This window comes from Promicromonospora sp. MEB111 (assembly GCF_030209445.1).
Classification (GTDB): Bacteria; Actinomycetota; Actinomycetes; order Actinomycetales; family Cellulomonadaceae; genus Promicromonospora.
On the sequence record NZ_JARVSD010000021.1, the window covers coordinates 1 to 57,671 of the forward strand.

General features: G+C 72.5%; 45 protein-coding genes (1 of these 45 running past the window's edge). 35 read left to right on the plus strand and 10 right to left on the minus strand.

Annotation, left to right across the window (positions count from 1 at the left end; genetic code table 11):
- Positions 1–269 precede the first annotated feature (269 nt).
- Positions 270–1,040 carry an IclR family transcriptional regulator gene (locus QRN56_RS23595; protein ID WP_285107411.1) on the minus strand — a complete coding sequence of 257 codons (771 nt, stop codon included), beginning with the start codon at positions 1,038–1,040 and terminating at the stop codon, positions 270–272.
- 69 nt (positions 1,041–1,109) lie between these two features.
- Between QRN56_RS23595 and eda the strand changes: the two genes are divergently transcribed.
- The 3 genes from eda to QRN56_RS23610 all read left to right on the plus strand — a co-directional run bounded on the left by eda (position 1,110) and on the right by QRN56_RS23610 (position 3,970).
- Positions 1,110–1,772, plus strand: coding sequence for a bifunctional 4-hydroxy-2-oxoglutarate aldolase/2-dehydro-3-deoxy-phosphogluconate aldolase (gene eda, locus QRN56_RS23600; protein ID WP_285107413.1), 663 nt, complete (start codon positions 1,110–1,112; stop codon positions 1,770–1,772).
- Positions 1,769–2,869: a sugar kinase gene (locus tag QRN56_RS23605; protein WP_285107414.1), complete on the plus strand. Its 1,101-nt coding sequence runs from the start codon at positions 1,769–1,771 to the stop codon at positions 2,867–2,869. The genes eda and QRN56_RS23605 overlap by 4 nt, the downstream gene beginning before the upstream one ends.
- Positions 2,870–2,977: 108 nt before the next feature.
- A complete protein-coding gene (locus QRN56_RS23610; protein ID WP_285107415.1) occupies positions 2,978–3,970 on the plus strand; it encodes an NAD-dependent epimerase/dehydratase family protein in 993 nt (330 codons plus the stop codon).
- Positions 3,971–4,042: 72 nt separating this feature from the next.
- On the opposite strand, the gene QRN56_RS23615 is transcribed toward QRN56_RS23610, so the two are convergent.
- Positions 4,043–5,107 (minus strand): NAD(P)/FAD-dependent oxidoreductase, encoded by a 1,065-nt coding sequence (locus tag QRN56_RS23615; protein ID WP_285107416.1) that lies wholly within the window; start codon positions 5,105–5,107, stop codon positions 4,043–4,045.
- A gap of 13 nt (positions 5,108–5,120) precedes the next feature.
- Positions 5,121–6,137, minus strand: a complete 1,017-nt coding sequence (locus QRN56_RS23620) for a LacI family DNA-binding transcriptional regulator (protein ID WP_285107418.1) — start codon at positions 6,135–6,137, stop codon at positions 5,121–5,123.
- A 225-nt stretch (positions 6,138–6,362) separates the two neighbouring features.
- Here QRN56_RS23620 and QRN56_RS23625 point away from each other — a divergent pair, with 225 nt between their 5' ends.
- From QRN56_RS23625 to QRN56_RS23670, 10 genes are all read left to right on the plus strand, one after another.
- Positions 6,363–7,286: an ABC transporter permease gene (locus QRN56_RS23625; protein WP_285107419.1), complete on the plus strand. Its 924-nt coding sequence runs from the start codon at positions 6,363–6,365 to the stop codon at positions 7,284–7,286.
- On the plus strand, positions 7,280–8,230 hold the full coding sequence (locus QRN56_RS23630) for a carbohydrate ABC transporter permease (RefSeq protein WP_285107420.1): 951 nt from the start codon (positions 7,280–7,282) through the stop codon (positions 8,228–8,230). The genes QRN56_RS23625 and QRN56_RS23630 overlap by 7 nt, the downstream gene beginning before the upstream one ends.
- Positions 8,231–8,296: 66 nt before the next feature.
- Positions 8,297–9,937 carry an ABC transporter substrate-binding protein gene (locus QRN56_RS23635; protein ID WP_350224602.1) on the plus strand — a complete coding sequence of 547 codons (1,641 nt, stop codon included), beginning with the start codon at positions 8,297–8,299 and terminating at the stop codon, positions 9,935–9,937.
- A 120-nt stretch (positions 9,938–10,057) separates the two neighbouring features.
- The gene (locus QRN56_RS23640) at positions 10,058–11,629 is read left to right on the plus strand and encodes a GH39 family glycosyl hydrolase (protein ID WP_285107423.1); all 1,572 of its coding nucleotides are present in this window, start codon (positions 10,058–10,060) and stop codon (positions 11,627–11,629) included.
- A complete protein-coding gene (locus QRN56_RS23645; RefSeq protein WP_285107425.1) occupies positions 11,626–13,680 on the plus strand; it encodes a beta-galactosidase in 2,055 nt (684 codons plus the stop codon). Before QRN56_RS23640 ends, QRN56_RS23645 begins: the two co-directional genes overlap by 4 nt.
- Positions 13,677–14,402: a DUF624 domain-containing protein gene (locus tag QRN56_RS23650; protein ID WP_285107427.1), complete on the plus strand. Its 726-nt coding sequence runs from the start codon at positions 13,677–13,679 to the stop codon at positions 14,400–14,402. The genes QRN56_RS23645 and QRN56_RS23650 overlap by 4 nt, the downstream gene beginning before the upstream one ends.
- Before the next feature lie 54 nt (positions 14,403–14,456).
- Positions 14,457–15,380 (plus strand): hypothetical protein, encoded by a 924-nt coding sequence (locus tag QRN56_RS23655; RefSeq protein WP_285107429.1) that lies wholly within the window; start codon positions 14,457–14,459, stop codon positions 15,378–15,380.
- 10 nt (positions 15,381–15,390) lie between these two features.
- Positions 15,391–15,732 (plus strand): YnfA family protein, encoded by a 342-nt coding sequence (locus tag QRN56_RS23660; RefSeq protein ID WP_285107430.1) that lies wholly within the window; start codon positions 15,391–15,393, stop codon positions 15,730–15,732.
- A 130-nt stretch (positions 15,733–15,862) separates the two neighbouring features.
- Positions 15,863–17,008 (plus strand): serine hydrolase domain-containing protein, encoded by a 1,146-nt coding sequence (locus tag QRN56_RS23665; protein WP_285107432.1) that lies wholly within the window; start codon positions 15,863–15,865, stop codon positions 17,006–17,008.
- On the plus strand, positions 16,993–17,499 hold the full coding sequence (locus tag QRN56_RS23670) for a pyridoxamine 5'-phosphate oxidase family protein (protein ID WP_285107434.1): 507 nt from the start codon (positions 16,993–16,995) through the stop codon (positions 17,497–17,499). Before QRN56_RS23665 ends, QRN56_RS23670 begins: the two co-directional genes overlap by 16 nt.
- Before the next feature lie 37 nt (positions 17,500–17,536).
- Here QRN56_RS23670 and QRN56_RS23675 read toward each other — a convergent pair whose 3' ends face one another.
- The 3 genes from QRN56_RS23675 to uxaC form a co-directional block, all read right to left on the minus strand.
- Positions 17,537–19,645, minus strand: coding sequence for an acyltransferase family protein (locus QRN56_RS23675; RefSeq protein ID WP_285107435.1), 2,109 nt, complete (start codon positions 19,643–19,645; stop codon positions 17,537–17,539).
- Between the two features lie 103 nt (positions 19,646–19,748).
- The gene (locus QRN56_RS23680; protein ID WP_285107437.1) at positions 19,749–21,860 is read right to left on the minus strand and encodes an alpha-glucuronidase; all 2,112 of its coding nucleotides are present in this window, start codon (positions 21,858–21,860) and stop codon (positions 19,749–19,751) included.
- A gap of 223 nt (positions 21,861–22,083) precedes the next feature.
- The gene (uxaC, locus tag QRN56_RS23685; RefSeq protein WP_285107439.1) at positions 22,084–23,520 is read right to left on the minus strand and encodes a glucuronate isomerase; all 1,437 of its coding nucleotides are present in this window, start codon (positions 23,518–23,520) and stop codon (positions 22,084–22,086) included.
- Positions 23,521–23,705: 185 nt separating this feature from the next.
- On the opposite strand from uxaC, the gene QRN56_RS23690 reads away from it, so the two are divergent.
- The 13 genes from QRN56_RS23690 (at position 23,706) to QRN56_RS23750 (ending at position 40,107) form a co-directional block, all read left to right on the plus strand.
- Positions 23,706–24,761: a LacI family DNA-binding transcriptional regulator gene (locus QRN56_RS23690; RefSeq protein WP_285107440.1), complete on the plus strand. Its 1,056-nt coding sequence runs from the start codon at positions 23,706–23,708 to the stop codon at positions 24,759–24,761.
- Positions 24,762–24,812: 51 nt separating this feature from the next.
- Positions 24,813–26,045: an extracellular solute-binding protein gene (locus QRN56_RS23695; RefSeq protein ID WP_285107441.1), complete on the plus strand. Its 1,233-nt coding sequence runs from the start codon at positions 24,813–24,815 to the stop codon at positions 26,043–26,045.
- The gene (locus QRN56_RS23700) at positions 26,042–27,184 is read left to right on the plus strand and encodes an ABC transporter ATP-binding protein (protein WP_285107442.1); all 1,143 of its coding nucleotides are present in this window, start codon (positions 26,042–26,044) and stop codon (positions 27,182–27,184) included. The genes QRN56_RS23695 and QRN56_RS23700 overlap by 4 nt, the downstream gene beginning before the upstream one ends.
- Positions 27,181–28,104: an ABC transporter permease gene (locus QRN56_RS23705; RefSeq protein ID WP_285107443.1), complete on the plus strand. Its 924-nt coding sequence runs from the start codon at positions 27,181–27,183 to the stop codon at positions 28,102–28,104. Before QRN56_RS23700 ends, QRN56_RS23705 begins: the two co-directional genes overlap by 4 nt.
- The gene (locus QRN56_RS23710; protein WP_285107445.1) at positions 28,104–28,958 is read left to right on the plus strand and encodes an ABC transporter permease; all 855 of its coding nucleotides are present in this window, start codon (positions 28,104–28,106) and stop codon (positions 28,956–28,958) included. Before QRN56_RS23705 ends, QRN56_RS23710 begins: the two co-directional genes overlap by 1 nt.
- The gene (locus tag QRN56_RS23715; protein ID WP_285107447.1) at positions 28,951–30,453 is read left to right on the plus strand and encodes a mannitol dehydrogenase family protein; all 1,503 of its coding nucleotides are present in this window, start codon (positions 28,951–28,953) and stop codon (positions 30,451–30,453) included. The genes QRN56_RS23710 and QRN56_RS23715 overlap by 8 nt, the downstream gene beginning before the upstream one ends.
- Positions 30,454–30,747: 294 nt before the next feature.
- Entirely contained in the window at positions 30,748–31,860 is a 1,113-nt protein-coding gene (locus QRN56_RS23720) for a Gfo/Idh/MocA family protein (RefSeq protein WP_285107449.1), read from the plus strand.
- Positions 31,861–32,256: 396 nt separating this feature from the next.
- Entirely contained in the window at positions 32,257–33,585 is a 1,329-nt protein-coding gene (locus QRN56_RS23725; RefSeq protein WP_285107450.1) for an ABC transporter substrate-binding protein, read from the plus strand.
- Between the two features lie 2 nt (positions 33,586–33,587).
- Positions 33,588–34,574 (plus strand): carbohydrate ABC transporter permease, encoded by a 987-nt coding sequence (locus tag QRN56_RS23730; RefSeq protein WP_285107451.1) that lies wholly within the window; start codon positions 33,588–33,590, stop codon positions 34,572–34,574.
- A complete protein-coding gene (locus tag QRN56_RS23735; RefSeq protein ID WP_285107453.1) occupies positions 34,571–35,473 on the plus strand; it encodes a carbohydrate ABC transporter permease in 903 nt (300 codons plus the stop codon). Before QRN56_RS23730 ends, QRN56_RS23735 begins: the two co-directional genes overlap by 4 nt.
- Positions 35,474–35,478: 5 nt before the next feature.
- The gene (locus QRN56_RS23740) at positions 35,479–36,132 is read left to right on the plus strand and encodes a Poxvirus protein I5 (RefSeq protein ID WP_285107455.1); all 654 of its coding nucleotides are present in this window, start codon (positions 35,479–35,481) and stop codon (positions 36,130–36,132) included.
- 111 nt (positions 36,133–36,243) lie between these two features.
- Positions 36,244–38,631, plus strand: a complete 2,388-nt coding sequence (locus QRN56_RS23745) for a rhamnogalacturonan lyase (protein WP_285107456.1) — start codon at positions 36,244–36,246, stop codon at positions 38,629–38,631.
- Positions 38,632–38,787: 156 nt separating this feature from the next.
- Positions 38,788–40,107, plus strand: a complete 1,320-nt coding sequence (locus QRN56_RS23750) for a serine hydrolase domain-containing protein (protein ID WP_285107458.1) — start codon at positions 38,788–38,790, stop codon at positions 40,105–40,107.
- Positions 40,108–40,173: 66 nt separating this feature from the next.
- On the opposite strand, the gene QRN56_RS23755 is transcribed toward QRN56_RS23750, so the two are convergent.
- Positions 40,174–41,196 (minus strand): LacI family DNA-binding transcriptional regulator, encoded by a 1,023-nt coding sequence (locus tag QRN56_RS23755; protein ID WP_285107460.1) that lies wholly within the window; start codon positions 41,194–41,196, stop codon positions 40,174–40,176.
- A gap of 68 nt (positions 41,197–41,264) precedes the next feature.
- On the opposite strand from QRN56_RS23755, the gene QRN56_RS23760 reads away from it, so the two are divergent.
- Positions 41,265–41,627, plus strand: a complete 363-nt coding sequence (locus tag QRN56_RS23760; protein WP_285107462.1) for an L-rhamnose mutarotase — start codon at positions 41,265–41,267, stop codon at positions 41,625–41,627.
- Positions 41,628–41,686: 59 nt separating this feature from the next.
- Here QRN56_RS23760 and QRN56_RS23765 read toward each other — a convergent pair whose 3' ends face one another.
- Entirely contained in the window at positions 41,687–43,132 is a 1,446-nt protein-coding gene (locus QRN56_RS23765; RefSeq protein WP_285107464.1) for an APC family permease, read from the minus strand.
- A 229-nt stretch (positions 43,133–43,361) separates the two neighbouring features.
- Between QRN56_RS23765 and QRN56_RS23770 the strand changes: the two genes are divergently transcribed.
- The 8 genes from QRN56_RS23770 to QRN56_RS23805 all read left to right on the plus strand — a co-directional run bounded on the left by QRN56_RS23770 (position 43,362) and on the right by QRN56_RS23805 (position 55,317).
- Complete coding sequence (locus QRN56_RS23770) at positions 43,362–44,882, plus strand: sugar ABC transporter ATP-binding protein (RefSeq protein WP_285107466.1); 1,521 nt, start codon at positions 43,362–43,364, stop codon at positions 44,880–44,882.
- Positions 44,879–45,913 carry an ABC transporter permease gene (locus tag QRN56_RS23775; protein ID WP_285107468.1) on the plus strand — a complete coding sequence of 345 codons (1,035 nt, stop codon included), beginning with the start codon at positions 44,879–44,881 and terminating at the stop codon, positions 45,911–45,913. The genes QRN56_RS23770 and QRN56_RS23775 overlap by 4 nt, the downstream gene beginning before the upstream one ends.
- Complete coding sequence (locus QRN56_RS23780; RefSeq protein ID WP_285107470.1) at positions 45,910–46,905, plus strand: ABC transporter permease; 996 nt, start codon at positions 45,910–45,912, stop codon at positions 46,903–46,905. The genes QRN56_RS23775 and QRN56_RS23780 overlap by 4 nt, the downstream gene beginning before the upstream one ends.
- Positions 46,906–46,916: 11 nt before the next feature.
- Positions 46,917–47,942, plus strand: coding sequence for a rhamnose ABC transporter substrate-binding protein (gene rhaS / locus QRN56_RS23785; protein WP_285107472.1), 1,026 nt, complete (start codon positions 46,917–46,919; stop codon positions 47,940–47,942).
- Between the two features lie 338 nt (positions 47,943–48,280).
- Positions 48,281–50,302 carry an N-acetylmuramoyl-L-alanine amidase gene (locus tag QRN56_RS23790; protein WP_285107473.1) on the plus strand — a complete coding sequence of 674 codons (2,022 nt, stop codon included), beginning with the start codon at positions 48,281–48,283 and terminating at the stop codon, positions 50,300–50,302.
- A 199-nt stretch (positions 50,303–50,501) separates the two neighbouring features.
- Positions 50,502–51,677: an L-rhamnose isomerase gene (gene rhaI / locus QRN56_RS23795; protein ID WP_285107475.1), complete on the plus strand. Its 1,176-nt coding sequence runs from the start codon at positions 50,502–50,504 to the stop codon at positions 51,675–51,677.
- A complete protein-coding gene (locus QRN56_RS23800) occupies positions 51,674–53,749 on the plus strand; it encodes a bifunctional aldolase/short-chain dehydrogenase (RefSeq protein ID WP_285107476.1) in 2,076 nt (691 codons plus the stop codon). Before rhaI ends, QRN56_RS23800 begins: the two co-directional genes overlap by 4 nt.
- Complete coding sequence (locus QRN56_RS23805) at positions 53,746–55,317, plus strand: rhamnulokinase (protein WP_350224603.1); 1,572 nt, start codon at positions 53,746–53,748, stop codon at positions 55,315–55,317. Before QRN56_RS23800 ends, QRN56_RS23805 begins: the two co-directional genes overlap by 4 nt.
- Here QRN56_RS23805 and QRN56_RS23810 read toward each other — a convergent pair.
- Positions 55,306–56,400, minus strand: coding sequence for a substrate-binding domain-containing protein (locus tag QRN56_RS23810; protein WP_285107478.1), 1,095 nt, complete (start codon positions 56,398–56,400; stop codon positions 55,306–55,308). The two genes, QRN56_RS23805 and QRN56_RS23810, sit on opposite strands and share 12 nt — an antisense overlap.
- A protein-coding gene (locus QRN56_RS23815) for a heparinase II/III family protein (protein WP_285107480.1) crosses the window boundary here: on the minus strand, positions 56,397–57,671 show its 3' portion. It continues 663 nt past the right edge of the window; 1,275 of the gene's 1,938 nt are visible here — the last part of the coding sequence; its start codon lies beyond the right edge, outside the window — the gene reads right to left on this strand; it ends in the stop codon at positions 56,397–56,399. Before QRN56_RS23815 ends, QRN56_RS23810 begins: the two co-directional genes overlap by 4 nt.

A 57,671-nucleotide genomic window follows, 5' to 3' on the forward strand; every position in this document is an offset into this window, starting at 1 on the left:
ACTCACCAACCGACCGACTCACCAACCGACCGACTCACCAACCACCTGACTCGGCGGATCAGGCGGGTCGAGTCAGCGGGTTGGTCCGACCAACCACCTGACTCGGCGGATCGGGTGGGTCGAGTCAGTGGGTTGGTCGGACCAACCACCTGACTCGGCAGATCGGGCAACCACCTGACTCGGCAGATGGGTGGGTCGAGTCAGTGGGTTGGTCGGACCAACCACCTGACTCGGCGGAGTCGGGATGGCGAGTCAGGCGGGTGGTCGCCTCACTGTCCGCCCGCCGCCGGCACCGCAAGGCCCGCCGGCACCGCAAGGCCCGCCGGGAGCAGGCCGGGCAGCACGTCGCGCAGCGCGCCGACCCGCTCGGCCCGCGCCGTGCCCCGCAGCCGCTCCACGGGAGCCGTGATGCTGACGGCCGCGACGGCCCGCCCCGCGCGCAGCAGCGGCACGGCGACGCAGGCGATGCCGCGCTCGTTCTCCTCGGTCTCCCCGGCGACCCCGCTCCGCCGCGCCTCGGCCAGCACGTCGCGCAGGTGCCCCGTCCCGGTGTCCGTGCCGGCGAACCGGTCGAGCGCGGCGTCGTCGAGGTCCTGCACCGACAGCAGGGCACGGCCCAGCGCGGTGGTGGCGGCGGCGCGCCGCCGTCCGACGGCCGACCAGACGCGGACCGCGCGCTGCGGCTCGACCTTGTCGAGGTAGACCACCTCGCGCCCGGCGAGCACGCCCAGGTGCACCAGCTCGTCGACCTCCGCGCTGAGCGCGGTCAGGGCCGGGTGCAGCAGCGCGGGCAGGTTCTCCTCGGCCAGGTAGGAGCTGCCCAGCGCCAGCGCGGAGGGGCCGAGGCGGTAGGCGCCGTCCGCGGTCTGTTCGGCGTAGCCGCGGTGCCGCAGCGCGGCGAGCGTGCGGTGCAGGGTCGGCTTGCTGACCCCGACGGCCTGGGCCAGCGTGGCCAGGGGCGCGCCCGCGGCGCCGAAGCCCGCGAGGGTGTCGAGGGCCAGCAGCGCCTTGTCCACGCCGCCGAGCGGGCTGGCTTCCATGGGACTCCCTCACGTAGCATGCGTTTCGCAGTGAACAACAAGCGTTCACCATAGCGAAACGGAGCACGCATGTCATCCCCCGACAACCCGGTCCTCGAGGCGCTCGCCGCGCACCGGCTCGTGCCGGTCGTCGTGGTCGACGGCGCCGACGAGGGCGCCCGGCTCGCGGACGCGCTCGTCGCCGGCGGGCTGCCCGTCGCCGAGATCACGCTGCGGCTCGCGGGCGGCCTCGACGCCATCCGCGCGGTCGCGAAGAACCAGCCCGACGTCGTGGTCGGAGCGGGCACCGTGACCACGGTGGCCCAGGTCGACGACGTCGTCGACGCCGGCGCCCGCTACATCGTCTCCCCGGGGCTGTCGGCCGCCGTCGTGCGCCGCGCGCAGGAGCACGGCATCCCCGTGCTGCCTGGCGTCGCCACGCCGTCGGAGATCATGGCGGCGCTCGACCTCGGCGTCGACGTGGTCAAGCTGTTCCCCGCGTCCGTGGTGGGCGGGCCGGCCGCCATCAAGGCGTTCTCCGCGCCGTTCCCCGGCCTGCGGTTCGTGCCGACCGGCGGCGTCAGCGCCGCCAACCTCGGCGACTACCTCGGTCTGAAGCCGGTCCTGGCCGTCGGCGGCTCCTGGATGGTCGACCGCGCGCTCGTCACCGCGGGGGACTGGGCCGAGATCACTCGCCGCACCCGTGACGCCGTGGACCTCGCGGCCAAGATTGACCAGGAGAAGAACCGATGACCTCGCTCAACGTCCGCCCCGCCGCCGAGAGCGCCTACGACGTCGTCGCCCTCGGCGAGGTCATGCTCCGTCTCGACCCGGGCGACCGCCGGGTGCGCACCGCCCGCAGCTTCGACGTGTGGGAGGGCGGCGGCGAGTACAACGTGGCGCGCGGCCTGCGGCGCTGCTTCGGCCTGCGTGGCGCGATCGTCACGGCGCTGGCCGACAACGAGATCGGCCGGCTCGTCGAGGACTTCATGCTCACGGGCGGCCTCGACACGCAGTACGTGCAGTGGGTGCCCTACGACGGTATCGGCCGCACGGTGCGCAACGGCCTCAACTTCACCGAGCGCGGCTTCGGCGCGCGCGGCGCGGTGGGCGTCAGCGACCGCGGTCACACCGCCATCGCGCAGATGCAGCCCGACGACGTGGACTGGGACGCGCTGTTCTCCCGCGGCGTGCGCTGGCTGCACACCGGCGGCATCTTCGCGGCCCTCTCGGAGTCGTCGGCCGACGTCGCCGAGGCCGCCATGTCCGCGGCCCGCCGGCACGGCACGATCGTCTCGTACGACCTGAACTACCGGCCCTCGCTGTGGAAGGGCATCGGCGGGGAGGAGCGGGCACGCGAGGTCAACCGGCGCCTGGCCGAGCACGTGGACGTGATGATCGGCAACGAGGAGGACTTCACGGCCTCGCTCGGCTTCGAGGTCGAGGGCGTCGACGAGAACCTGACCGACCTGCACACGGGCGCGTTCCGGGCCATGATCGAGACGGCGTCGGAGGCGTACCCCAACTTCCAGGTGATCGCCACGACGCTGCGCGGGGTGCGGTCGGCGTCGCGCAACGACTGGGGCGCGATCGCCTGGTCCCGCAAGGAGGGCTTCGCCGAGGCGACGCACCGGGCGGACCTGGAGATCTTCGACCGCGTGGGCGGCGGCGACTCGTTCGCCTCCGGCCTGGCCTACGGGCTGATGGAGCTCGGCTCGCTCCAGGAGGCCGTCGAGTACGGCGCGGCGCACGGTGCGCTGGCCATGACCACCCCCGGCGACACCACCATGGCGACGCTCGCCGAGGTGGCCAAGCTGGCGGGCGGGGGCAGCGCGCGCGTGCAGCGCTGACGAGGGTCGCGGGGCGAGGTCGGGGGTCCGGTCGGCGGGTGTCCGCAGACCGGACCGATCTCGCCCCCGACCAGCGCAGACAGGGTGCACGGTGCAAGGATTGGTGCCATGTCCAAGAGCATCCTGTTCATCGGTGGAAGCGGAATCATCAGTCATGCCTCGGTGGCCAGAGCCGCACGGCTCGGGCACCGGGTGACGGTGCTCAACCGGGGCAGATCCTCGATCCGGACGGTGCCGTCCGAGGTGGAGACGCTGGTCGCGGACGCGAACGACGCCGAGGCCGTGGCGGCCGCCCTGCGCGGCCGTGAGTTCGACGTCGTCGCCCAGTTCCGGGCGTTCGGGCCGGAGCACGTGGCGCGCGACGTCGCGCAGTTCGCGGGCCGCACCGGGCAGTACGTGTTCATCTCGTCGGCGTCGGCGTACCAGACGCCGCCGTCGCGGCTGCCCGTGCGGGAGTCGACGCCGCTGCGCAACCCGTTCTGGCAGTACTCCCGCGACAAGATCGCGTGCGAGGACCTGCTGGTGCGGGAGTACCGGGAGAACGGGTTCCCCGTCACGATCGTGCGGCCGTCGCACACCTACGACCGCACGGTGCTGCCGACGTCGGGCGGTTGGACGGACGTCGCCCGCATGCGCGCGGGCAAGCCCGTCGTCGTGCACGGGGACGGCACCTCGCTGTGGACCATCACGCACACCGAGGACTTCGCGGTCGGGTTCGTGGGCCTGCTCGGCCACCCGCTCGCGGTGGGGGACACCTTCCACATCACCGGCACGCACGCGCCCACCTGGGACCAGATCTACACGTGGCTGGCCGAGGCCGCGGGCGTGCGCAGCCCCGACCTGGTGCACGTCGCGTCCGAGACGATCGCGCGGGTGCTGCCCGACCTGGGCCCCGGTCTGGTGGGCGACAAGGCGCACTCGATGGTCTTCGACATCTCGAAGGTGCGCACGCTCGTCCCCGAGTTCGGCACCACCATCACCTACGACATCGGCGCCGAGGAGCAGGTGTCCTGGTTCGACAACCACCCCGAGGCGCAGGTGGTCGACGCCGAGCTGGACGCGGCCTTCGACCGGCTCGCGGCGCACGCCCGCTCGGTCTGAGGGCGCGCGCCCTGGTCCCCGGCCCGACCGGACCGGCGACCAGGGCGCGCGGACGCCCCTGGTGCCGGCGTCTCAGACGAACCGGTCAGGCCGGCAGCCCGCGAGCTCGGGCGCCGCGACCCCCGTCGTGATCTCCTCGGCGGCGAGGCGGCCGGCCGCGGCGGCCAGCGTGACGCCCGCGTGCATCACGGCGAGGTACAGCCCGGACGTGCCCGGTTCGGCTCCGACGATCGGTTCGCCGTCCGCCGGCATCGGCCGCCAGCCGATCTCCGCGGAGACGATCTCGACGTCCGACGCCCCGGGAAAGAACCGGAGCAGGGACCGCCGGGCGGCCTCGGCGGTGTCCTGGAGGGCAGCTCGGTTCGTCTGTCCCTCGTAGGCCAGCGGAAGCAGCAGGGTCCCGTCCGGACGCTGCCGCACCTCCAGCTCGGGGCCGGCGACGATCGTCCGTACCAGCCCCGGCGTGGCGCGGAGACGCACCAGGACGGCCGGTGACGACTCGACCGGCACCTCGACACCGATGCCGGCGCACAGGGTGGCGGTCCCGGCCCCTGCGGCCACGACGACGGTCGTGGCCGGGAGCACCCCGGCACCGGTCCGGACGCCCGTCACGGCCGAGCCGTCGCGCACGAGCCCGATCGCCGGGGTACCGACGCGGAGCTCGGCGCCACGCTCGACGGCCGCCGCGACGAGCAGCTCCGTGACCTCGACGGGGTCGAGGGCGCCGTCGTCCGGGGCGTGGTGCGGGGTGCCGGGACCCGGCACGAGGCCGGGTTCGATCGCACGGACGTCGGCGGCCGCGCCGCCGGGCCGGCCCGCCTCGCCGGAGCCTTCGCCGGACCCGTCGCCGGAATCGTCCCCAGTGCCGTCCCAGGTGAGGGACCCGGACCACGAGATACGGAGGCCGGGCAGCTCACGCTGAAGCCGCCGGTACTCGTCCAGGGCGAGAAACCGCAGCGGCGCCGAGGGAAGGTCGGAGGTCTCCGGCCGCCCGATCCACGCGAACGACGATCCGGTGGCGCCGGAGGCGGGCAGGCCCGCGTCCAGCAGGGTCACCGCCTGCCCGCGCGCGGCGAGGTGGTACGCGAGCGACGCACCGACGATGCCGGCGCCCACCACGATCACTCGGTTCGACATGAACCCCACCCTCTCAGGTCAGGGGTGCCGTCGACTCCCGGACCACCAGCTCCGTGGAGAGGTTGAGCCGGCGGACCTTGGGCGACCTGCCCCGGGCGATGTCGAGCAGGATCTGGGTGGCGGCCGCGCCCATCTCGCGGAGCGGCTGTCGCACCGTCGTGAGCGGCGGGCCCACCCAGGAGGCCAGCGGCAGGTCGTCGTAGCCCACCACGGAGAGGTCCTCCGGCACCCGCAGGCCGAGCTGGTGCGCGGCCCGGAGCACGCCGAGGGCCTGCATGTCGGACCCCGCGAACACCGCCGTGGGGCGGTCCGGCCGGGACAGCAGATCCAGCCCCATCTCGAAGCCCGCCTCGACGTAGAAGTTCCCCTCGCGCACGAGCGCGGGGTCCACGGCGGCGCCCGCCTCCTCGTGCGCCGACCGGAACCCGTCGACGCGGGCGCGGCTGCACAGCATGTTCCACGGCCCGGTGATCATGCCGATCCGGCGGTGGCCCAGCGCGAGCAGGTGCCGCGTGGCCTGCAGCCCGCCGTTCCAGTTGTCGGAGCCCACGGAGGCGACGTCGGCCGGCGGCTCGCCGTCGGTGTCGATCACCACGTACGGGATGCCGCGCCGGTCGAGCTGCTGGTGCTGCGCCTCCGAGAGGTTCGCGGCGACGAGCAGCACGCCCAGCGGCGGCCGCGCGATGGTGGTGTCGAGCCACCGGGCCGGCGGCCGGTGCTCGCCGCCCAGCTCGGACAGGATCACGCTGGTCCGCAGCTCGGCGGCGGCGTCCTCCACGCCCCGGATGATCTCCATGGACCAGGCCGAGCCCAGGCGGTGGAAGACCAGGTCGATCAGCCCGCTGCCCGCGGGCGCCGTCGCGGGACGGCGCCGCCGGTACTGGTGCTTCTCCAGCGCGGCCTCGACGCGGTCGCGCGTCGCGGGGGCGACGTCGGCCCGGCCGTTGAGCACCTTGGACACGGTGGGCACCGAGAGACCGAGCTCGCGCGCGATCGACGCGATGGTCGGCCCGGGGCTCACGCCGGTCATCGCACCCACCTTTCGGTCATGTCTGCGGAACTTTCGACCCGAAGGTACACCGTCTCGCGCCAGTATCAGGTCTCGTTCACGGCATGGAATGCCGTGTCTGGATCGTAATCGCCACGTTCTGGGCATGTCTTGACGTGTCGCCGGATCTCACCCTACTGTCCCTCACGACAAGCACTATCGGCATCGATGTCGATAGTTTCGAAAACGTTCCACAACGAGGTGGGGATGGCAACAGAGCTACGCGGCAAGGAAACGTGGGGCCTCGCCCTGCGCAAGCACTGGCGCCTCTACACGCTCGCGCTCCTGCCGATCATCTGGTTCCTGGTGTTCCGTTACCTGCCCATGGCCGGCAACGTCATCGCCTTCCGCCGGTTCCGGCCGGGCGGGTCGATCTTCGGCGAGGAATGGGTCGGCTTCTACTACATCGAGCGGTTCATCCAGGACCAGGCGTTCTGGCAGGCGTTCCAGAACACGGTGATCATCGGCGCGCTGACGCTCGTGATCGTGTTCCCGCTGCCGATCATCCTGGCGCTCCTGCTCAACGAGCTCCGCTCGCGGGTGTTCAAGCGGTTCGTGCAGACGGTCAGCTACCTGCCGCACTTCATGTCCGTCGTGATCGTGGCGGGCTTCGTGTTCGAGCTGACGTCGCTGGACGGCACGGTCAACCGGCTGGTCAAGCTGTTCGGCGGGGACCCGATCTCGTTCATGCAGCAGGCCGACTGGTTCCGCACCATCTACGTGTCGTCCGAGGTCTGGCAGACGGTGGGCTGGGGCACGATCCTCTACCTGGCCTCGCTGACCACCATCGACGCGCAGCTCTACGAGGCGGCCCGCATCGACGGCGCCAACCGCTGGCAGCAGACGTGGCACGTCACGCTGCCCGGCATCCGGCCCACGATGATGGTCCTGCTCATCCTGAACATCGGCCAGTTCATGCAGGTGGGCTTCGAGAAGATCTTCCTGCTCTACAACACGCTGACCCAGCCGACGGCGGACGTGATCTCCACGTACATCTACCGCGTCGGCCTCACCTCCGGGCAGCTGAGCTACGCCACGGCGATCGGCCTGTTCGAGGCCGTGATCGGCCTGGTCCTCGTCTTCTCCGCCAACGCCATCTCGCGCCGAGTCACCGGGAGCTCCCTGTGGTGAACACCGCCCCCGCCCCGACCACCGACCCGGTGGGCTCCGACGTGCCCGACCTGACCCGGCCCCGCCCGGAGACCACCACCGTCAAGGACACGCCCGGCTACACGGTGTTCCGCTGGGTCAACACGACGATCCTCGTGCTCGTCGCCGCCGTCACGCTCTACCCGTTCCTCAACCTGGCGGCGCGGGCGTTCAGCTCCGAGGCGGCGATCCGCAGCGGCGACGTCACGGTCTGGCCCATCGGCTTCAACACGACCACCCTCATGTCCGTGCTGGAGCAGGACCTGTTCTGGCGCAACTACCTCAACACCGTGGTCTACACGGTGGTGGGCACCGCGATCGCCATGGCGCTGACCACGACGTTCGCCTACGTACTGTCGAAAAAGTACCTCAAGGGCCGCATGATCCTGATCGGGTTCGCGGTCTTCACGATGTTCTTCACCGGCGGCCTCATCCCGAACTACATCCTGGTCAGCGAGCTCGGCTTCAAGAACACCATCTGGGCCGTCGTGGTGCCGCAGGCGATCAACGTCTTCAACCTGCTCGTCATGAAGTCGTTCTTCGAGAACTTCCCGGAGGAGCTCGAGGAGGCCGCGGCGATCGACGGCCTGACCACCTACGGGATCTTCTTCCGCGTGGTGCTGCCGCTCAGCAAGGCGGTGCTCGCGACGATGGTCCTCTTCTACGCGGTCTGGTTCTGGAACTCCTGGTTCCCCGCGTTCCTCTACATGGACGACCCGCAGATGTACCCGGTCACGGTGTTCCTGCGGAACATCATCGCCGGCGCCACCGGCACCGGCGAGGGGCTGAGCGACGTCGCCGTCCAGATCGGGGCCAACGTCAAGGCAGTGACGATGCTGCTCACGGCCCTGCCCATCGTCTGCCTCTACCCGTTCGTCCAGAAGTACTTCGTGTCCGGCGTGATGCTCGGCTCCGTCAAGGGCTGAGCACACCCGACCACCGCACCGATCCGCCGTCGGACGACGACGTTCACACCCCGGAGGAAGTCAATGATGATCACCCCTAGAAAGGCTGCCGCGGCGACCGCCGCGGTCGCCCTCGGACTCACGCTCACGGCGTGCTCGTCCGGCGACGACGACGGCGCCGCCGTCGACATGGCCGACAAGATGGTCGGCGCCATGGAGGACTACGGCGTCGGCACCACCTTCAAGGCGACCGAGCCGCTGGAGTTCGGGCTCATGTACCGCGACCACCCGAACTACCCGCTCCAGGAGGACTGGTCGATCCTCAAGGCGTTCGAGGAGGAGCACAACGTCACCTTCGACATCCAGTCGGTGCCCCTGGCCGACTGGCAGCAGAAGCGGGCGCTCCTGATCAGCTCCGGCGACGCCGCCGACCTGATCCCGTCCACCTACGCGGCCGACGTCGAGACGCTCACCTCGGGCGGCGCCGTCCTGCCGATCTCGGACTACCTCGACTACCTGCCGAACTTCCAGGACAAGGTCGAGAAGTGGGGCCTGCAGGAGGACCTGGACCGGCTGCGGCAGGCCGACGGCAAGTTCTACGTGCTGCCCGGCCTGCACGAGAACCCGAAGCCCTCGTACTCCATCGCCATCCGCGAGGACTGGTGGGAGGACGCCGGCCTGGAGGACCCGAAGACCTGGGACGAGTTCGCGGACCAGCTCGAGGTGATCAAGGAGGAGCACCCCGAGCTCGACTACCCGTACACCGAGCGCTGGTCCATCAACGGCCCCATGGAGGCCACCCTCCAGGCCGCGGCCGGCAACTTCGGCACCGAGGCGGGCTGGGGCTACGGCGACGGCGTGACCTGGAACGGCTCCGAGTACGAGTACACGGGCGCGTCCGAGGGCTACAAGGAGCTCGTCTCCTACTTCGCCGACCTGGTGGACCGCGGCCTCCTGGACCCCGAGGGGCTCACGCAGGAGGACGACCCGGCCATCGCCAAGCTGACCACCGGCAAGGTCGCCGCCCTCGGCGTCAACGACCAGGAGATGACGCGGTACCGGACCGGCTTCGAGGAGGCCGGGGACAAGGACGCGAAGCTCAAGGAGATCGTGGTCCCGGCCGGTCCCGCCGGCAACATCATGGACGCCACCACCGGCGGCCAGTTCGAGTCCGGCATCGCGCTCTCGTCCAGCGCCGCCGAGCGCGACGACTTCGTGGCGATGCTGCAGTTCGTCGACTGGCTCTACTACTCCGACGAGGGCCTCGAGTTCGCCAAGTGGGGCATCGAGGGCGAGACCTACACCAAGGACGCCGACGGCACCCGCACCCTGGCCGACGACGTCGACTGGGGCGGGCTCAACGCGGGTGCCCCGAAGCTGCTGAACACCGACTTCGGCTACTACAACGGCGTCTGGTCGCTGGCCCACGGGTCCACCTCGGACCTGGTCAAGTCGACGCTCACGCCCGAGGTGCAGGACTTCCTCGACCAGATGAACCAGAAGGACGTCGCGGAGAAGGGTCCGGGCATCGCCATGGACGAGATGCAGCGCGAGGAGTCCTCGCTGCTGCAGACCAACCTGCAGGACCTGGTCATGACGGCGACGGCCCAGTTCATCCTGGGTGACCGGCCGCTCGACGAGTGGGACGCGTACGTCGGCGAGCTGGAGAGCGCCGGCATGCAGACCTACGTCGACACGGTCAACCAGGCCGCGGGCGTCACCGAGTAACAACTCGTTGAGTGCGGGATTTTCGCCCTCCGAACGCCGTTCGGAGGGCGAAAATCCCGCACTCAACACCGGAGGGGGAGTGTTGTGGAGCGGGTTCTCGTACCGGGTTCAGGGGCCGGCGTGCTCGGGGACGCCTGGCGTACCTGCGTGGGCACCGGGCGGTTCAACCTGGCGCTGCGCCAGGACTACCAGGAGTCGCTGACGCTGGTGCAGCGGGAGATCGGCTTCCGGTACATCCGTGGCCACGGCATCCTGCACGACGACGTCGCCGTGCACCGCACGTACGACGCCGCCGGCCACCGGGGCACGGCCTACGTGTTCACCTACGTGGACCAGGTGGTCGACGCCTACCTGAAGCTCGGGATCAAGCCGTTCCTGGAGCTCGGGTTCATGCCGAAGGCCCTCGCCTCCGGCGACCAGACCGTGTTCTGGTGGCTGGGCAACGTGACCCCGCCCCGCGACCCCGCCGAGTGGGCGAGCCTGGTGCGCGCCCTGCTGCGGCACCTCGTGGACCGGTACGGCCTCGACGAGGTGCGGACCTGGCCCGTCGAGGTCTGGAACGAGCCCAACCTCACGCACTTCTGGCAGGACGCGGACCAGGAGGCGTACTTCCGCCTCTACGAGACCTCCGTGCACGCGGTGAAGGACGTCGACGCGTCGCTCCAGGTGGGCGGCCCCGCCATCTCCCCGGGGGCGGACGACTGGTGGGAGCCCTTCGCGGAGTTCGTCACGCGGCGGGACCTGCCCGCCGACTTCCTCTCCGTGCACGCGTACAGCTCCGGCCCGGCACAGCACGTGCCGTTCGGCGTCTACCAGACCTTCCGGCGGCCCGAGCACCTGCTCGACCAGTTCGCCCGGCCCGGCAAGATCCTCGCCGGGACGGCGCTCGCTGGCCGGCCCCTGCACGTCACGGAGTTCAACACCAGCTACCGGCCCGACAACCCGGTGCACGACACGGCCTGGAACGCCGCCTACCTCGCGCCCGTGCTCGCGGGCGGCGGCGAGCACGCCGACTCCTTCTCCTACTGGACGTTCTGCGACGTCTTCGAGGAGGAGGGAGTGCCGGCGTCGTTCTTCCACGGCGGGTTCGGCATGCTGGGCCACCGTCAGGTGCGCAAGCCGACCTATCACCTGTACGCGTTCATGGCGCGGATGGGTCAGGAGGTGCTGGCGCGCGGCGTCGACCACCTGGTCACGCGCCACGCCGCCACGGGACGGGTGACGGTACTCGCCTGGCAGCCCGTGGGTGGCACCGACGACCCGGCCGAGCCGGACCGCCACGAGATCCGGCTGAGCCTCCCGGTCGGGTCGGTCGCACAGGTCACCGGAGGGACCCACGGGTCTGACCCGTCGCGGGTGTTCGCGATGCGGTACGACGTGGACGAGACCGCCGGCAACGCGTGGGCGGCGTGGCGCGAGATGGGCCGGCCCGCGTCGCCGTCGGGCAGACAGCTGGACGCGCTGCACGAGGCGAGCGAACCCGCCCGGCGCGCCTTCAGCCTTCCCGTCGTCCCGGCGGCGGACGGCGGCCGGGTCGAGCTCGACCTGACGCTCGGCCGGCACGGCATCACCCTGGTGACCCTGGACCCGGTCCGCGACGAGACCCCGCCCTGGCTGGACGACGCGCGGATCCTGGGCCGGACACCGAACCCGAACGACAGCCGGACCTCGAACGACAAGGACGACGCGTGACCGACTCGAAGATCCTGTACGGCGGCGACTACAACCCGGAGCAGTGGCCACGCGCCGTCTGGGAGGACGACTACGCGGCCTTCGACAAGGCGTCGATCGACACGGTCACGCTCAACGTCTTCTCCTGGGCCACGCTCCAGCCGGACGAGGACACCTACGACTTCGCACGGCTCGACGAGATCGTGGCCCGCGCGGTCGAGGGCGGGCGCGGCATCGTGCTGGCGACGTCCACCGGCGCGCTGCCGCCGTGGCTGGCGCACCGGCACCCCGAGGTCGAGCGCACCGACTTCCAGGGCCGGCGCCACGTGTTCGGGCAGCGGCACAACGCGTGCCCCAGCTCGCCGGTCTACCGGCGGCTGTCGGCGGAGCTGGCCGGCCGGATCGCCGGGCGGTACGCCGGCACGCCCGGCCTGGTCGCGTGGCACGTCGGCAACGAGTACGGCGGGTTCGACGGCGGCTGCTGGTGCGACCTGTGCGCCGCCGGCTTCCGCGACTGGCTGTGCGCGCGGTACGGCACGCTGGAGCGGCTGAACGAGGCGTGGAACGCGACGTTCTGGTCGCACACGTTCTCCGACTGGGCGCAGATCGTGCCGCCGAACATGCTCAGCGAGCACTGGCGCGGACCGGACCACACGGCGTTCCAGGGCATCACGCTCGACTACCGCCGGTTCATGTCGGACGCGATGCTGGCCAACTACCGCGACGAGAAGGCGCGCATCCGCGAGCACGACGCGACCACGCCGGTGACGACCAACTTCATGGGCATGTTCCGGCCGATCGACTACCACCGGTGGGCCGACGACCTCGACTTCGCCTCCTGGGACAACTACCCGCCGGGGCCGCGCGAGCAGGCGCGCATGGCGCTCGCGCACGACGTCATGCGCGGGCTCAAGGACGGCGCGCCCTTCTGGGTCATGGAGCAGACGCCGACCATCACCGCCTCGCGCGACGTGAACCCGGTGAAGCGGCCGGGCGTGCTGCGGCTGTGGTCGTGGCAGGCCGTGGCGCACGGCGCCGACGCCGTCCTCTACTTCCAGATGCGGCAGGCGAAGGGCGCGAGCGAGAAGTACCACGGCGCCGTCCTGGACCACGCCGGGCGCACGGACACGCGGTCGTTCCGCGAGGTCGCGGCCCTGGGCGGCGAGCTGGCCGGGCTGGGGGACGCCGTGGTCGGCGCCCGGACGCCCGCCCGCGTCGCGCTGCTCTTCGACTGGGACTCCTGGTGGGTCGCCGAGATGACGGACGGCTTCAACCGGCACGCGCGCTACGTCGACACGGTGCTGGCCTACTACCGCGCGCTGTGGCAGGCGGGCGCCCAGGTCGACGTGGTGCCCACGACGGCCGACCTGGCGCGGTACGACGTGGTGCTCGCCCCCATGCTGCACGTGCTGAAGGGCGACGTCGCCACGCGGCTCGCGGCCGTGACGGAGCGTGGGGGCTCGGTGCTCGCGTCGTTCTGGTCGGGGCGCGCGGACGAGGACGCCAACGCCTACCTCATGGACGCGCCCGGCCCGCTGGCCCCGTTGTTCGGTGTCCGGGTCGAGGAGACCGACTCGGCCGAGCCGGGCGTCACCAATCCCGTGGCCCTGACCGACGGGTCCGGCGAGGCGGTCTCCGCTGCGCAGCTCGTGTTCGAGGTGCTCGTGCCGGAGGGCGCCGAGGTGGTCGGCACCTACGGCGCCGAGTTCTACGCGGGCACGCCCGCGGTGACGCGGCACCGGCCCGGCGGGGCCGACGGCGGCGAGGCCTGGTACGTCGCGACCGGCCTGGACGACGCCGGGGTCGGGTGGGTGGTGCGCCGGGTGCTGGACCGGCACGGGCTCGTGGGCCCGTACGCCGACGTGCCCGACGTCGAGCTCGCCGTGCGGTCCAAGGACGGCGTGCGGTTCGCCTTCGTGCTGTCGCACGCGACCGGGCCCGTCGAGGTCGCGGCGCACGCGTCCGGCGTCGACCTGCTGACCGGCCGGACCGTGCGGCAGGGGGAGACGCTCCGGCTCGACCCGACCGACGTCGTGCTGCTGCGCGAGGACCTGCCCGGGGAGCCGGCGTGAGCTCCGGCGGGGCGGGCGGCCCGGGCTCCGGGCGTCGGGGGGACGGCGAGCGGCGCGAGTTCGGCGAGGGTGTGCTCGGCCGCGCCACCGCGCTCGTGTACTGGCACCTGATCGTCGAGCTGCTGCTCGTCGTCGCCGTGCTGCCGGGCGCGCTGGCGTCGCTCCTGCTGGAGCGGGCGCCGGGCAACGCGCTGCTCTTCGCGCTGTGCCTGCTTCCGGTGGGGCCGGCCGTGGCGGCGGGGCTGTTCGCCCTCCGGGACCGCACGCGGGCCGAGGGGCTCACCCCGGCGGCGTCGTTCTGGCGTGGGTACCGGCTGAACTGGGCGGACGCCCTGCGGGTGTGGGTGCCCGCGCTCGTCGTGGGCGTGGTGGTCGTGCTGGGACTGGCGAACGTGGGTGCGGGCGGCGTGCCCGGCTGGTACGCGGGAGTGCTGGTCGTGGTGGGCGCGGGCCTGGCCCTGTGGGCCGTGAACGCGCTGGTGATCGTGTCGTTCTTCGGGTTCCGCACCCGGGACTCGGTGCGGCTCGCGGCGCACTACCTGGGCGCCCGGCCGCTCGTGACGCTGGGCACGCTCTCGCTGCTCGTGCTGGCCGCCGGGATCGTGGTGCTGACCACTGAGGCGGTGTTCGGCCTGCTCGCGGTGGTCTGGCTCGCCCTCGTGCTGCGCAACGCGGCGCCCGTCCTGGCCGACGTCGAGCAGCGGTTCACGCCCGCGAGCTGAGGCACGATCAGGACAGCATTGTCCGATCTGCGGCTCGTGCGCCAAGGTGTGCGCATGGCTATCAAGCAGGGGGACCCGGGACGGCTGACCTACCGCTATCTACGCGTGGCGATCGTGGCCGTGGTGCTGGTGCTGTTCGTGTCGCTGACCATGCAGATCGTCGCCGACCACGGGCGGCTGGACTCCGGCGAGGAGTGGTGGCACGCGTCCATCAGCGCCTACTTCTACTCGCCGGTGCAGAGCATCTTCGTGGGCACGCTGGTGGCCATCGGCACGTGCCTCATCGCGATCAAGGGCCGGCACGGCGCCGAGGAGGTGCTGCTCAACTTCGCGGGCATGTTCGCCGTGGTCGTCGCCCTGGTGCCCACGCCGCTCGACGTCGCGATGTGCACCGGCGAGCCGTACTGCGTGGACGTGCCCGAGCGGGTCGGCAACAACATCGGCACGCTGCTGCTGGTCGGCGGCCTGGTGCTGGTGCTCGCCACCTGGCCGCGGCGCCGCGACCTGGGCGGCCACCACGGCTGGGACCTGTGGCTCACGTGGCTGACGTGGGCAGCGACCGGTGTCTGGCTGCTGGTGTGGCCCGGCAGCTTTCTCACGACGGCGCACTACGCCGCGGCCGTGCTGCTGTTCGGCTGCCTGATCGCCGTCGCGTGGATCAACGGCTCCGACCAGGCCGTGACCGCCCAGGCGCTCGAACGGCTGCGCGGCCTGTCGCCCGCGGCCTACCGGGTCTGGTACCGGTGGATCGCCGGGGTGATGGCCGTGGTGCTCGTGGTGGGCCTGGCGACCATGGTGGTGCTCGACCGCTTCGTCCCGGACCTGTTCCCGCAGACGCTGTTCGTGGTCGAGACCGTGCTGATGCTGGTCTTCGCGCTGTTCTGGACGCTGCAGACCATCCAGTTCTGGGACATCGGCCTGCCGGCGCGGGCGCGGGTGGAGACCAGCAAGGCCCCGGGCGACACCCCTGGCGCGTAACGTCACCCCGGTGACCGTGATCCGTTCGATCGTCCTGTTCGTGGCCGCGGCCGTCCTCGAGATCGGCGGTGCCTGGCTCGTCTGGCAGGGCGTGCGCGAGCACAAGGGCTGGCTGTGGATCGGCGCGGGGGTCATCGCGCTGGGCCTGTACGGGTTCTTCGCCACCCTGCAGCCGGACGCCGGCTTCGGCCGCATCCTCGCCGCCTACGGCGGCGTCTTCGTCGCGGGCTCCCTGGTCTGGGCCATGGCCGTCGACGGCTTCCGGCCCGACCGCTGGGACGTGATCGGCGCGCTCATCTGTCTGGTGGGCGTCGCCGTCATCATGTACGCCCCGCGGCCGGACGCGGGCTAGGCGCCTGCCCGCGAGGCGCCCAGCCCGCGAAGTGCCACAGGGTGCGGCTGATGGGGCCGGGCAGGCCGGATCGTCAGCACAGTGGCACCCGCGCCGATGACTTTTCCTGGTCCGCCCCGTCGGACCTGGCATGGGCGACGACGCTGCGGCTGACGTACGGGCACGTGTCCAGCACGCGGTCGACCGGCTCGTGGCCGACGGCGGCGAGGTCGGCCTCCAGGTGGCGGTCGTCCACCGGGGCGACCTCGTGGTCGACGCCGTGGGCGGGCTGGCCGACGCCCGGCGAGGAGCGGCCGTCGCCCCCGACACCCTGTTCTTCGCCGCGTCGACGGCCAAGGGGATCGCCTCCGCCGTCGCGCACGTGCTGGTGGAGCGCGGCGAGCTGGACTACGACCTGCGGATCGCCGACGTCTGGCCCGGGTTCGCCACGCACGGCAAGGGCGGCGCGACGCTGCGGCACGTGCTGATGCACTCGGTCGGCGTGCCCGCCCCGCCGTACACGACGACCGTCGGGGACCTGTGCGACTGGGACCGGATGTGCCGGCTGCTCGCCGACGAGGAGCCCTGGTGGGAGCCGGGCACCGGGTTCGGGTACCACGCCCAGACCTTCGGCTTCCTGCTCGGCGAGACGGTGCGCCGGGCCACCGGGCGCACGCTGTCGTGGTGGCTCCGCGAGGCCGTCACGCGGCCGCTCGGCGTCGAGGACGACGTGCACTTCGGCGTGCCCCCGGCACTGCTGGGGCGGGTGGCGCGGCAGGAGCCGGCCCCCGGGCCGCCCTCGTGGCCCGAACCGGGCTCGCCCGCCGACCGTGCGCTCCCGCCCGGGATGCGACCCGACGCCGCTTTCGCCAACCGGCGTGACGTGCTCACGAGCGACATCCCCTCCGGGGGCACGATGTCGGCACGCGGCGCGGCCCGCGTGTTCGCGGGCCTGCTCGGGTACGGCGACGCCGCCCTGGTGTCGCCGGCCCGGCTGGCCGAGATGGCGCGGCCCGCGTTCGAGGGGCGCGACGCCGTGCTGGACGTGCCCTCGACGTGGGCGTTCGGGTTCGCCCCGTCGCGCCCGGGCGTCCTCCCCTCCCGCCCGGGGTCGGCCTTCGGTATGTTCGGCGCGAACGGCTCCGGGGTCTGGGCCGACATCGACACCGGTGTCGCGGTCGCCGTGATGCGCAACCGGTTCAGCCCGGGCTGGAGCACCGCCGGCGAGATCGACCGGCTCGTCGCAGAGCACTTTCCGACGTCGTCAGAAGGAGAAGCCTCGTGGACAACCCAGTGACCGAGCTCGACGCACGGTTCAGCGACCCCGGCGTGCAGCCGACCGCGTGGGAGGAGACGCAGGGGGTGCTGGAGAACGCCCAGCTCACCTGGCTGACCACCGTGCGCGCCGACGGGCGCCCGCACGTCACGCCGCTCGTCGCCGTCTGGCTGGAGGGGGCTCTGCACTTCTGCACCGGCCCCGAGGAGCAGAAGGCCGTCAACCTGGAGGGCAACCCGAACGTGGTGCTGACCACCGGCGACAGCACCTGGAACAAGGGGCTGGACGTCATGGTCGAGGGCCCGGCCCGGCGCGTGACCGACCAGCGGACGCTGGAGAAGCTCGCCGAGGCGTGGCGCACCAAGTGGACCGGGCAGTGGCAGTACGAGGTGGGCGAGGAGGCCTTCACCAACGACATCGGCGGGACCGCGCTCGTGTTCGCGGTCCAGCCGACCAAGGTGCTGGCCTTCGGCAAGGGCACGTACAGCCACACCCGCTACACGCCGCGCTAGCCCGCGGCGCGCCCGGCCTCCGCCGGGCCGCACCGGCTCAGTACAACCACGGCGCCTCCCGCCGCACCGCGTCGCCGAGCGCCGACGTGAGCGTGCCCACGTACGTGGCCGACAGGTGCGAGCCGTCCCGGTAGACCAGCACGTTCCCGATCACGGGCGGGCACGACTCGGGCTCGCAGATCAGGTCCGACAGGTCGACGTGCGCGGCGCTCGCGGGCATGCCGGGGTACGTCGGCACCGGGTTGCGCTCCGCGAACACCTCGGACCGGTCCAGCACGCACCGCGCGGCGTCGCGGCCGTGCGACGACACGCAGTTCGGCGGGCTCCACTCGAACCGCGGGTTGTCGCGGATCGTGACCACGGGGATGCCCGCGGCGTCGAGCTGCTGCCAGGCCGCCACCTCGGCGGGGAGCACCACCTCGGGCGCGTCCTCGTACGTGTGCGTACCGGTCACGAACACCGCGTCCGGGTCCAGCTCGACGGCCTCGGCCAGCAGGTTGGCGCTCCAGCGTGCGCAGTCGTCGGTGGGCACCGCCTCCAGCCGCACGCGGCACTGCCCCTTGCCCGCCAGCAGCACGCGCCACCCGTTCTGCTCGCCGACCTCGGTGAGGGCCGGTGCCCACTGGTACGTGTGCGAGCCGCCCGCCACGAGCACCGTCCGGACGGGGTGGTCCGGGTCGTGGAGGGTGCACACCCGCACCTCGTCGAACCCCGGCCCGTTCCCGTGCTCCTGGATGCAGCGCGGGTCGTGGTCGGTCGGGGGCAGGTCGTGCTTCGCCACCTCGGGGTCGGGCTGCACCGGCGCCGGGTCGGGCGCCTCCGTGGTCGTGGTGTTCGGCGCCGCCGTGGCGCCCGCGGGTGCGGCGAGCCCGTCCGACGTCGCCTGCGGGCGCAGCGCCCCGGCCCCCGCGTACTCGGTGCCGAGGTGCTCCAGCTGCTCCAGCTTGGCCGCCTCGCGCGTCTCGACGCCGATGCTCGCGGCGGCCGTCGGCACGATGACGAGCGCCGTGGCGGCGCCGGCGGCCACCAGGGCGGCGACCGACCGGCGCAGCGTCAGCGCGCGCGGCACCGCGAGGCCCACGGGGCGCGCGACCACCTGCCGCGTGGCCCAGGCCAGCACCACGGACACCGCCAGCACCAGCGTCGCCCCGCGCCAGCCGACGGCCGGGAAGCCCCGGACGGCCAGGTAGAAGATGAGCACCGGCCAGTGCCACAGGTACAGCTCGTACGAGATGCCGGCCAGGAACCGGAGCGGCGCCAGGTCGAGCACGCGCCGGGGGCCCCACGACGCCGGTGTGCCCGCGCCCGCGAGCACCAGCAGCGCCCCCGTCACCGGCCAGAGCGTCCAGACGCCGGGAAAGAGCGTGCCGCCGTCGAGCAGGAAGCCGGACGAGAGGACGAGGCCGAGGCCGACCCACGCGCCCGCGGTGCGCAGACGCTCGGCGCCGTGCAGCGGGACGAGCGCGAGCAGCGCGCCCAGGCCGAGCTCCCAGAACCGGGTGGCGGTGTGGAAGTAGGCCACCGGCTGCAGCACCCCGGTGAGGTACAGGGCGCCCGCGAACGAGGCGGCGGACCCGACGGCGACGACCAGCGCGAGCCGCCGTCGGACCAGGACGCCCGCCCGCCGGCAGAGCCAGGCCATCGCGAGCACGACCAGCGGCCAGGCCAGCAGGAACTGTCCCTGCACGGAGAGCGACCAGAAGTGCTGGAGCGGGCTGGCCCCGGGGCCCGCGGCCCCGTAGGCCAGCTCGTTCGAGATCAGGTCCCAGTTCTCCACGTACAGGGCCGACGCGACGACCTGCCGCCACACGTCGAGCCAGCGCGCGGCCGGCAGCAGCACCCACGCGGCGAGCGCGACGGCCCCCAGCACCACGAGGGCCGACGGCGCCAGGCGGGCCGCGTTCCGCGCGTACACCGCCCCGAGCCGGAGGGTGCGCGACTCGGCGCGCCGCACGAGCGACCCGGTCACCAGGAACCCGGAGATCACCAGGAAGACGTCCACGCCCCCGGACACCCGGCCGGCGCCGAAGAGGTGGAACAGCACCACGAGCAGGAGCGCGAGCCCGCGCAGGCCGTGCACCTCGGTGAGGTGCTGTCGGGTCGTCGTCGTGGAGGCGTGCGGGGCCGGCGGGGCGGCGTCGGGCATGGGGGACCACCAGGTGCGAAGGGATTCGATCTACACACCTGGGGACGAAGTCCTCGGTCCTACCGTTGTGGTCGTTACCGAAGCGGGACCGGAGATCACCCGCTCAGTAGATGGTGCGTCCTCTTTCGTCCGGAATGCCAGACTTCCTGAGGAAGTAGGTGTTCACCTGGTCCCGCCACTCGGTGGCGCTGCGGAGCTGCTCGGCGAGCCGTTCGGAGACCCGCTCCGCGACGCGCCCCTCGACGTGCCCCGACACCTCCGACCACGCGCCGATCATCGCCTCCACCCGGGCCACGCCCTCGAAGTGGGTGTCGTAGATGTGCTGCACCACGGTCTTGCCGCTGTGCAGCACGTGCGTGTACGGCACGTGGTGGAAGAACAGCAGCAGCTCGTCGGGGCAGGTCGACGGCGACTCGAAGGCCGCCGACCACGGCGCCGGGTACTGCCCCGCGTAGCCGGTGCCGGTCCGGACCGTGCGGTCCACGCCGATGCCGTCGCGGTCCGCGAAGTGGTACGTGCCCCACGGGGTGTACTCGTAGCCGTCGACGTCGGGTCCGTAGTGGTGGCCCGGGCGCACCATGAAGCCCACCCCGAGCGGCGCGGTGTACTGCTCGTACGTCTCCCACGACCGGTCCAGCACGGCGTGCAGGGCCTGCCGGACGGCGTCCGGCGTACCCGGGAACGTGAGGCCCGCCCACTCGTCGAGCACGGCGGCCGGGTCGAGCGTCGGGTCCCAGCACAGCCGCCCGTACGCGTAGAGGTTGGCCTGCGCGAACGGGTGGCCCGTCCAGAACTCGTCGTCGCCCACGTTGGAGACGGCGGCGAACCCGCCCGCCGGCTTGCGCCAGGTGCCCGTGCCCGGGTCCTCGACGGCCTTGCCGCGGCCCGTGGCGAGGTCCGCCACGGTGGGCGAGCCCCCCTCCCGGCCGGCCGGGTCCCAGAAGCGGAACCCGAGGATCTGGCTCCACTGCGGGCCGAGGTACACGGCGTGCTGCTGCTGGCCGGTGTACTCCTGGGTGATCTGCACCTCCAGCGCCACCCGGGTGTGCGGCATCGCGGCCAGCACGGGGGAGAGGGGCTCGCGCACCTGGAAGTCCAGCGGCCCGTACTTGACCTGCAGCACCACGTTGTCCGAGAACGCCCCGTCCAGCGGGTGGAAGTGGTCGTACGCGGCGCGGGCGCGGTCGGTCGACCGGTCGCGCCAGTCCTGCCGGTGGTCGTAGACGAACGCCCGCCAGTGGATCAGGCCGTCGTACGGCTCGACCGCCGCGGCCAGCATGTTCGCGCCGTCGGCGTGCGTGCGCCCGTAGGCGAACGGCCCGGGCTGGCCCTCGGAGTCGGCCTTGACCACGAAGCCGCCGAAGTCCGGGATCGCGTCCCAGACGCGCGCCGCCGCGCGCGCCCACCAGTGGGCGACGCCCTGGTCGAGGGGGTCCGAGGTGGGCAGGCCGCCGAGCGTGATGGGCGACGCGAACGACACCGACAGGTGCACGCGGATGCCCCACCGCCGGAAGACGGCGGCCACGCGGACGACGTCGCCCAGGTCCTCCGTGAGCAGGCGCGCCTCGCGCGCGTGCACGTTGACGTTGTTGATCGCCACGCGGTTGATCCCGACGGCGGCCAGCAGCCGCGCGTACCGCTCGACCCGGGACAGGTCGGCGTGGACAAAACCGTTGTCGTAGAAGATGGAGCCGCCCGAGTAGCCCCGTTCGACCTGGCCCATCACGGGGTGCACGTCCACGTTGTCCCAGTGGTCGAGCATCCGGAGGTCCGTGGCGGGGGCGTGGGTCTCGTCGACGTCCGGGCCGTCGAACGCGGCCTCGCCCAGGCGCACCACGTGGAACAGCCCGTGCAGCAGCCCGGCGTCGCACGCGGCCTGCACGACGACGGCGCCCGCCTCCCGCGTGAGCCGGAAGCTCTCGTCCGTGCCCGGGGCGGCGTCCGCGGCGGCGACGGCGCTCGCGCCGCCCGCGTCCGGGGGCGTCAGGGTGAGCACCAGCTCGGCGTCGGCCACGCCGTCCCCCACCTCGAGGCGGGAGAACGCGCCGCCGAACCGGGAGGTCGCCGCGGCGACCTCCTCGGCGACGGTGCCGGCGAGCGCGCCGTCACCGGCCACCACCACCCGGCGGCTGCCGATCGCGGCGAACGCGTCGTCGGGCAGCCAGGCCGGGTGGGTGGCGTGGTCGGTGATCGGGCGCGGGGAGTCAGCGGTCACGGGGTTTCCCATCCGTCTTAGAGGTTGATGTGCGGATATATGGGGGTCTACTGGAACTTTGCCCCAGTGACACCGCCCGGGTCCACCCGGGGCGCCCGGTCTGTCCGGTCCGTGAAAAAGCCGCGACCGGACCTCCTCTTCGAAGCCTAGGTTTCTCCGCTTTGAGGCGCCTCAAAGCGGAGAAACCCAGGCCTCGAAGGGGAGGATCGACGGCGCGCCCGGCTCAGCGGGGCGCGTACGCCGTCTTCGGCAGGTGGTAGGCCAGGTCCGCGGCGGTCTCCACGGCCTCGTCCAGGTCGAGGCGGTGCTCCGCGACCAGCCGGGCGAGGTAGCCGGCGTCGACCCGGCGGGCCAGGTCGTGCCGGGCGGGGATCGAGCAGAACGCGCGGGTGTCGTCCACGAAGCCCGACATGTTCGAGAACCCGGCCGTCTCGGTCGCGGCCTCCCGGAACCGGCGCATCGCGTCGGGCGCGTCCAGGAACCACCAGGGCGCGCCCAGCCGCAGGGCCGGGTACACACCGGCCAGCGGCGCGAGCTCGCGCGAGTACACGTCCTCGTCGATGGTGAACGCGATCATCCGGAAGGTCTGCGAGCTGCCGAACGCCTCCAGCACGGGCCGCAGGCCGGTCGCGAACTCGGTGGCCACGGGGATGTCGTAGCCCTTGTCGGGGCCGAACGCCGCGGCGACGGCGGGGTCGTGGTCGCGCAGCACGCCCGGGTGGAACTGCATGACCAGGCCGTCCTCCGCCGACATCGCGGCCATCTGGAACAGCATGTGCGCGGAGAACGCCGCCTCCTCGGCGGCGGAGAGCACCGCGCCCTCCGCGGCCGGCTCGGCCGCCAGGGCCTTCTCGAAGAGGGCGCGCGCCACGTCGTCGGGCAGCGGGGTGGTGTCCGCGCTGAAGTGGCCGTGGTCCGTGGCCAGGCCGCCCGCCGCGACAAAGGCGGCGCGGCGCTCGCGGAGCGCCGCCAGGTACCCGGCGTACGTGTCGGTGGCGATGCCGGACGCCGTCGCCAGGCGCTCCAGGTCGCCCCGCCAGGTCGCGCGGGCGGGGTGCAGCAGCGGGTCGGGCCGGAAGGTCGGCAGCACGCGGCCGGGCAGCTCGGCGGCGAGGCGCGCGTGCTCGTCGAGTGTGCTCCAGGCCGGGTCCGTGGTGGCGATGACCTCGATGCCGAACCGGTCCAGGAGCGCGCGGGGGCGGAAGTCGGGGTCGGCGAGCCGCTCGGCGACCTGGTCGTAGACCTGGTCCGCCGTCTCCGCCGACGGCCGCACCGTCACGCCGAAGATCTCGACGAGCTCGTGCTCCGTCCAGTAGCGCGTGGGCGTCCCGCGGAAGTGCCTCCAGCCCGCGCAGAACCGGCGGAAGATCTCGCGCGGGTCGGCCTCGAACCCGGGCGCACCGGCGGGGCCGACCCCCAGCTCGGGGAGCATGGCGCCCTGCGACACGAGCATCCGCGTGAGGTAGTGGTCGGGCACCACGAGGAGCTGGGCGGGGTCGGGGAACGGTTCGTCGTCCGCGAAGGCGGCGACGTCGACGTGGCCGTGCATCGACACGATCGGGAGGTCCCGGACCGCCGCGTAGATCTCGCGGGCGATGGGCCGCGTCACGGGGTCGGCGGGCAGGGCCCGATCGGGGTGCAGCGTCCAGGTGTCGGTCACATTGTCCTCCTGCGGGCATCGTTGCCGGTTCGGGTAAGCGCTTCCACATCGTAGGCACGGCCCCGGCCTCGATACGAACGAGAGGCTCTCTCCACATGAGACAGACGGGACGTTGCGAACGTTTGCAGTCAAACCCTACGATAGGTGCAAACGTTCGCAGTGTCGCGAATCACCCAGGAGGTGGCATGGTCACGGTGCACGACGTCGCGCGCGCCGCCGGGGTCTCGATCTCCACGGTGTCGCGCGCCCTGACCGCCCCCGAGCGGGTGGCCGCCGCGACCCGCGACCGCGTCACGAGGGCCGCCGCCGAGCTCGGCTACCGGCCCAACGTCGCGGCGAGCGGCCTGCGGATGGGCCGTACGCACGCCGTCGGTCTGCTGGTCCCCGACCTGGAGAACCCGTACTTCGCGTCCGTGACCAAGAGCGTGCAGGCCCGCGCCCGCGCGGAGGGCTACGAGGTGTTCGTCGCCGACTCGGACGAGGACCCCGACGTCGAGCCCGAGCTGATCGGGGCGCTCGCCGCCCGGACCGACGGGCTGCTCGTGGCGTCGCCGCGGTCGGGCGAGGCGGAGCTGCGTACCGCGCTCGTGGGCCTGACCGCGGTGCTGGCCAACCGGGAGCTGCCCGCCGTCGCCGCGGAGCCCCGTTCGGGATCGGGCTCCGGCGGCGCGGCCGAGGGTGAGGGCGCGGCGCAGGAGATCCCGTTCGTGTCGGTGGACGACGCCGACGGCGTGGCCCAGATCGTCGGGCACCTGCACGCGCTCGGGCACCGGTCCGTGGGCGTGGCCGCCGGCCCCGCGTCGTCGTGGTCGGGTGCCCGCCGGGTCGCCGGGCTGGTCGACGCCGCCGCCCGCTGGGACCTCGACCTGGTGCGGCTGGGCACCTTCCAGCCGTACTTCGCGGGCGGCACGCAGGCGGCCGACCACGCGGTCGCGAGCGGCGTCACCGCCGTCGTCGCGTTCAACGACCTCATGGCGCTCGGCATCCTGAGCCGGCTGCGCCAGCGCGGGGTCGACGTGCCGGGCCAGATGTCCGTGGTGGGGTTCGACGACGTCCAGCTCGCCACGCTGGTCTCGCCCGCGCTGACCACCGTGCACGCCCCGCTGGCCCGCCTGGGCCGGCGCGCCGTCGACCTGCTGCTCGCGCGCCTGCGCGGCGGCACGCCGGCGAGCGTCCAGCTCCCCGTGGAGCTCACGATCCGCGGGTCCTCCGGGCCCGCTCCCGCCGGGACGGTCAACTGACGCCCGTCCTGGCAGACCCTGGGCGAAGGAGCCCGAGAGAGAGGAAGCACCATGCGCACCTCGAAGAAGGCTGCGGCGCTCGTCGGCGTCGCCGCACTGACCCTGCTCACCGCCTGTGCCCCGCCCGCCCCGCCCGGAGGCGAGAGCGGGGGCGCGGTCACCGACGCGGCCGACGTCCCCGGGACGCCGTCGGAGCCGGTCACCCTGAACATCCTCGACGTCGCGGGCAACCAGCGGCTCACCGAGGGCATGGTCGACGAGTTCGTCGAGAACAACCCGGACGTCATCGAGTCGGTGACCTGGGAGACGGGCGGTGCGCCGGACGTCACGGGCATCGTCAAGCCGCAGGTGGACAGCGGCAACCTGTCCATCGACGTGGTGTTCACCGGGAACGACGGGCTCGCGGCCGGCATCAGCCAGGACCTGTGGATCCCGGTCGTGGACGACTACGGCGACCGGCTGACCAACCAGGAGAACTACCTGGAGCCCGCCGCGAACATGCAGGAGCTCGCCGAGGGCTACGGCGTGGTGACGACGTACTACCCGTCCGGGCCGCTGCTCCAGTACGACCCCGAGGTGGTCGGCACCCCGCCGGCCACGCCCGAGGAGCTCCTGGAGTGGGCCAAGGCCAACCCCGGCAAGTTCGGCTACGCGCGCCCCGCCAACTCCGGCCCGGGCCGCACCTTCCTCATGGGGCTGCCCTACATCCTGGGTGACAAGGACCCGAAGGACCCCGAGAACGGCTGGGACAAGACCTGGGCGTACCTCGAGGAGCTGGGCCAGTACGTCGACACCTACCCCACGGGCACCGGCCAGGTCGTGACCAACATGGCCGACGGCACCTGGGCGATGATCCCGACCACCACCGGCTGGGACATCGCGCCGCGTGCCGAGGGGCAGCTCCCGAACACGCTGGAGGCTGCCGCGTTCGACGACTTCACGTGGGTCACCGACGCGCACTACGCCGCGATCCCGAAGGGGCAGAGCGCCGACAAGATCAGCGCGATCCTGCTCCTGCTGCAGGACATGCTCACTCCTGAGCAGAACGCCAAGGCGTACGACGCCGGCTACTTCTACCCGGGCCCGGCGATCGAAGGCGCGACGCTCGACCTCGCCCCGCAGGAGTCGCAGGACGTGATCGAGGAGTTCGGCCGCCCCCTGTTCGACGAGCTCATCGAGTCGCAGGACGCCGTGACGCCGCTCGACGCGGACTCCATGGTGACCGCGTTCGACATCTGGGACCGCGAGGTCGGCGGCGGCAAGGTGGAGGAAGAGGCAGAGTGAGCGACTTCGAGTCCCTGGAGCTGCGGGGCGTCGGCCGCAGCTTCGGCGGGATGGACGCGCTGGCCGGGCTGGACCTGACGATCAGGGCGGGCGAGTTCGTGGCCCTGCTGGGCCCGTCGGGCTGCGGCAAGTCGACGGCGCTGAACTGCCTGGCCGGCCTGCTGCCGCTGACGCACGGCGAGATCCGGCTGGACCGGAGGCGGATCGACACCCTGCCCCCGGAGCGGCGCGGGTTCGGCATGGTCTTCCAGTCGTACGCGCTGTTCCCGCACCTGAGCGTGGAGAAGAACGTCGCGTTCGGGCTGCAGATGCAGGGCGTGCCGCGGGCCGAGATCGCCTCGCGGGTGCGCGCGGCGATCGACCTGGTCAAGCTCGGCGAGCACGCCAGGAAGCTGCCCGGCCAGCTCTCGGGCGGGCAGCAGCAGCGGGTCGCCATCGCGCGCGCCGTGGTGCTCGAACCGTCGCTCGTGCTCATGGACGAGCCGCTGTCGAACCTCGACGCCAAGCTGCGGCTCGACATGCGCACCGAGATCCGGCGGCTGCACCAGTCCCTGGGGCTCACGACGATCTACGTGACGCACGACCAGGAGGAGGCGCTGTCCCTGGCCGACCGCCTGGTCGTCATGCGCGAGGGTCGCGTGCAGCAGGTGGGCACGCCCGACGAGCTCTACGAGAGCCCGACGAGCTGGTACGTCGCCGACTTCATGGGCTACCGGAACATCCTGCCCGCGACCGTCGTCTCGGCGTCCGGGGGCGAGGTCGTGGTGGAGCTGCCGGGCACGCGTGGCTCGGCCGGGTCGGTCGGGTCGGGCGGCGGCGGTGTGTTGCTCACCGGTCGCGCGGTCGGCGCCCTGGGCGCGGGGGACCGCGTGCGGGTGGCGGTGCGCCCGGAGGACTTCTCCGTGGCCGGCTCGGGCCCGGCGGGGACCGGCGGGTCGATCCCCGGGTCCGTCTCGGTGGTCGAGTACCACGGGCGCGAGTTCGCCGTCGGGGTGCAGGCCGGCGACACCATGCTCCACGCCCGCGCCACGACGGCGCCCGACGTCGGCGGGGCGGTCACGCTGACGGCCCCCGTCGAGCGGGTGCTGGTGTTCCCGGAGGCGCTGGACGCCGTCGTGCCGCAGGCGGTGGCGGCGTGAGCGTCGGTCAACGGCCGGGGCGCGCCACCGCGAGCCTGCGGCACCGCCTGGCCGAGCGGGGCGTGGACCCCGCCCTGCTCCTGCTCCTGCCGGGTCTCGTGGTCGCCGTCGCGCTGTTCGTGTACCCGTTCTCGTACGGGATCGGGCTCACGATCCAGCCCACCGCGGCGATGCAGGAGCAGTGGGGCGGCGGCGTCCTCGCCAACTACGTCGCGTTCTTCCGCGACCCGTTCGTGTTCGACTCGGTGTGGCTCACGATGCGCCTCGCCCTGCCTGCCGCCCTGTTCAACGTGCTGGCGTCGGTCCCGGTGGCGATGGTGCTGCGGCACCGGTTCCGCGGCAAGCGGCTGCTGACGTCGCTGCTGGTGCTGCCGATCACCCTGGGCACCGTGCTCACCGCGCAGGGGCTGCTGATCTTCGCGGGGCGGCAGGGCTGGATCAACCGGGCGCTGCTGGAGGTCGGCCTGATCGACGAGCCGCTCAAGCTCGTGAACAACTACCTGGGCGTCATGTTCTCCCTGGTCATCACCGGCTTCCCGTTTGCGTTCCTGCTCATCTCGTCGTACCTGTCGGGCATCGACCCGTCGCTGGAGCAGGCCGCGAAGACGCTCGGCGCCGGCTGGTGGCAGCGGTTCCGGCGGATCGTGCTGCCGCTGCTGGCGCCCGGGCTGGCCACCACGTTCATCCTGACGTTCGTGCTCGCCTTCTCGGTGTTCCCGTCGGCCCGGCTGGTCGGTGACGCCATGGGCGAGACCCGGGTCATGTCCCTCATGGCGTTCCGGGCGTTCGGCGAGCAGAACGACTACGCCATGGCGTCCACCATCGCGCTGATGATGGGCGCGGTCGAGCTGCTCGTCGTCGTCGCCGTGCTGGGCCTGCGCTCGCTGCTGTACCGCGGGACCACGGGAGGGAAGGGCTGATGGCCACGTCAACGCTGGAGCGGCCGCTCGCCGCACGGCCGTCCACCTGGTTCGTCTGGGCCGGCATGACGGCGTTCGGGGTGTTCCTGCTCGGGATCCTCGTCGCCGTCGTGGTCGACTCGTTCGGCCGGCAGTGGTTCGACACGTGGCTGCCCGACGGGCTGACCACCGAGCGGTACGTCGAGGCCTGGGACCGGTTCGCCCTGGGCGAGGTGGTGGGTGTCACCGTCGGCGTCGCCGTGCTCGTCGTCGTCATCTCGGTGCTCGTGGGCGTGCCCGCCGCCTACGTGCTGGCCCGCCGCGACTTCCCGGGCAAGCGCGCCGTCATGCTGCTGTTCCTGCTGCCGGTGCTCATGCCGCCCATCACGTACGGCATCCCGCTCGCGACCGTCATGTACTCGTTCGGGCTGGGCCGCACGCTGACCGCGGTCGTGCTCGTCAACCTCGTGCCGTCGGTGCCGTTCGTGATCCTGACGATGACGCCGTTCATCGAGCAGATCAACCCCGCCATCGAGTCGGCCGCCCGGATGTGCGGGGCCCGCACCTGGCAGGTGTTCACGCGGATCCTGGCCCCGCTGCTCGTCCCGGGTATCCTCGCGGCGGCCATCCTGGTGCTCGTGCGGACCGTCGGTCTCTTCGAGCTGACCTTCCTCGTGTCGGGCCCTGGTTCGGACACACTCGTCGTCGCCATCTACCGTGGCATGACGGCTGCCGGCGGTGGTGAGGCGAGACAGCTCATCTCGGCCCTGTCGGTGATCTACACCGCGACGATGCTCGTCATGCTCGTGGTGGCGCTGCGGTTCGTGAACCCGACGCAGCTCGTGGCACAAGTCAAGGAGACACGTGATGACTGAGGACCGCCTGCACCGGGACCACCTCCCGGGCGGCATCGACGCACCCGTGATGCCGACGTCGGTGGGGATCGTCCACCTCGGCATCGGCGCGTTCCACCGGGCGCACCAGGCCGTGTACACGGAGCGCGCCGCGATCGCGACGGGCGACACCACCTGGGGCATCCTGGGCGTCACCCAGCGCTCCGCGACCGTGCGCGACCAGCTCCGCCCCCAGGGCGGTGTGTACTCGGTGCTCACCGCGGGGGAGCAGGAGTCCTCGGTCGAGCTCGTCGGGTCCGTGGTCGACGTCGCCTACCCCGCCGAGGAGACCGAGCGCGTGCTGGCGGCGCTCGCGGCGCCGTCGACCCACGTGGTCACGCTGACGATCACGGAGAAGGGCTACGCCCGGCGGCCCGACGGGTCGCTGGACACCGAGGCGGTGGCCGGGGACCTCGCGGCGCTGGCCGCGGTGGTCGCCGCCGGGGGCGCGGCCGAGACGGTGCGGCCGGCGGCGTCGGCCATCGGGCTGCTGGTGCGCGGGCTCGCCCAGCGCGCCGCGTCCGGCGCGCCCATCACCGTGCTGACCTGCGACAACATGGTCGACAACGGCCGGGTGCTCGAACGCCTGGTGCGGGAGGCCGCGGACGCGGCCCTGCCCGGGCCCGAGGGCGACACCCTGCGCGCGTTCATCGACGCGAGCGTCACGTTCCCGTGCTCCATGGTCGACCGGATCGTGCCGGCGACGAGCCCAGAGCAGCGCGACCAGGTGGAGCGGACGCTCGGCGTGCGGGACGAGGGCCTCGTGGTGGGCGAGCCGTTCGCGCAGTGGGTGATCGAGGACCGGTTCGCCGGCCCGCGCCCCGCGTGGGAGGCGGCGGGCGCCACGCTGACCAAGGACGTCGCGCCGTTCGAGCAGGCCAAGCTGCGGCTGCTCAACGGGACGCACTCGCTGGTCGCGTACTCCGGGTGGCTCGCGGGGCACTCGACGATCGCGGGCGGCGTGACCGACCCGGTGATCGCCGAGCGGGCGCGGCAGTACCTCTTCGAGGACGCGCTGCCGACGCTCACCGCGCCCGAGGGCCTGGACCTGCGGCAGTACGGCGAGCAGATCCTGTCCCGGTTCGCGAACCCGCACACGGGGCACACCACGGCCCAGGTGGCGATGGACGGCACCCAGAAGATCCCGTTCCGCTGGGGCGGCGTGCTCGCGGACTCGCTCGCCGCAGGGCGGGAGCCGCAGGGGGTGGCGTTCGGCCTGGCCGCGTGGGCCGAGTTCGTCCGACGCCGGACGCACTCCGGCGAGGGCATCGACGACCCGCGGGCCGCGGAGCTGGAGGCGCTGGTCGGCGCCGCCGAGGTGCCGGGCGGCTCGGACGGGCTCGGCGACGTCGAGGGGCTGGCCGGCGCCGAGGAGGACCTCCGGGCGCTGCTCGCGCTGCCGGGGCTGCTGCCTGCCGGGACGCCGGAGTCGTTCGTCGACGTGGTGGCCGCGGAGATCGAGTCGGTCCTGGGCTGACCTCTCGGGCTGGCTGGGTCTGGCTTGGTCGGATGCTCCGGCCGGCCGGGCGGGCCGGCGCGCTCCGTCCCCTTCGAGGCCTAAGTTTCTTCGCTTTGGACAGCTCCAAAGCGAAGAAACTTAGGCCTCGAAAGGGATCGGGACGGCCTTCCGTGTGTCCGGTCCGGGCCACCGTGGCGGGAAAGCCCTTTCCATCGACGAGGGTCACGGGTAGGGTTCCTGCGGATCGGCGCGGCCGGGTCGCGTCGACTCGATAGGGTGATCGATCACACGCGTCGACGAGGACGGAGCACGATGAGAGTCACGATCCTGGGCACAGGTGCCATCGCCGGAGCCCACGCACGAGCGATCGCGGACCTGCCGGCGCACGGCGTGGACGCGACCCTGGTGCACGCCGTCGACATCGACGCGGCGCGGGCGGAGGAGTTCGCCCGCGAGCACGGCGTCGCCGCGCACGGGACCTCCCTGGACGACGTGCTCGCCGAGACGGACGTGCTGCACGTCTGCACGCCGCCGGGTGTGCACGCGGACGTCGCCGTGGCCGCGCTCCAGGCGGGCGTGCACGTGGTGGTCGAGAAGCCTGCCACGCTGTCCCTCGCCGAGATCGACCGCATCGCGGACGCCGAGGCCGCCTCGACGGCGTCGTTCACGCAGGTGGTGCAGCACCGGTTCGGGCACGGGGCGCGCCAGCTCCGCCGCCTGCTCGACGACGGCGCCCTGGGCCGACCCCTGGTCGCCACGTGCGACACCCTGTGGTTCCGGGCGCCCGCGTACTTCGAGGTGCCGTGGCGCGGCCGGTGGGACACCGAGGGCGGTGGGCCGACGATGGGCCACGGCATCCACCAGTTCGACCTGCTGCTGGCGACGCTCGGGCCGTGGTCCGAGGTGACGGCCATGGCGGGCCGCCTCGCCCGGCACGTCGACACCGAGGACGTCTCGATGGCGATCCTCCGCTTCGAGAGCGGCGCGATGGCCACGATCACCAATTCGTTGCTGTCGCCGCGGGAGACCTCTGACCTGCGGTTCGACACCGAGGCGGCGACGATCGAGCTGTCGCACCTGTACGGGTACACCGACGCCGACTGGACGTTCACGCCGGCGGCGGGCCATGACGACGTCGGGCAGCTGTGGCAGCCGGACCCCGAGGCGCTGCCGTCGGGGCACCTCGCCCAGTTCGTGCCGACGTACCGGGCGTTCGCCGCGGGCGAGGCGCCGCCGGTCACCGCGGCCGACGCGCGCGGCACCCTGGAGCTGGTCGCCGCGATCTACCGGTCGGCATTCACGGGCGCGATCGTGCGGGCGGGCGAGATCGGCCCGGGCGACCCGTTCCACGAGTCCATGCGCGGCACGGGCCCGAGCTGGGCCCCGCTGAAGGACACGCCGACCCCGGCCCCCGCCGCGAGCTGACGCCGCCGCCCGGCTGCGGGCTGCGGCGTCGGCCGGGTGCCCGCCGTCGAACGTAGGCCTGGTCGCCCCATGAGCCCTCATGCGCCGACGACTCCTACGTTCGACGGCCTGGGTTGAGCCCGGCGCGGGCGGCGGCTTGAGCCCGGCGCGGGCGGCGGCGTTCAGTGCTGACCAGTCGGCGCCGTGGCAGTGGCGTGATCAGTGGCGACAGCGCCACCAGATCAGCGCTCGCCGACGTTCAGGCCCCCGTGGTGGGCCGGGTTCCAACGATGCAGTTCGTTACGAATTCCTGACCTGGGGCTCTGGACAACGCTTCCCGGAGCGGTATTGTATCGATTCAGTCGGCGGTCGAGGATGCAGCCGGCCACCAGCAGCACACAGAGCAAGGAGGCTCACGTGGTCCGCACACGCACCACCCGAAAGACTGCGGCCGTCCAGGTCACGGCCCTCGCAGCGGCTTCGGCCCTGGCCCTCTCTGCCTGCGGCGGCGGGACGACCGCCTCGGCCGAGGCGGCGCCGGTAGCCACCGACCGGGACATCGAGCTGTCCCTCGTCTGGTGGGGGGACGACGACCGCGCGGCCCGGTACGAGGAGGCGGTGGCGCTCTTCGAGGAGCAGCACCCGAACATCGACGTGCAGACGCAGTTCCAGGCCTGGGACGACTACTGGACCGCGCGCAGCACCGAGGCAGCGGGCCAGACCCTGCCCGACGTCTTCCAGATGGACCTCGCGTACATCCACCAGTACGCGTCGAACAACCAGCTCCTGGACCTGTCGAACCAGCTCGGCGTGAACCTGGACACCGACGACTTCGACGAGACGGTGCTCGCCTCCGGCTCGGTCGACGACGGCCAGTACGGGATCCCGACCAGCACCAACACCCTCGGCATGATCCACCACGACGACCTCCTGGACGAGCTCGGCATCGAGCCGCCGGAAGAGGGTCTGACCTGGGACGAGTACGACGCCTGGATCCGCGAGGTCAGCGCGGCGGGCGCCGACCACGACCCGCAGATCTACGGCGGCACCGACTACACCGGCACGCTGTGGCTCTTCATCCAGTGGCTGGTGCAGCAGGGCAAGACGGCGTTCGCCGACGACGGCTCCCCGGCCTTCGAGAAGGCCGACCTCGTCGCCTGGGCTGAGCGCACCCAGCCGCTGCGTGACGACGGCGTCTTCTTCCCGGTCGAGCGGGCCAAGCAGGTCGAGCCCCTCACCGGTATGCAGGTGGGCCAGGCCGCTACCGAGATGACCTGGGACAACATGATGGCCGGCTACTCGGCCGGCGCGGGCTCCGAGAACCTCGACCTGCTCCCGGTGCCGACCGGCGCCGACGGCTCGGCGCAGTTCTGGAAGCCGTCGATGCTGCTCTCGTCGTCGGCGACGACACAGGAGCCGGACGCCGCCGCGGCGCTCATCGACTTCCTCGTCAACGACCCCGAGGTGGGCAAGATCTTCGGCACCTCGAAGGGCGTGCCCGCCGTGGCGGCCCAGCGTGACGCCATGGAGGTCGAGGAGGGCTCGATCGACGACAAGATCGTCGGCTACGAGGAGCACGTCGCCGAGCGCGTCACGGAGGACACCCCGCTGCCCGTCGAGGGCTACGGCGTGGTCGAGGCCGAGTTCAAGCGGCTGGGTGAGGAGCTGTCCTACGGCAACATCACGCCGGAGGAGTTCGCCGACCAGTGGTTCCAGAGCGCCGAATCGAACCTCGGCGGGTCCTGACCATGTCCGCGACCACCACCGAGCGCGGGCGCTCGGCCGGGCGCGGCGGCGTGCGGGGGACGGCGACGTCGTCGTCCCCCGCACGGGGCGGCGGCAAGCCGCAGCGCGACCGGTCCGACGTGAAGGCCGGGTACGCGTTCCTGTCCCCGTGGCTCCTCGGGTTCGTGCTGCTGACGGCGGGCCCCATGCTGATGTCGCTGTACCTCGCGTTCACCGACTACAACCTGTTCCGGGCCCCCACGTTCGTGGGCATCGACAACTTCACCGCCCTGTTCGCTGACCCGCGGTTCCTCAAGTCCGCCCAGGTGACGGCGGTCTACGTGCTGGTGGGCGTGCCGGTCAAGCTGGCCGCCGCGCTCGCCGTCGCCGTGCTGCTCAACGCGAAGCACCGCGGCCAGGGCGCGTACCGCTCGATGTTCTACGCGCCGTCGCTCATCGGGGCCAGCGTCTCCGTGGCGATCGTGTGGCGCGCCATGTTCATCGACGACGGCATCGCCGACCAGGTCCAGCAGTTCTTCGGCCTGCCGGCCGGCGGCTGGGTGGGCGACCCGAGCATGACCATGCCGATGATGATCCTGCTGGCCGTGTGGCAGTTCGGCGCCCCCATGGTGATCTTCCTGGCGGGGCTCAAGCAGATCCCGGCCGAGCTGCACGAGGCGGCCGCCGTCGACGGCGCCGGGCCGATCCGCCGGTTCGTCTCCGTGACGCTGCCGATGCTGTCGCCGGTGCTGTTCTTCAACCTGCTGCTCGAGACGATCGGCGCGTTCCAGGTGTTCAGCTCCGCCTTCATCATCTCCGGCGGCACCGGCGGTCCCGCCGACTCGACGCTGTTCTACACGTTCTACCTCTACCTCAAGGGCTTCACGGAGTTCCGGATGGGGTACGCCTCGGCCATGGCCTGGGTGCTCGTGCTCGTGGTCGGCATCATCACCGCCGTCCTGTTCCGCACCTCGCGTGCCTGGGTCCACTACACGGGAGACGTGCGATGACGACAGCGACGACCACCGCCCCGAGCCCCGTCGTGGACTCCTCCCCGAGCGTGACGGCGACCCGGCGCAAGCGCCTGCGGTCCGTCGTGTTCCACGTGCTCGTGATCGCCGTCGCCGTGGTGATCCTGTACCCCGGCGTGTGGATGGTCATGAGCTCGTTCAAGCCGAGCGGCGACATCGTCGGCAACGTGAACCTGTGGCCCGAGACGTGGACGCTGGCGAACTACACGTCGGCGCTGAGCGGCATCGGCGGCGTCTCGTTCTGGACGTTCGTGCTCAACTCGCTGATCCTCGCGGTCGGGTCGGTCGTGGGCATCGTCCTGTCGGCCACCGTGTCCGCCTACGCGTTCGCCCGCATCAGCTTCCCGGGTCGCGGGGTGTACTTCGCGGTGATGATCGGCACGATGCTCCTGCCGTTCCACGTGGTGATCATCCCGCAGTACATCCTGTTCAACTCCATGGGCCTGGTGAACACGTTCGTGCCGCTGCTGGCGCCCAAGTTCCTGGCCACGGAGGCGTTCTTCGTCTTTCTCATGGTGCAGTTCCTCCGAGGGCTGCCGCGTGAGCTCGACGAGGCGGCGCGCATCGACGGCTGCGGGCACTGGGGGATCTTCCGGCTCGTGCTGCTCCCGCTCATGCGGCCGGCGGTGATCACCAGCTCGATCTTCGCCTTCATCTGGTCGTGGAACGACTTCCTCGGCCCGCTGCTCTACCTCAAGCGGCCCGACACCTACCCCCTGCCCATCGCGCTGCGGCTGTACGTGGACCAGACGTCGGTCTCCGACTACGGCGCGCAGATGGCCATGGCCGTGCTCGCGCTCGTGCCGGTGCTGCTGTTCTTCGTGGTCTTCCAGCGGTACCTGGTGGACGGCGTCGCGACGCAGGGCCTCAAGGGCTGAGCGCCGTGAGCGCACAGGAGCAGGCCGACGAGTCCGCCGCGCCGCCGGCCCGCGGACGCCGTCTGGCCGGTGAGGGCTGGTTCCCCCTGCTGGGGGAGACGCTGCTGACCGGGCTGCTCGTGCTCGGCGGCAGCCTGCCCGTGGTGACCGCCCCGGCGGCGGTCGCCGCGGGGGCCGCGCACCTGCGGCGGCACCTCGGCGGCTATGACACCTCGGTCCGTTCGTTCTGGCGGGACTGGCTCGCGGCCGTGCGTGGACTGTGGGTGCTGGGCGTGCTCGTGCTGGTCGCCGCGGTCGCCGTGACGGTCAACACCGGGCTGACGGCGTCGGGCGCGCTGCCGGGCGCGTCCGCCGTGCGCTGGGTGACGTGGGCGGCCGCGGCCTGCGGCGCGGTGGTCCTGGTCCGCACGACGGCGGCGTGGTCGGACGGCGGTGCGGGGGCCGGGGCGGACGACGGCGGCGTCTGGCGGCTGCTGTCCCGCGGCGCGGCGCGCTCCCGTGACGACCTGGTGGGTTCGGCGCTGCTGCTGGCGGCCGTGGTGATGTGCGTGGTGCTCGTCTGGATGTTGACGCCGCTCGTCCTGGTGACGGGTGGCCTGCTCAGCCTGGCGGCGGTCGCCGTCGAGACCCGGCGGGCACAGCCGCGCCCGGTCGACTGAAAGTGCGCCTCTACCCAGCCATCTGGCCCGAAACCCAGCAGGTTCCGGGCCAGATGACTGGGTAGAAGCGCACGTCTTCGTGAGATCGAGAATTCAGAGAGGAATTCGACAATGATCCCGAGAACTATCCGGACCGGAGCCGTGCTGGCGACGGCACTCAGCCTCGGCCTGAGCGGGGTGGGCGCCGTGGCGTTCGCGGCCACCGCCTCGACCGCCGTCCCCGCCAGCACCCTGACCACGGTCCCGGCCGCCGACGCGACCACCGCCCAGGGCGACCCGAGCGCCCAGGGCGAGCGGCCGACGTCGGGCACCGGGAACTCGACAGGCACCGAGAAGCTGGGCCGCGGGCTCGTGGCCGCCGCGACCAGCGAGGGCGTCTTCCTGAGCTGGCGCCTGCTCGCGCCGGAGGTCACCGGCCACACCGACGCGGGGCTCAAGGGTCCGGGCTTCGCGGTGTACCGCGACGGCCGGCGCGTCGCGACGGTCACGGGCGCGACCAACTACCTCGACGCCGCGGGCACGGCGGACGCCCGCTACCGGGTGGTGCCGCTGAGCGGTCCGGACAGGGGCCGGGCGGCGTCGGCCGACGTGTGGGGCGACGGGCACCTGGACATCCCCCTGAACAAGCCGGCCGACGGCGTCACGCCCGCGGGCGAGGCGTACACGTACCGGGCCAACGACGCCTCGGTCGCGGACCTCGACGGCGACGACGAGTACGAGATCGTCGTGAAGTGGGACCCGTCCAACTCCAAGGACGTGTCCCAGGTGGGCTACACGGGCAACGTCTACCTCGACGCCTACGAGCTGGACGGCACGCAGCTCTGGCGCATCGACATGGGCGTGAACATCCGCGCGGGCGCGCACTACACGCAGTTCCCCGTCTACGACTACGACGGCGACGGCCGCGCCGAGCTGATGGTCAAGACCGCCCCCGGCACGCGGGTGACCACCTACCGGGACGGGAAGCCGGCCGGGCAGCGCTACGTGCCGATCGCCACGGACGACCGGGCGGCCGGGGTGCGGGACACCGACGACTACCGGATGTCCGCCGGGGACTACTACGAGCACCTCGTGGACACGTTCCGCGGCTGGTCGACGCGTCCGGAGGTCGTCTCCGGTCAGTGGCCGGCCACGCTGGAGGAGGCGTGGGGCATCGACGCGCGGTGGACCTACCCGCTGTCCGACGCCGACGCCCGCGCCGCCGTCGACCACTTCATCGACGTGTATGCGCCGTCCCGCTCGACGCGCAACCAGCTCCGGCTCTTCGAGGGCTTCGTGATCAGCGGTCCGGAGTACCTCACCGTCTTCGACGGGCTCAGGGGGCGTCCGCTGGAGACCGTCGACTACGAGCCCGGGCGCACCGACGACGGGCTGCGCTGGGGCGACTACGCGATGGCGCGCATCGAGCCCGGCAACCGGGTGGACCGCTTCCTGTCGGGGGTCGCGTACCTGTCCGAGGGCAAGGCCAGCGCCATCTTCGCGCGCGGCTACTACACGCGCTCGACCATCGCCGCGTACGACTGGAACGGCAGGCACCTGACCCGGCGCTGGCTCGCGGACTCGGGCTGGACGCCCATGTCCAACCCGTTCGACGACAGCCCGCACGGCGTGCCGGGTACCTCGCCCGAGTGGGGGAGCATCACCACGCAGGGCTTCCACTCGCTGTCGGCGGCCGACGTCGACGGGGACGGCCGGCAGGAGATCGTCTACGGCTCCGCGACGCTCGACGACGACGGCTCGCTCCTGTACTCGTCGTTCGACACCCTGCCGGACGGCTCCGCGAACCCCGGGGCGACCGCGGGTCTGGGCCACGGTGACGCCATGCACGTGACGGACATCGACCCGGACCGGCCGGGGCTGGAGATCTGGACCGCGCACGAGGGCGCCACGTGGGCGCCCTACGGCTCCGTGATGCGTTCGGCCGAGGACGGCGAGGTGCTGTTCGGGCAGTACTCCGGGCGGGACACCGGTCGCTCGATGATCGGCGACGTGCTGCCCGGCGTGCCGGGCATCGAGGTGTGGGCGTCCATGCCGGACGGCACCCTCGGGTCGGGCACGCTGAGCGCCACGGGTGAGCAGGTGGCGACGTCGACCATGGGGACCAACCAGTCCGTGCGGTGGGCGGGCGACGGCACCACGCAGATCGTGGACGGCGCCGACCCCGCCGTGCCGACGATCAAGGGCTGGTCGCGCGGCGTCGTCGCGACCCTGGACGGGACGCTGACCAACAACGGCACCAAGGGCAACCCGTCGCTCGTGGCCGACGTGCTCGGCGACTGGCGCGAGGAGGTGCTGGTGCGCACCACCGACTCGACCGCGCTGCGGCTGTTCACCACGACGGAGCCCAGCGACATCGCGCTGTACACGCTCATGCAGGACCCGCAGTACCGCGTCGAGGTGGCGCGGCAGCAGACGACGTACAACCAGCCGTCGTACCCGAGCTTCTACCTGGCCTCGGACACGGACTGGTCCACGGTGCCGATCCCGGGCCGGGACTGACCGCCGGCTGAGGAGGGCGGGCCGGCCGGCCCGCCCTCCTCCCCGCGGGTCCCACCCTGGGCGGAGGCCGTGTCCGAGATGTCCTTCGTGCGGGGGATCCGTCGGCCGTCCGGCCCCCAGCAGACTGACGGGGTGCCGAGACGAAGGAGCATCCCCATGAATGCACACCGCCGAGTCAGGGCAGCCCTGGGCGTCGTGGTGGCCGGCGCGCTGCCGCTCACCGGCGCGGGTATGGCGACGACGGCGTCCGCCGCCAGCGCGGTGCCCGCGACGCCCGCGGTGACCGCGGAACCGGCCGCACGAGCGGCGGACGCGACGCCCGCGGCCGCCGTCGACGACCCCCTGGCGTTGTCCCGCCAGGTCCGGGACGCGGCCGAGCAGGCCGCCTCCGCCCCCGCCGCCCGCACCCTGACCGCCGACGCGGGCATCCGGCGTCAGCTCGACCGGGCGGTCTCCACCCTGGTGGACGACGGCGCCGTCGCCGTCACCGCACGCGTCGAGACGCCGGACCTCACCTGGTCGGGCGCGGACGGCGTCCGCGAGCTCGGGGGCCACGCGCCCGCCCGGGCCGACGACCCGTTCCGCGTGGCGAGCAACACCAAGCCGATGATCGCGACGCTGGTGATGCAGGAGATCGAGAAGGGCACCTGGACGCTGGACACCAGCGTGGAGGACGTGCTGCCGGGCGCCCTGCCGCGGGACGTGACGATCGAGCAGCTGCTCAGCCACACGTCGGGCGCCCCGACGGCGTCGGAGTACCTGATCCTCGACAAGATGCAGGACCCGACGGACATCGACGAGTACTTCGAGGTGCTGGGCGAGCACTACTCGGACGGCGATCACGTCCGGGCCGTGCACACCGCGCCCTGGATGCTGGAGCCGGGCACCGGCTTCTCCTACTCCAACGCCGGGTTCGTGACGCTCGGCATGATGCTGGAGAAGGTGAACCGGACCGACCTCGACGAGCTCCTGGAGGAGCGCGTGTTCGAGCCGGCCGGCATGCGCCGCAGCGACTACCCCGAGAGCCCCCGGAAGCGCGGGCCGTTCCTGGCCGACGCCGCCTACACGGGCGCCGACGGCGCGGGCTGGTACTCGATCAGGCACTTCGACCCGACGCTGTTCCGTGCGGCGGGCGCCGTGACCAGCACGACGAAGGACCTCGCGGCCTTCAACGAGGCCCTGGTGACCGGTGAGCTGGTTGAGCCGGAGACCGTGACCGACATGCTGACGCCGCGCAGCGCCGAGACGATCGAGTACGGCCTCGGCACGTACCGCCTGCCCGACCCGTGCGTGCCCGGCGAGTACCTGTACGGGCACGACGGCGCGAGCTTCGGCACGCTGAGCGTCAACCTGACCTCGCTCGACGGCGAACGGCAGGTGTCGCTGGGCGTGACCGGCCGCAACGTCACGGCGGACCCGGAGGCGCTGTACGACCTGAGCGACCTGCTGGTCCCGATGTTCGAGGCGACCTGCTGACCCACCCCGCCCCACGACGTGTCAGACCCTCAGGTCACCCGGGTGACCTGAGGGTCTGACACGTCGTCATCCGACCGCGGAGCTGGAGCCGCGGACCACCAGCGTGGGCTGGAACATCACGTGCTCGGCCGCGGCGTCCGGCCCGTCGAGCAGGAGGTCGGCGGCGCGGACCCCGATCTCGTGGGTCGGCTGGCGCACGGAGGTCAGGGGCGTGGACAGCTCGGCGGCGAACGCGACGTCGTCGTACCCCACCACCGCGACGTCGGCGGGGACGGCGATGTTCTCCGTGCGCAGCGTGCGCAGCACGCCCAGCGCGACCAGGTCGTTGACGCAGAAGACGGCGGTGGGCCGGTCGCCGGACTCCAGCAGCCCCCGGATCGCGGCCTCCCCGCCCTCGGCGTTGAGGCTGGACACGGTGATCTCCACGAGCGCCGTCGCGGGGTCGAGCCCGGCCGCGACCAGCTCCTTGACCACGCCCTCGTACCGGTCGGCGCACTGCCGGATCGTGTGCGGGCCGTTGAGGAACGCGATGCGCGTGTGCCCCTCGTCGAGCAGGTGCCGCGCGGCGAGCTCGCCGCCGCGCACGTCGTCGACGGCCACGGACGAGATGCTCGGGTCGGACGACGGGCGGTCCAGCAGCACCACCCCGGTGCCGCGCCGGCGCACCGCCAGGAGGTGCTCGATGTCGTCGGTGGCCGGCACGACCATGACGCCCTGCACGCCGTGCTCCTCGAACAGGCGCAGGTAGCGCTGCTCGCGGTCCGGCTTGTCGTCCGACGACGCGACCATCAGCGTGAAGTCGTCCCGGTCCAGGCGCTCCTCGATGCCCCGCGCGACGTCGGTGAAGAACGGGTTGGCGATGTCCAGCACGATGGCGCCGACCGTGGTGATGGTGCCCGCGCGGAGCTGCCGGGCCGAGCCGTTGCGCACGAAGCTCAGCTCGTCGATCGCGGCCTCGACCCGCTCGCGCGTGCCGGGCAGCACCCGCTCGGGACGGTTGAGCACGTTGGACACGGTACCGACGGAGACGCCGGCGGCGCGGGCGACGTCGGCGATGGATGCTCGGCGGTGAGCGGCCGGCTGTGTCATGGAGCCCTCCTTGCTTCGGGCTACATTATGAACCGTTTCATGGCGCAGGTGGTCGAGGAGGACCGGACATGTCGAGCAACACGGCGGGCGCACGCGTCTGCTTCACGTCGCGGGTGCGGGCGGACCGGCTGGACGAGTACCGGGCGGCCCACGCCGCCGTCTGGCCGGAGATGCTCCGGGCCCTGCGCGACACGGGGTGGCGCGACTACCACCTGTACCTGCGCGACGACGGACTGCTGGTCGGGATCCTCGTGACCGACGACTACGCGGCGGCGCAGCGCGGGATGGCCGCTACCGAGGTCAACGCGCGCTGGCAGGCGGCGATGTCGGGCTTCTTCGTCGACGAGGGCAACCCGGACGACGGCTTCGTGCTGCTGGACGAGGTGTTCCACCTGGAGGCCCAGCTCGCGGCCCTCCCGGACGAGCACTGACGTGTCAGACGTACAGGTCACGCGGGTGACCTGTACGTCTGACACGTCGGGGGCGGGGGCTAGTTGACGCCGCCCTCCGGCTCGTTGAGCGCCTCGATGTCGGTGATCCCGGTGCGCTGGCCGAGCAGCCGGTTCGTGATCCATGTCAGGATCCACAGGACGAAGCCGATGCCGAGGAGCCAGCCGGCGATCTGGTACTGGATGACGTCCCGCCCGGTCCACGGCCCCACGAGGAACAGGCAGCAGATCGCCCCGACGATCGGCAGCACGGTCGGCGCCACGAAGTGCTTCCGGTCGATCGGGTCGCGGCGCAGCACCAGCACACAGACGTTGACGATGGCGAACACGGCCAGGAGCAGCAGCGCCGTGGTGCCGCCGAGCGCGGCGACCACGTCGTTCTCCGGGTCGCGGCTGACGAAGTAGATCAGTCCGAACGAGATGGCCGTAGTGACCAGGATGGCGACCCATGGCGTCTGGCGGCGGGCGCCCACCCGCCCCAGCGCGCTGGGCAGCACGTTCTGCTTGGCCATGCCGTACAGCAGGCGGCTGGCCATGAGCATGTTGATGAGCGCCGAGTTGGCGACGGCGAACATCGAGATGAAGGGCAGGATCGTCCCGGCCGGGATGCCCGGCGCCGCCGTCTCGACCACGGTCACCAGCGGGGTGTCGCTCTCCGCCAGCACGCCGACCGGGACGATCGCGACCGCGAACAGGGAGACGAGCACGTAGATGACCCCGGTGATGCCGATGCCGGTGATCATCATCTTGGGGAAGTTCTTGACGGGGTCGTGCGTCTCCTCCGCCATGTTGACCGAGTCCTCGAACCCGACCATCGCGAAGAACGCCAGTGACGTCGCGGCGGTGACGGCGAAGAACGCCCCCTTGTCACCCGGGTCGTCGAACACGATGGTGCGGGAGAAGTCGACGTTGCCCGCGAACGCGGCGTAGAAGCCGATGAGGATCACGAGCAGCAGACCCGACAGCTCCACCAGGGTGAGGAAGACGTTGGCCTTGACGCTCTCGCCGACGCCGCGCAGGTTGATCGCCGCGACCAGCCCCATGAAGATCAGCGCGACCGTGATGATGAGGGTCGCGTTCGTCTCGTCGAGCCCGAAGCCGACGGCGAGGTTGGACGCGAACGCGCGGGCCGCCGTCGACGCCGAGGTGATGCCCGAGCACATGACGGTGAAGCACACCATGAAGGTGAACAGGTGGATGCCGAACGCCTTGTGCGTGTAGAGCGCCGCGCCCGCTGCCCGGGGGTACTTGGTGACGAGCTCCAGGTACGAGAACGCGGTGATGAGGGCGACGAGGAACGCGACGATGAACGGCGCCCACGCCGCACCGCCGACCTCGGCCGCGACGTCTCCGGTCAGTGCGTAGACGCCCGTACCGAGGATGTCACCCACAATGAAGAGCAGGAGGAGCTTGGGCCCCATGACCCGCTTGAGCTCGGTCGGTTCCTCGCCGAGGGCTGCGTGCTCCCCGGCCGTTGGCTGGCTCATTTCCGTCGCCTCCGTTCTGGGGCGGCACGTCGTCGGGCCGCCTCCGTAGCTGCGGGCAGTGTGCACCCCTGATCGGCCAAGGGTTCCGCAACGGGCACGACTCGGCAACGGACGCGCCGCAAGTTCTTGACGCTCTGACCTGGCAGGTCTATCTTCCGAAGTATCTGTTTGAACGATTCAAACGCCAGATAGCGGTCAATGCAGACCGCCCGCATCTCGACGGAGAGACATGCAGAACGCCGCACCGACGCTGCGCCTGGAGGGGGTCGCCAAGTCCTTCGGGCCCGTGGCCGCGCTCCGCTCGGGCACCCTGGTGGTGCAGCCCGGCAGCATCCACGCCCTCGTCGGCGAGAACGGCGCGGGCAAGTCCACGCTGGTCAAGATCGTGGGCGGCGTGCACCGCCGGGACGCGGGCGTGGTCGAGCTCGACGGCGAGCCCGTGGACTTCACCGGTCCCGCCGAGGCCAAGGCGGCCGGCGTCGCCGTGATCCACCAGGAGCCCGCGAGCTTTCCCGACCTGACGGTCGCCGAGAACATCTACCTCGGCCGCGAGCCGCTGGGCCGGTTCCGCCGCATCGACCGGCGCGCCATGCGCGCGGGGGCGCGCGAGCTGTTCCGGGACCTCGGCGTGGACCTCGACCCGGACCGCCCCGCGGAGGGCCTGTCCATCGCGGACCAGCAGATCGTCGAGATCGCCAAGGCGATCTCCCTGGACGCCCGCCTCCTGGTCATGGACGAGCCGACGGCGGCGCTCAGCGCCGTCGAGGTGCGCCGCCTGTTCGCCGTCGCCCGCGGGCTGCGCGACGCCGGCCGCGCCGTCGTCTTCATCTCGCACCGCCTCGACGAGGTCGCCGACCTCTGCGACACCGTCACCGTGATGCGCGACGGCGAGCACGTCTCCACCGACCCGGTCGCCGGCGTGACGGCGGACGAGCTGGTGCGGCGCATGGTCGGCCGCGCCGTCTCCGACCTCTACCCCAAGGTGCCGAGCACGCCCGGCGAGGTGGTGCTCCGGGTCGAGGGACTGCAGTCCACCGGCACCTTCCACGACGTGTCCTTCGAGGTGCGGGCGGGCGAGATCGTCGGCCTGGCCGGCCTGGTCGGAGCCGGGCGCAGCGAGATCGCCCGCGCCGTGTTCGGCGTCGACCGGTACGACGCCGGGCGCGTTGCCGTCGACGGGCGGACCCTGCGCCCGGGCGACCCGACCGCGGCCATCGCCGCGGGCCTCGCCCTGGTCCCCGAGGACCGGCGCCTGGAGGGCCTGGTCACCGAGTCCTCCGTGGCGCGGAACGTCTCCGCCGTCTCCCGACGCCGCCTGGCACGCCTGGGCATCCTGCTGCCCGACGCCGAGGCGCGGCTCGCGCGCGACTGGTCCGGTCGGCTGGCGGTGAAGGCCGGGGCACTCGACGCCGTGGCCACGACCATGAGCGGCGGCAACCAGCAGAAGGTGGTGCTGGCCAAGTGGCTGGCCACCGGGCCGAAGGTGCTGATCGTGGACGAGCCCACCCGCGGCATCGACGTGGGCACCAAGGCCGAGGTGCACCGGCTGCTGTCCACGCTGGCCGCCGAGGGGCTGGCGGTCCTGATGATCTCGTCCGAGCTGCCGGAGGTGCTGGGCATGGCCGACCGCGTGCTCGTGGTCCGCGAGGGGCGGATCGTCGCGGCGCTGGACCGCGCGGACGCCACGCCGGAGACCGTGATGCGCGCCGCGACGCCGGGTGCGTCGTCCGAGCGGGGTGACGCCGCATGACCGCCCTGACCGCCCTGCTGCGCCGGCGCGAGGCCGGCATCGCGCTGGCCCTCCTGGTCGTGATCGGCGTGACCACCGCGATCCAGCCCGGCTTCCTGCTCAGCTCGGGCGGCTGGCGGGACCTGCTGCTCACGCCCGCGATCCTCGTGGTGCTCGCCGTGGGTCAGGCCGTGGTGGTCATCACGCGCAACGTCGACCTCTCCGTGGGCTCGATGCTCGGCCTGACCGCCTACCTGGCCGGCCGGCTGTTCATCGACGTGCCGGACCTGCCGATCGTCGTGGTGGCGCTGGTCGCGGTCGCGGCCGGGGCGGTGCTGGGCCTGGTCAACGGCTCGATCGTGGCGTTCGCCCGTGTGCCGGCCCTCGTCATCACGCTCGGCACGCTGTACGTCTACCGAGGGGTGGCCCTGACCTGGGCGGGCAGCGACCGGATCGACGCCGGCGACATGCCGCGCGCGTTCCTCGCCCTGGGCACGCGGCAGGTGCTCGGCGTGCCCGTGCTGACGATCGTCGCCGCCGTCGTGCTGGCCGTCGTCGCCTACTACATGTACACGTCGCGCGGCGGGCGGCAGCTCTACGCGATCGGGTCCGACCCCGACGCCGCCGAGCTGCAGGGCCTGCCCGTCCGGCGTCGGCTGCTCGGGGCGTTCGCCCTGAACGGGGCGCTCGCCGGGCTGGCCGGCGTGATGTTCGCCGCGCGGTACGGCACCGTCTCGTCCGGCGCGGGGGTGGGCCTGGAGCTGCAGGTCGTGGGCGCCGTCGTGGTGGGCGGCGTCGCGATCTTCGGCGGCAGCGGCACCGTCGTCGGGGCGGCGCTCGGCGCGATGCTGCTGCTCACCATCAACCGGGCCCTGCCCGTGGTGGGCATCCCCGACTTCTGGCAGCGCGCGGTGGTGGGCGCGCTCATCATCGGCGCCATCGCGCTGGACCGCGTGCTGGCCCGGCGGCGGTCGCACCGCCTCGCGGCCGAGCGAGATACCGACCAACCCGGCGGCGCCGGCCCGGCCGACCGCGAGGAGGCGACCCCATGAGGACCCACGCCCGCCCGTGGTGGCAGCGCGCGCTGCTCACCCGCGAGATGCTGACGATCCTGATCCTGGTCGCGGCCTGGGTGGTCGCGTCCGCCGTCGTGCAGGGCTTCGACGGCCCGCTCACCATCACCTACCTGGTGCTCGACGTCGCCCCCGTGCTGCTCATCGCCCTGCCCATGACGCTGATCATCGCCACGGGCGAGATCGACCTGTCGGTCGCGTCGGTCGTGGGCCTGTCCAGCGTGACCTTCGGGCTGCTGCACCAGGCCGGGTTCGGCCTGTGGGTCGCCCTGCCGGCGTCGGTGCTGCTGGGCGCGGTGTGCGGCGCCGTCAACGGGACGCTGGTCGCGTACGGCGGGCTGCCCTCGCTGGCCGTCACCATCGGCTCGCTCGCCCTCTACCGCGGCCTCGCCGTGGGCCTCCTGGGCACCACGGCCGTCACCGACTTCCCCGAGTCCTGGACCGACGGCGCCACCGAGAACCTGGGGGAGTCGCCCTGGCCGGTGGTCACGCTCGGGCTGGTCGTGCTGATCGCCGTCTTCGCCGTCCTGCTGCACGCCACGCCGTTCGGCCGGAACGTGCTGGACATCGGCCGCAGCAGCGAGGCCGCCCGGTTCTCCGGCGTCGACGTCAAGCGGACCCTCCTCGTCCTGTTCGTGCTGTCCGGGGCGGTCTCTGCGCTCGCTGGCGTCTATTACACGCTCCGCTACGGCAGCGCCCGCGGCGACAACGCGACCGGCATGGAGCTCCAGGTCGTGGCGGCGGTGCTGCTCGGCGGGGTGTCCATCTTCGGCGGGCGCGGTGCGATCCACGGCGTGGTCGCGGGCGTGCTGCTCATCGGCGTGCTCAGCAGTGCCCTCCGGCTGGAGGGGGTCACCGTCAACGTCATCAACATCGTGATCGGCACGGCGCTCGTCGTGTCGGTGGTCGCGCCGCGCATCGCGGGCGGCCTCAGGGTCCGACGGCGTCCGGCGGTCGGGCAAGGAAGCTAGGGAGACGAACGATGAGGTTCACATCTGTGCTCGCGGCCGGCACGGCCGCTGTGCTCGCACTGGGGCTGACCGCCTGCGGCGGCGGGGGCGACGAGGGTGGTGACGGCGCCAGCGGCGAGACCGAGGGCGCCACCATCACGATGCTGCCCAAGAATCTGGGCAACCCGTACTTCGAGGCGTCCACCGCGGGCGCGGAGGAGGCGGCCGAGGAGCTGGGGGCCACCGTCGACGAGGTGGGGCCGGACACGGCGTCGCCCGACTCGCAGGTGCCGTTCATCAACACCGCCGCCCAGCAGGGCGTGAGCGCGCTGGTGATCTCGGCGAACGACCCGACGGCGATCGGCGACGCGCTCGACGAGGCGCGGTCCGCGGGCACCAAGGTGGTCACGTTCGACTCGGACACCGAGCCGCAGTACCGCGACCTGTTCGTCAACCAGGCCTCGGCCGAGGGCATCGCGGACAAGCAGCTCGAGCTCATCTCCGACCAGATCGGTGGCGAGGGCGAGATCGCCATCCTCTCGGCGTCGGCCAACGCGACCAACCAGAACGCGTGGATCGCGATCATGGAGGAGAAGCTGGCCTCCGACTACCCGGACATCGAGCTCGTCGAGACCGCCTACGGCGACGACGACGACCAGACGTCGTTCGACAAGACGGCGGCGCTGCTCCAGTCCCACCCGGACCTCAAGGGGATCGTGTCACCCACGACCGTGGGCATCGCCGCGGCGGCGCGCTACGTGTCGACGTCCGAGTACAAGGGCAAGGTCGCGGTCACGGGCCTCGGCACGCCCAACCAGATGCGCGAGTACGTCGACGACGGCACCGTCGAGGCGTTCGCGCTGTGGAACCCGACCGACCTGGGCTACCTGGCGACGCAGGCCGCCGCGGCTCTCGTGGCGGGCGACATCACGGGCGAGGAGGGCGACACCTTCGAGGCCGGCCGGCTCGGTGAGTACACCGTGGGGGCCGACGGCGAGGTGCTGCTCGGCGAGCCGTTCGTGTTCGACAAGAGCAACATCGACGACTTCGACTTCTGACCCTGCTCCGGCCTCGTCGTCGAGCCGCGTGCCGTGACGTGACATGCCGTGACGTGATGTGACGTCCGGCCGAGCTCCCCTTTGAGGCCGGGGTTGCTCCTCTTTGCGACCCTTCAAAGCGGAGTAACCCCGGCTCCAAGGGGGAGTTCGGGTTGTCCCCGGCGACTGCCGTGCCCTCCGGCGCCCCCCGGGTGATCCAGGCGGTGTCCAGGAAAAGATCACCCGCTCCGCAGGGGTGAAACCTGGGGGCGTCGTGCCTGGTCACCACTAACGTCACCCTGTTCTTCGCGTCGGCCGCACCCCGTGCGGCCGACGCGTTTCGATGCGAGGAGGACACAGTGGTTCGGCACGCGGCAGCACCGGCATCCAGGTCGAAGCAGGGTCCCCGGCACAGCGCGGGCAAGCCGGCGCTCGCCGGGACCGCGGTGGGCAGGACGATCATCCTCGGCGTGGCGCCGGCGATGGTGCTCGGCGGCGCGCTGGCTCCGGCGGCGACGGCGCTGACGGCGGAACCGTCCCTGGAGCCCGAGGGCATCGCGGCCCCCGCGGACTCCGCGCTGCCCGACGCCGGCACCACGGAGGCGCAGGTCGAGACCGTCGAGGTCGCCGCGGCCCCGGCCGAGGAGACCGCCGTGGTCGACGACGTCACGGGTGCGGACCCGGAGGCGGCCGCCGGGACCGCCACGGCGGCGGACGGCGCCGTGGTGCTCGACACCGCCGACACCGACGGACGGATCGCGGGCGCCATCGAGGTGCCGGACGGGTTCCAGACGGTCGGGCTGTCCTGGCCGGCCGAGATCGATCACGTCGTTCCCGAGATGCAGGTGCGTACCCGGGCCACCGATGGGACCTGGAGCGGCTGGAGCCACCTGGAGAAGTCCACGGACGGCGCCGACGGCGGCTCCGCCGTCGTGACGTCCGCGCCGGTCTACGTGGGCGAGGCCGACGCCGTGCAGCTCGCGACGGTGGACGAGGCCGCCGAGTTCCCGGCGGGCGTGGAGCTCAGCCTCGTCTCGTCGGCGCAGGTCACCACGGCCGCGGCGACGACGTCGGGCACGGTCGCGCCGTCGGCCACCACGGCGGGGCCCACGATCATCACGCGCGAGGAGTGGGGCGCCGCGCCCCGCTGCCTCGAGCCGGGCACCGGCCCCACCTGGTTCCCTGCCGAGGGCGGCCTCAAGGCCGCGGCCGTGCACCACACGGTGAACCCGAACGACTACGCCACCGTGGCCGAGGCCATGCAGGCCATCCGCAACGACCAGGCGTACCACCAGCAGACGCACGGCTGGTGCGACATCGGCTACAACTTCCTGGTCGACAAGTGGGGCAACATCTACGAGGGCGCCGACGGCAGCATCGAGGAGCCGATCATCGGCGCCCACACCGGCGGCTTCAACACCGGCACGGTCGGCGTCGCGATGATCGGCACGTACACGACGGCGGCGGGCGTGAAGCCCACCACCGCCCAGCGGGACGGCGTGGCCAAGATCATCGGCAGCCGCCTCGCGCAGTACGACGTGAACCCGGACGAGACGACGGTCCTCACCGCCGCCGGCCACACCGACGGCGGTCGCTACTACGCGGGCGACCAGGTGACGCTGCCGCGGGTCTTCGGGCACCGCGACACGCACCAGACCGAGTGCCCGGGCGAGCTCGCCTACCCGCTGCTGTCCGGGATCCAGGACCAGGCTGCCGTGTACGCGAAGCAGTACGCGGAGGTGGACGAGCAGTCCAAGAACTTCGTGCAGGCGATGTACCAGGACTACCTCGGCCGGGCGGCCACGGCCACGGACATCGAGAGCTGGTCCTACCGCGTCTCGGTGGACGGGCCGGGCGTGCTGGCCGACGGCATGGCCAAGTCGGACAACTACCGCAAGGTCCGCATCAGCCAGGCGTTCCAGGCGACCCTCGGCTACACGCCGTCGGCCACCCAGACGGCCAACTACCTCGCCATGGTCAAGAAGAAGACGCGGACGATCGACCAGATCGAGCCGTACCTGATGGGCACCTCGACCTACTACAAGCACGTGGGCGGCACCGACGCGAAGTACGTCACCGCGCTGTACCAGCACATCCTGCACCGGCCGCCGACGTCGGACCAGCTCAAGCACTGGATGCCGCGGCTGAACACCCTGGGCCGCGCGGGCGTGGTCAATGCCCTGTGGAAGAACCCGCAGGCGGTGCGGTACCGGGTCGTGGCGACCTACCAGCACTACCTCGGCGTCGCGCCGACCACCGCCCAGGCCGACACCTGGGTCAAGCGCCTCACGACGGCCGGTACCACCGAGGACGAGGCCACGCTGCGCCGCGCGATCGTGGTGACCACGAAGTACCTGGCCGCGGCGGACGCGAGGTACTGACGGGGTGGCTCGGGTGGTCGGTGGTTCGTCAGGTGATCGGCAGCCCGGGCTGCCGATCACCTGACGAACCACCGACCACCCGCCGTGGCGCGTGGCGCCGTGCTCCCCTTGCGTCTTGACCCTTGGGCGGGTGGGGAATAGGCTCGTAATGAATCGTTTCAAGGTGCGCACGAGGGCGTGCGCGGAGAGGGAGGACGCCATGGCGGCATCCACACGTGTCGAGGCGGCCAGGTCCGCGCTCCGGCAGCAGACGATCGAGCTGCCGTCCTGGGCCTTCGGCAACTCGGGCACGAGGTTCAAGGTCTTCAGCCAGCCGGGCGTGCCGCGTGACCCGTTCGAGAAGATCGCCGACGCCGCCCAGGTGCACCGGTACACCGGTGTCGCCCCGCGCGTCAGCCTGCACATCCCGTGGGACCTCGTCGACGACTTCGGCGCGCTCGCCCGGCACGCCGCCGACCTGGGCGTGCAGATCGGCATGATCAACTCCAACGTCTTCCAGGACGAGGACTTCATGCTGGGCTCGCTCGCCCACCCCGACCCGCGGGTGCGGGCCAAGGCCGTGGACCACCACAAGCAGTGCATCGACGTCATGCGCGCCACGGGGTCCAAGGACCTCAAGGTCTGGCTGTCCGACGGCCTCAACTACCCCGGCCAGGACTCGATCCGGGCCCGTCAGGACCGGATCGCCGAGTCGCTGGCCGAGATCTACGCCGCGCTCGACGACGACCAGCACATGGTGCTCGAGTACAAGTTCTTCGAGCCGGCCTTCTACGTCACCGACGTGCCGGACTGGGGCACGTCGCTGCTGCACGTCATGGCGCTCGGCGACCGGGCGAAGGTCGTGCTGGACACGGGCCACCACGCGCCCGGCACCAACATCGAGTTCATCGTGGCGCAGCTCCTGCGCCAGGGCCGGCTCGGCGCCTTCGACTTCAACAGCCGGTTCTACGCCGACGACGACCTCATGGTCGGCGCCGCGGACCCGTTCCAGCTCTTCCGGATCATGCACGAGATCGTGTCCGCCGGGGCGCACGCCCCGGACAGCGGCGTGAACTTCATGCTCGACCAGTGCCACAACATCGAGCCGAAGATCCCCGCCCAGATCCGGTCCGTCATGAACGTCCAGGAGGCGACGGCCAAGGCGCTGCTCGTCGACGTCGAGGCCCTGGAGGCGGCGCAGCTCGCGGGGGACGTGCTCGGCGCGCACGGCGTGCTCATGGACGCCTACGACACCGACGTCCGGCCGCTCGTGGCGCAGGTGCGCGAGGAGATGGGGCTGGACCCGAACCCGACTGCGGCCTTCGCGGCGTCGGGCTATGCCGAGAAGATCGCGAGCGAGCGCGTCGGTGGCGCGCAGGCGGGATGGGGAGCATGAACGACGTCAGCGGATCCGGCGTGGTCGAGGACCTGGTGGGCCGGTCGAACCGGCTGGGCTCCGATCCCCGGGTGACCAACTACGCGGGCGGCAACACGTCCGCGAAGGGGACCGCCACCGACCCCGTGACGGGCGAGGCCGTCGAGCTGCTGTGGGTCAAGGGCTCCGGCGGCGACCTCGGCACGCTCACCGAGCAGGGCCTGGCCGTGCTGCGGCTGGACCGGATGCGCGCCCTCGTGGACGTGTACCCGGGTGAGGAGCGCGAGGACGAGATGGTCGCCGCGTTCGACTACTGCCTGCACGGCAAGGGCGGCGCGGCGCCGTCGATCGACACGGCGATGCACGGCCTGGTCGACGCCGCCCACGTGGACCACCTGCACCCCGACGCCGGCATCGCGATCGCCGCGGCCGCCGACGGCGAGACGCTGACCGCCGAGATCTTCGGCGACGAGGTCGTGTGGGTGCCCTGGCGCCGGCCGGGCTTCCAGCTCGGCCTCGACATCGCGGCCATCAAGGCGGCCAACCCGCAGGCGGTCGGGTGCGTCCTGGGCGGCCACGGCATCACCGCGTGGGGCGACACCTCGGCCGAGGCGGAGGAGCGGTCCCTCGGGATCATCCGCCGGGCCGAGGAGTTCATCGCGGCCCGGGCCGCGGCCCGGGAGACCCACGCCTTCGGCGCGGTGCGCCCCGGCTACGAGCCCCTGCCCGACGCCGAACGCAGGGCGCGGGCCGCCGCGCTCGCGCCGGTGATCCGTGGCCTGGCCAGCATCGACGCCCCGCAGGTGGGCCACTTCACCGACTCGGAGCCGGTGCTGGACTTCGTCGCGCGCGAGCGGCTGGTGCCCCTGGCCGAGCTCGGCACGAGCTGCCCCGACCACTTCCTGCGCACCAAGGTGAAGCCGCTGGTGGTCGACGTGCCGACGTCGGCCACGGTCGAGGAGACCGTGACCGCGCTCCGGGCCGCGCACGAGGCCTACCGCGCCGACTACGCCGCCTACTACGACCGGGGCGCCGCGGCGGCCCGGGCCCGCGGCGAGGAGCCGCCCGCCATGCGCGGTGCCGACCCGGCGATCGTGCTGGTCCCGGGCGTGGGCATGTTCTCCTTCGGCCGGAACAAGCAGACGGCACGCGTGGCCGGCGAGTTCTACGTCAACGCGATCAACGTGATGCGCGGCGCGGAGACGATCTCGACCTACGCCCCCATCGCGGAGGCCGAGAAGTTCCGCATCGAGTACTGGGCGCTGGAGGAGGCCAAGCTGCGGCGCATGCCCGCGCCCAAGCCCCTGGCGACCCGGGTCGCACTGGTGACCGGGGCGGCGTCGGGCATCGGCAGGGCGATCGCCACCCGGCTGGCGGCCGAGGGCGCGTGCGTGGTGGTCGCGGACCTCGACCTGGAGAAGGCGACCGCGTCGGCGGCCGAGCTCGGATCGGCCGACGTCGCGATCGGCGTGGCCGTGGACGTGTCCTCCGAGGCCGCCGTCCAGGCGGCGGTCCAGGAGGCGGTGCTCGCGTTCGGCGGCGTGGACCTCGTGGTCAACAACGCCGGGCTCTCCCTGTCGCGGTCGCTGTTCGACACCACCGAGGCCGACTGGGACCTGCAGCACAACGTGATGGCCAAGGGCTCGTTCCTGGTCTCGCGGGAAGCGGCGCGGGTGCTGGTGGACCAGGGCATGGGCGGCGACATCGTCTACATCTCGTCCAAGAACTCTGTGTTCGCGGGGCCCAACAACATCGCCTACTCGGCGACCAAGGCCGACCAGGCGCACCAGGTGCGCCTGCTGGCCGCCGAGCTGGGGCAGTACGGCATCCGCGTGAACGGCGTGAACCCCGACGGCGTGGTGCGCGGGTCCGAGATCTTCGCGTCCGGCTGGGGCGCCAACCGGGCGGCGGTCTACGGCGTTCCGGAGGAGAAGCTCGGCGAGTTCTACGCGCAGCGCACCCTGCTCAAGCGCGAGGTGCTGCCGGAGAACGTGGCGAACGCCGTGTTCGCGCTGTGCACCTCCGACTTCTCGCACACGACGGGCCTGCACGTGCCGGTCGACGCGGGCGTGGCAGCGGCGTTCCTGCGGTGAGCGAGTCCGTGGGCGGGGCCGGCGCGGCGCGGGGCGGGGCCGTGCCACCGGCGGCCGGCCCGGCCGAAGCCGGGTTCGTCGCGATCGACCTGGGCGCGACCAGCGGCCGGGTGATGCTCGGGGTGGTGCACGGCGAACCGAGGGTCGAGCTCGTCGAGTGCGGCCGGTTCCCGAACGGGCCCCGGGCGGACGAGCACGGCGCCCTGCGGTGGGACGTGCGCGCGCTGTGGCGCGGGATCCTCGACGGGCTGCGGGCCGCGGGAGATCTCGCGCGGGAGCGCGGCGTCGAGGTCCGGGGGATCGGCGTGGACGCGTGGGCCGTGGACCACGCGTTCCTCGACGCCGCCGGGGACCTGGTGGCGGACCCGTTCTGCTACCGCGACGCCCGCACGGACCACGTGGCCGACGAGGTGTACGAGCACGTGCCGTTCGCCGACCACTACGCGATCAACGGGCTGCAGCACCTGCAGTTCACCACCGAGTTCCAGCTCGTCGCGGGGGTCTCGACCGGCGTCGGCGGCGAGGAGTGGGCGCAGGCCCGGCACCTGCTGCTGGTGCCCGACCTGATCACGTACCGGCTCACCGGCCGCCGGGTCGCGGAGGTGACCAACGCGTCCACCACGGGGCTGCTCGACGCCCGCTCCCGCAGCTGGTCGGGCGAGCTCCTGGACGGGCTCGGGGCGGAGTACGCCGGGCTCGCGGGGCTGCGGGACCGGCTGCCGGAGCTCGTCGAGCCCGGCGCCGTCGTCGGGCACCTCGTGCCCGAGGTGCGGGAGGCGACCGGCCTCGGCGACGTGCCGGTGCTCGCCGTCGCCTCGCACGACACCGCGTCCGCCGTGGCGGCCACGCCGCTGGGGGCCGCCGGGGCGTACGTCTCGTCGGGCACGTGGTCGCTGGTCGGGCTGGAGCTGCCCGAGCCCGTGCTCTCCGCGGCGAGCCGCGAGGCGAACTTCACCAACGAGCTCGGCCTCGACGGGACCGTGCGCTACCTGCGCAACGTCATGGGCCTGTGGGTGCTGGACGAGTGCGTCCGGGCGTGGGCGCACGACGACGGCGCGCCCGTGGACCTGCCCGGCCTGCTGGCGGCGGCCGCCGCCGAGCCGGGCGGCCGCTGCCTGGTCGACGTGGACGGCGACGAGTTCCTCGCCCCGGGCGACATGCCGCGCCGGGTGTCGGACGCCGTCGCGCGCCTCGGCGTCGACCTCCCCTCGGACGGCCCCGCCGCGCGGCCCGCCCTGGTCCGGGTGGTCCTCGACAGCCTCGCGGCCGCCTCGGCGCGGGCGGTCTCGAACGCGTCGGCGCTGGCGGGCGTGGTCGTGGACACCGTGCACGTGGTGGGCGGCGGCTCGCGGAACGAGCTGCTGTGCCGGCTGACCGCCGAGGCGACCGGGCTGCCCGTGGTCGCCGGCCCGGTCGAGGCCACGGCGCTCGGGAACGTGCTGGTGCAGGCCCGCGCCGTCGGGGTGCTGTCGGGCGACCTGACGGCGCTGCGCGACGTCGTGCGCGCGAGCGTCACGCTGCGGCGGTACGACCCTGAGCCTCGACGACCTGAGCCGCTACACCCCTGAGCCGGCGCTCGACCCGCGGACGATCAGCCGGGGGCTCAGCTCGATCCGGTGCACCGGGCGCTCGGCGTCCGCGAGCCGGCGCGTCAGCAGCTCCACCGCACCCGCGCCGATCGCGGCCTTGGGCGGGCTCACCGCGGTGAGCGGCGGGTCGGCCAGGGCGGCCACCTCGTCGTCGTAGGCGACCACCGCGAGGTCCGCGGGCACCCGCACGCCGCGTTCGCGCGCCAGCTCCACCAGCGAGATCGCCTCCCGGTCGGAGTGCACCAGCACCGCGGTCACGCCCGTCTCGGCGCACCGGTCCAGCACGGACGCGGCGTCGGCGGCCCAGTCGGGGTCGGCCAGCGGCGCGGTCTCCAGGTCGAGCACCACGTCGAACGCCAGATCCTCCGCCGCCGCGAGGAACCCGCGGCGGACGGCCCCGGAGTGCGGGCTGGTCCGCGACGTCACCAGACCCACCTGCCGGTGGCCACGCTCCGCGAGGTGGCGCGCCGCCGTGCCCGAGCCGAGCGCGTGGTCGGTGGCGACCGACTCCAGGGGCTCGCGGTACGGGCCCCCCACCAGGCGCCGTTCCATCAGCACCACGGGCAGGTCCAGGCCGGCGAGCCAGTCGCCCAGCTCGGTGGCGTCGGGCCCGGAGGCGGGCGGCGCGACGAGCAGGCCGTCGACCCCCGGACCGCCGTCCTCCCCGACGAGCGCCGCGAGCTGGTGTCGGATCTGGTCCACGTCGTAGGACCCGCCCCGCAGGATCAGCCGCGCCGTGCCGTCCGCGGCACCCCGCGCGCCGCGGATCACCTCGGGCCAGTAGTAGTCGAGCGACGGCACGACCACGCCGATGGTCGGCTGCCCGGCGTCGGCCGTGTCCTCGACGTCCTGCTTCCCGGCCGTGCGGGCCGGGATGCGGGCCCCGCCGTGCACCTTCTCCAGCGCGCCGTCCATGACGAGCACGGCGAGATCGCGCCGCACCGTCACCGGCGTGACACCGAGCACGCGCGACAGGTCGCTCACGCGTGCCGAACCCGTCTCCCGCACCCGCGCGATCAGGCGCGCCCGACGCTCGCTCGGGAGCGGCGCTTCCTGCGTCATGCAACCTCCTGCGATCCCGACCCGGTGGGTCTCATGGTGACCCGGAACGCGCCCGACTGCGCCTCTGCGCGCGCCGTGAGTCGCAACCGGGTCAGGTGTTCACCCCATACGGCGGACAGCTCCGGGTCGTCCAGCGCGCGCACGTCGAGCTCGGCGTCGACGTCCGCGACGTCCCAGGTGAGGGCGAGCGTACGGGGGGTCGACCCGTCCGGGGTACCGTCCGGCGCGAACCCGACGACCGCCCGGCCGGGGGTGAGCGTCACGTCGCCGGCGAGCAGCCAGTGCCACGCCGTCGGACCGGCCGGATCGCCCGACGCCGCGGGCGAGAACTCCCAGGAGTCCTCGACGGTCATGGTCTCGGCGCCGGGGTCCAGCCGCACGTCCCGCCACCAGTGCTCCAGCCCACCGACCGGGTAGGCGCCGGCCAGGTCCACCCGCGCCCGCCAGCCCGCCGCCGGACCGGCGTCGGCCCCGCCGGTCCGGTCGGCCCCATCGGTCTCGTCAGCGCCGTCGCCCCCGTCGTCCGACACCTCGAAGGCGCGGGCGGCGAACTCCGGGCCCGGCGCCTGCTCCACCCCGCGGACCCGGGGGACGTTGTGCCAGTCGCCCCGGACCACCCACAGGTCGTACCGGTCGGGCCCGAAGGTGCCCGCGCGGTAGGTGGGCTTGCCCGCGTCCACGACGACGGGCACGCCGTCGAGCGCCACGATCACCGAGCCGACGTCCACGTGGTTGTGGTTCTCGTCGTTGTGCCCACCCTTGACCGACACCGCGACGCCACGCGCCGACCCGGGCGCGGAGCGCGCGACCGCGACGCCCGTCGACGGGAACACCGAACGCCCCACCAGCGGCGGCGCGGCGGCGGGAGCGTCCGCCCAGGATCCGGTCAGCAGGCCCACGGCTCGGGGCAGGGAGGCGCGCTCGTCGAACAGCCCGCCGGGCCGCCCGCGGTACGACGCCGCATGCCGTGCCGCCGCCTCGTCGCCCACGCGCAGCGCCCACGCGTGCACGACGTTCCACGGCCAGGTGGCGAGCGGCCGCGCGGCGCTGTCGGCCACGTTGACGTACCAGTCGCCGCCCAGGTGCATCGCGTGCGGGAACGCCACGGTCGCGCGGATCCGTGCCAGGGCCTCGGGAGCCGGCTCGATCCCCGCGAACGCGAGCAGGTCCTGCGCCTCCAGGGCCCGGGCGGCGCCCTGCCACCAGTAGTGGTAGCCCTCGTCGACGCCGCCGTCGTCCGGCAGGGACGCCCAGTACGCGGCGATGCCCTC

Excerpts from the sequence above, each read along its gene's own strand:
- QRN56_RS23775 (WP_285107468.1), top strand. The coding sequence starts at position 44,879 with ATGACCGCCCTGACCGCCCTGCTGCGCCGGCGCGAGGCCGGCATCGCG.
- QRN56_RS23605 (WP_285107414.1), top strand. The coding sequence starts at position 1,769 with ATGACCTCGCTCAACGTCCGCCCCGCCGCCGAGAGCGCCTACGACGTC.
- QRN56_RS23765 (WP_285107464.1), bottom strand. The coding sequence starts at position 43,132 with ATGAGCCAGCCAACGGCCGGGGAGCACGCAGCCCTCGGCGAGGAACCG.
- QRN56_RS23810 (WP_285107478.1), bottom strand. The coding sequence starts at position 56,400 with ATGACGCAGGAAGCGCCGCTCCCGAGCGAGCGTCGGGCGCGCCTGATC.
- QRN56_RS23625 (WP_285107419.1), top strand. The coding sequence starts at position 6,363 with ATGGCAACAGAGCTACGCGGCAAGGAAACGTGGGGCCTCGCCCTGCGC.
- QRN56_RS23720 (WP_285107449.1), top strand. The coding sequence starts at position 30,748 with ATGAGAGTCACGATCCTGGGCACAGGTGCCATCGCCGGAGCCCACGCA.
- QRN56_RS23715 (WP_285107447.1), top strand. The coding sequence starts at position 28,951 with ATGACTGAGGACCGCCTGCACCGGGACCACCTCCCGGGCGGCATCGAC.
- QRN56_RS23770 (WP_285107466.1), top strand. The coding sequence starts at position 43,362 with ATGCAGAACGCCGCACCGACGCTGCGCCTGGAGGGGGTCGCCAAGTCC.
- QRN56_RS23730 (WP_285107451.1), top strand. The coding sequence starts at position 33,588 with ATGTCCGCGACCACCACCGAGCGCGGGCGCTCGGCCGGGCGCGGCGGC.
- QRN56_RS23755 (WP_285107460.1), bottom strand. The coding sequence starts at position 41,196 with ATGACACAGCCGGCCGCTCACCGCCGAGCATCCATCGCCGACGTCGCC.
- QRN56_RS23780 (WP_285107470.1), top strand. The coding sequence starts at position 45,910 with ATGAGGACCCACGCCCGCCCGTGGTGGCAGCGCGCGCTGCTCACCCGC.
- QRN56_RS23695 (WP_285107441.1), top strand. The coding sequence starts at position 24,813 with ATGCGCACCTCGAAGAAGGCTGCGGCGCTCGTCGGCGTCGCCGCACTG.
- QRN56_RS23710 (WP_285107445.1), top strand. The coding sequence starts at position 28,104 with ATGGCCACGTCAACGCTGGAGCGGCCGCTCGCCGCACGGCCGTCCACC.
- QRN56_RS23615 (WP_285107416.1), bottom strand. The coding sequence starts at position 5,107 with ATGTCGAACCGAGTGATCGTGGTGGGCGCCGGCATCGTCGGTGCGTCG.
- QRN56_RS23595 (WP_285107411.1), bottom strand. The coding sequence starts at position 1,040 with ATGGAAGCCAGCCCGCTCGGCGGCGTGGACAAGGCGCTGCTGGCCCTC.
- QRN56_RS23620 (WP_285107418.1), bottom strand. The coding sequence starts at position 6,137 with ATGACCGGCGTGAGCCCCGGGCCGACCATCGCGTCGATCGCGCGCGAG.
- QRN56_RS23635 (WP_350224602.1), top strand. The coding sequence starts at position 8,297 with ATGATCACCCCTAGAAAGGCTGCCGCGGCGACCGCCGCGGTCGCCCTC.
- QRN56_RS23800 (WP_285107476.1), top strand. The coding sequence starts at position 51,674 with ATGAACGACGTCAGCGGATCCGGCGTGGTCGAGGACCTGGTGGGCCGG.
- rhaS (WP_285107472.1), top strand. The coding sequence starts at position 46,917 with ATGAGGTTCACATCTGTGCTCGCGGCCGGCACGGCCGCTGTGCTCGCA.
- QRN56_RS23655 (WP_285107429.1), top strand. The coding sequence starts at position 14,457 with ATGGCTATCAAGCAGGGGGACCCGGGACGGCTGACCTACCGCTATCTA.
- QRN56_RS23690 (WP_285107440.1), top strand. The coding sequence starts at position 23,706 with ATGGTCACGGTGCACGACGTCGCGCGCGCCGCCGGGGTCTCGATCTCC.
- rhaI (WP_285107475.1), top strand. The coding sequence starts at position 50,502 with ATGGCGGCATCCACACGTGTCGAGGCGGCCAGGTCCGCGCTCCGGCAG.
- QRN56_RS23610 (WP_285107415.1), top strand. The coding sequence starts at position 2,978 with ATGTCCAAGAGCATCCTGTTCATCGGTGGAAGCGGAATCATCAGTCAT.
- QRN56_RS23735 (WP_285107453.1), top strand. The coding sequence starts at position 34,571 with ATGACGACAGCGACGACCACCGCCCCGAGCCCCGTCGTGGACTCCTCC.
- QRN56_RS23675 (WP_285107435.1), bottom strand. The coding sequence starts at position 19,645 with ATGCCCGACGCCGCCCCGCCGGCCCCGCACGCCTCCACGACGACGACC.
- QRN56_RS23760 (WP_285107462.1), top strand. The coding sequence starts at position 41,265 with ATGTCGAGCAACACGGCGGGCGCACGCGTCTGCTTCACGTCGCGGGTG.
- QRN56_RS23750 (WP_285107458.1), top strand. The coding sequence starts at position 38,788 with ATGAATGCACACCGCCGAGTCAGGGCAGCCCTGGGCGTCGTGGTGGCC.
- QRN56_RS23745 (WP_285107456.1), top strand. The coding sequence starts at position 36,244 with ATGATCCCGAGAACTATCCGGACCGGAGCCGTGCTGGCGACGGCACTC.
- eda (WP_285107413.1), top strand. The coding sequence starts at position 1,110 with ATGTCATCCCCCGACAACCCGGTCCTCGAGGCGCTCGCCGCGCACCGG.
- QRN56_RS23665 (WP_285107432.1), top strand. The coding sequence starts at position 15,863 with ATGGGCGACGACGCTGCGGCTGACGTACGGGCACGTGTCCAGCACGCG.